The sequence below is a fragment of the Algibacter sp. Ld11 genome (assembly GCF_045066735.1).
Classification (GTDB): domain Bacteria; phylum Bacteroidota; class Bacteroidia; order Flavobacteriales; family Flavobacteriaceae; genus Algibacter.
Window position 1 is genome coordinate 115,344 of the sequence record NZ_JBISHH010000007.1, and the last position, 57,671, is coordinate 173,014.

The window sequence follows — 57,671 nt, forward strand, 5'->3', positions numbered from 1 at the left end:
CTGTACTTTTAGGTGAATATGATAGAGGTACGGTTCAAGAAGTATATGATAAAATTAGAGCAGATATCGAATTGGGAATACCTCTAGTAGGAGATGATTACAATGTTGCAGCCTATCATTTCACAAAAAAAGCAGCTAATGCCTTCGCATCACGTTTTTATTTAAACACTGGCGAGTGGCAAAAAGTTATTAATCACAGTACTTTGGCCTTAACAGGTGGAGGCGCTTCGGTTTTAAGAGATTGGGAAAATGATTATAGACCAGCAACATATTCTCAACAAATAGCTAATTATACCTCTTCTAATTTTGAGCCTGCTAATTTATTGTTAGTTTCAGCGGCATCGCTTTATGATAGGTACCATTACGCTGCAAGATATCAGTTGAATAGTGATAAAAGAGATGAGATTTTCCCAGGTTCTAATGGAACAGGTCAACCTTGGTCTTATTCTGTATTTGGAAGTGGCGATTTGTATTACAATATACCAAAATTTCAAGAATATTTTAAAGTTACAAATCAAGCAGCTGGTACGGGTGAAGCTTATGTTGCTTACGTTTTATTAACAACAGACGAAGCCTTATTAAACAGAGCAGAAGCTTATGCTATGCTAGGGCAGTTAGATAATGCAGTTGCGGATATTAACATGTCGTACTCGGTTAAAACACGGTTTTATGATGCTGCATTTGATGAGTTAAGTGCTCAAGATGTTCAAGATCGTTTTGCAGTTACGGACAATACATTGTATACACCTTTTTACAGTATTCCTGCTGAGTCGTTAGCATTTGTAAATGCGGTTTTAACCATTAAAAGAACGATTTTTTATAATGATGGTTTAAGATGGTTTGATATTAAACGACACAATATGGTTGTTGAACATGAAGATATATTTGGTAATATTAATACTTTACCAAAAGGAGATAATAGAAGATTATTGCAAATACCTGAAGCAGCGCAATCTTTTGGAATTCCGCAAAACCCTAGGTAGTATTTAATTTAAAAAAACATCAAAATGAAAAAATATTTATATATAACATTAGCAATCATGGTTTTGGCCTTTCCTTCAGCGTGTACTGATGGTTCAGACAGTGTGGGTCCAAGCCAAATAGACATAAGTGAACCTATTCTAAACGATTTGGATATCTGGTTAAGGAGTGAGTTTGTCAGTCCTTATAACATTGAGGTACTTTATAAATGGGATATCAACGATACTGATGTAGATAGGTTTTTGCATCCTCCTTACGAATCTAGTGTTGAACCGGTAGCAAATGCTCTATTAAAAGCCTGGATAGAGCCTTACATGCAAGTAGGAGGAATTGATTTTATTAAAAAAATTGCGCCTCGACAATTTACGTTAGCAGGTAGTTTTAATTACAACCCCAATAGTCCAACAATTACCTTAGGTGTCGCAGAGGCAGGAACAAAAATAACATTGTTTAATATCGACTTTTTAGATTTCACAGATATTAATAGTATTAAACAACCTCTAAAAACAGTACAACATGAATACGGGCATATTTTAAATCAAAATATTCCATTTGATGTTGCTTATGGGCAAATAAATCCAGCTGATTATACAGCACAATGGTTTAATAGAACAGATGCTGAAGCTAGAGAGTTAGGGTATATAACAGCTTACGGATCAAGTCAAGAAGGTGAGGATTTTGTTGAAATGGTTTCTGAAATGCTTACTAATTCTAAAGAAGATTTTGATGCTATTGTAGAGAGTATTTCAAATGAAGAGTCTAAAGAAATGATAAGACAAAAAGAAGCAATGGTAGTCGATTATTACAAAACAAATTTTGATATAGATTTATATGAGTTACAAACTATAATCGATGCAGCAACCCAAGAACTAGTAAATTAAGAAAAAATATGAAAAAGATATATAAAAATTATTGGTTAATATGTTTAGTGTTTTTAGGTTTTCTATCATGCAATAATGATGATGGAGAAGTGCTGTTTGCAGAATCACCAGCAGAAAGAATTGCTGGGCAAAATAGTGAGTTGTTAAACTTGTTAACATCCGAACAGAACGGCTATAAAGGAACTTATTTTACCAAAAATGATGAGTTTGGAGGATTTACATTTTACATGAAGTTTAATGCTGATGGAAGCGTAGATATGACCTCAGATTTTGATTCTGATACAGCTATAGAATCTTCATCCTATGATGTACGTTATGGAACAACAAATGAATTGGTTTTTACAACTCGTAATCATATTCAGAAGGTAAGTGATCCTCAGTTACCGGGGCTAGTAGGAACTGGATTTAAAGGGACTTCTGTATTTCAATATTTTGGAAGTCAAGATGGAAAACTTACATTTAAAGACATAAGAAATAGAGATAGTGCTTCTTTTGTTTTAGAGCCATCTCAGCTAACAGATTTTGAAACAGAAAGTGTTGCTAAGGTTGAAACAACTTTAGCAGAAAGAGAAAAACTGTTAACAACTCCTGAACGATCTGTTTTTCAATTATTAAGAATTGAAAATTCTAATGGTGATTCGGACTTTAATTTAAATTATAACCCAGACTTATTATTTGCTAAACCTAGAATTACTTTTGATGATGGAAGTGTTACTGAATTTAGTTTTGGTATCTTATTTGAAGAAAATGGTTTAGTAATCAATCCAACCTTAGAATTTGAAGGGGAGTCTTATACCTATTTTAGCTATGATGCTGATAGTGGGAGTTATATTTCAACAGTAAACGGTACTACTGCAACTATATTGTTTGGGAATGAGCCTGCATTTATAGATAAAGATATTGATGATATTGTAGAATTGGGGCCTACTGGCTTTTTATATAGACCAGGCTTAGGAAGTAACCCATTAACCAGTTTAGGTTTCGATGCGCTCTTAGAAGAAATAAGTGATAATTTCGCTGCATTTCCTTTAGGAGAATGGTTGGTTAACGATGTTCAGTTTACTATTGATTATGAAAGTGATAATTGCGATACATATTTGTATATTCAATTACTGAGAGTAGCAGATGGTGCAACGTTTACTGCCTTTTACTGTTTTGAAAAAGCAGTAATTAATGACAGGAAATTGTTTTTAACTTATTCTGGTCCATCAGGAGGGAATGCTCCATTTTTCGAGCCACTGGTTATGCCTTTAATCGATTTCTTTAGTAGTTCTGAAGGACTAATATATTCTGCAGAGGGTGGTTTTTCGTCTACCTTGTTTAGTTTCAGTAATACCGCTGGTACTTTTACAAGTGTTGAAAACCCATCGTTGCGAGTTTATGGATTGTGGTTCGGTTAGAATATAACTTATAATCCAAAAAAATATATAAATTAACACTAAAGCCAGAAGATTAAGTCTTCTGGCTTTTTTATGAAATTCCGTTTTTTTTATTTAATTAAATAATTCTCTGCATTTTTAAGCGTTATCATATTTTGTATTTACATTTGCAACGGTAATATTTGTAAAAGTAAAACCAAAGCAAGATTTTTGTATTTATGAATAAAATAATTCTGTCATTTCTTTGTTTGCTGTTATTTAATACGTTAAATGCGCAAAAGACACCACATGAATTTTCCAAGGGTAAGGAATTCAACATGGAAGAGCAGGATAGTGTAAAGCCTCAAAGTAAATTATCTAAAGCGGTATTTGGAGAAGATAAAGAAGATAAACCCAAAATTCAGGATTATCTCATTATATCTCATGAAAACGATACAACGTTTGTAGACACAACTTTATCTATAAAAAAAGAGTATAAATTTAACTATTTACGAAAGGATAATTTTGGCTTAATAGCCTTTTCAAACTTAGGTCAAACTTACAATAGCTTAACTTATAATTTCCAAAACACAGATTTGGTGCCAAACTTGGGTGCACGTGCTAGGCATTTCAATTACATGGAAATTGAAGATATTAATTATTATCGCGTACCAACACCGTTAACAGAATTAATGTATAAAACAGCCTTTGAGCAAGGGCAGTTACTCGATGCGCTTTTTACAGTAAATACAAGTCCGCGGTTTAATTTTTCTATAGCCTATAAAGGCATGCGTTCTATTGGTAAATATCAACATATAGTTACAAGTACAGGTAATTTTAGATTTACATCAAACTATCGCTCAGAGAATGATAGATATCATGCACGTGGCCATATTGTAACGCAAGATTTATACAACGAGGAAAATGGAGGTCTTGAAGATGAAAGTGTCGAGTTTTTTGAATCGGGAGATGAGGAATTTATAGATCGTTCTATTTTAGATGTGAATTTTGAAAATGCCGAAAGTATGCTAAAAGCAAAGCGTTTTCATTTAGAGCATAACTATGCTTTTATTAATCAGAAAGATTCATTATCACGAAATAATTTAAGTTTAGGTCAAGTTATTTCGTTTGAAGATAAATATTTTGAATATACTCAAACAAGTGCTGAAACCGATATTTTTGGAGAGTCCTTTAAAAGTTCGAGTTTAAAAGATCGTGCAACTTTAGAACATTTTCATAATCAGTTTCAGTTAAATTATAATAACAACATTATAGGCGATGTACAATTCAATTTAGGCTATGATAATTTTAATTATGGTTACGATAAAATTGTAATTTTAAATGGGACTACAATTACCAACCGGATTAAGGGTGATGTTCTTTCTGCTGGCGGAAAATATCATAAACAGTACAAAGGTTTTAATCTTTTAGGTGAAGTAGGCTTAAATGTTTCTGGTGATTTTGACGGGAATTTCCTGAAGGCACAAGCTAGTTTCAAGTTAAATGATGATATCGAGGCTATTGCATCTCTAAATCACAGCTCTCGAGCTCCAAATTTCAATTTCTTATTGTATCAAAGTGATTATTTAAACTACAATTGGATTAATAATTTCAATAATACAGAAACCCAACAATTGGCTTTCGAATTAAAATCGGATAAGCTCGTAAACCTTAGTGTAGATTATTCTACCATTACCGATTATGCTTATTTTCATTTGGATGAAACAACAGGTTTAGTAGCTCCAACGCAATACGGTGGAACCATCAACTATTTAAGAGCTAAGCTTGACAAGGAAATTAGAGTAGGCAAAGTTGCCTTAAATAATACTTTTATGTATCAAAGCGTAACAAATGGTGAAGGTGTTTTAAATGTACCCGAATTAAACTTACGTAGTACGTTGTATTATTCTAGTCATATGTTTAAAAAGGCGTTGTTTTTACAAACAGGTGTAACATTAAACTACTTTTCAAAGTATAACATGAATGCTTATGATCCCGTTTTGGCTGAGTTTTATGTTCAAAATGATGAGCAGGTTGGCGAATTTCCTCGATTAGACTTCTTCTTGAATGCTAAAATACGTCAGACACGTATTTATTTAAAAGCAGAACATTTTAATGCGGCTTTTACTGGTTACGATTATTTTTCGGCACCTAGCTATCCGTACCGTGATTTCTCAATACGTTTTGGAGTGGTTTGGAATTTCTTTTTATAGGAAAGGTTTATTGCTGTAAAATCTCAACTTAATCTCTAAATTAAACTTTAGAAACTAACGATTTTATAAATACAAATCCGAAGCCTAAAAACAACATTAGGTGAAACGGGAAGAGCCCGAAATCGCCACCTTGATTACCGACAATAAAGGCGCTGTACATTCCGAAGCCAAAGTAAGCCATTAATAAGCCTTCGAAAATCACGTTGATCGATACTGTTTTCTTTATATATTGATTTGTTTTCCAGCTGTCTTTAAACTTACTAATATTGAACTTTGGTGTACGCACAAATTCACTTTTCTTACCTATATGGCCTTCTATTACAGCAATAGTATTATGTAGCGAAAAGCCCATTGCTATTGAGAAAAACACAAAGAACATGCCTATGTAATTCACGAAGTTTTTTACACCACCTCCATAAATGTTTTTGTACATAACCCAATAACATATAAAAAATATTAGCGTACTTGTTACAAAAAAGCTCATTACAATAAAATATGTTTTTAAGTGCGCATATTCATTCTTTATGTAAAGCATCGGGATACTTAAAATAGCTACCAATAAAATATTTAAAAACATGGTACTGTTTAGTAAATGCAATAAGCCATGAATTTTAGTTTTGGTTGAAATGTTTTTGTTTTTTAGAACACGCCATTTCATTTTTTTGAAATTTTCTGCTCCACCTTTATTCCATCTAAACTGTTGAGAACGTGCAGCACTAATAACAACCGGAAGTTCTGCAGGAGTTTCTACATCTTCTAAATATTTGAATTTCCAGTTTTTAAGTTGAGCACGGTAACTTAAATCTAAATCTTCGGTTAAGGTGTCACCTTCCCAGTTTCCAGCATCAAGAATACATGTTTTACGCCATAGACCTGCAGTACCGTTAAAATTTATAAAATGTCCTTTACTGTTTCGTCCAACTTGTTCTAGAGTAAAATGTGCATCTAGAGCAAAGGCTTGAATTTTTGTAAGTATAGAGTAATTCCTGTTGATGTGTCCCCAACGGGTTTGAACAACACCAATTTCAGAGTCTTTAAAATAGGGAACAGTTTGTTTTAACCAGTCTTTTTTAGGAAGAAAATCGGAATCAAAAATGGCAATAAATTCCCCTTTAGCAATTTCTAAACCTTCTTTTAAAGCACCAGCCTTAAATCCAACTCTATTTGTTCTGGTAATATGTTTAATGTCTAAACCTGTTGCTTTAAGTGCATCTACTTGTGCTTTAGTGGTTTCAATAGTTTCATCTGTAGAATCGTCCAAAACTTGAATTTCTAATTTATCACTTGGATAATCAATTTCTGCTATATTATCTAGTAAGCGTTGCATAACATACATTTCGTTATAAACGGGAAGTTGTATGGTGACAAAAGGAATTTCATCTGGATTGGATAAATCAAATTTCACAGATTTATCGGTTTTTCTTTTCGCCGATAAGTAATTAAAAAGTAAGTTAAGTTGCGCCAATGCATACATTAAAATAAGTAGTAATGCAATGGTGTAAATTGTAATTATTATGCTCTCTAAAATCATTTCTTTATGCTGTATTTAAAAATCCATCCCAAGATTTTTGCGCCTGCAAATATAGCTCCTTTTACCGTACCAGACACTTTTGAGACGCCTATTCTGTTTCTGTAATTAACAGGGATTTCTGTGTAAGATAATTTTTGTTTTAAAGCCTTTAACTGCATCTCCACTGTCCAACCGTAGGTTTTGTCTTCCATGTTTAAAGCCAGTAACTTATTATATTTAATAGCTCTAAATGGTCCGAGATCAGTAAATTTGGCATTAAAAAACAAACTCATTAATGTTGTTGCAAGCCAATTTCCGAATATTTGCGGCATGGTCATAGAGCCATCTTCCCTTAGCTCTTTTACACGTGCACCAATAACAAAGTCTAAATCCTCATTAATTATAGGCGCAATTATTTTAGTGAGTTCTTCAGGGTAATCGCTATAGTCACCATCTAAAAACACAATAATATCTGGTTTTGTAGTTTGGTTAGTAATATACTCCATACCTTTTAAGCATGCGTATCCGTAGCCTTTGTTCGTTTCTTTTAAAACAGTAGCGCCTGCGTTTTTTGCATTAACTTCTGTATCGTCGGTAGAGTTATTGCTTACTACAATAACTTCGTTAACAATTTCAGGAATGGCTTTAATAACGTGTGTAATGGAATCTGCTTCGTTGTATGCAGGGATTATGACTTTTATTTGGGTCATCTTAAATTAAGTAGGTTGTTTTCTTTTTTAAAATCTTTTAAGTTGTACCACTCTTTAATTTTTTTACCAGCATTGTATTTACTAGCAGAAATAATATCACCGTTTTTATACTTTAGGCAATATCCGTTTTTCTGGTTAAATTTAAGTTGACATTTGTGGCTAATCTGTCCGGAATGGTCATAAAACACCCACCAATTTGTTTTTTTTCCGTTAACAAAGTGGCCTTCGCTTTCTTTTAATCCGTTTGGGGTGTAAAAATACCAATATTCTATAGGATTATTGTTTGAAAAGTGACCTTCTTTTTTAATTCGACCATTATTGTAGTAAAATTTCCAGTAATCTTCTTTTTTATTCTGCTTAACCCAGCCTTCAGACTCTATATTTCCATTTTTATAATACGTTTTTATATAACTTTCGTTATCAGAATTATTGAAAGATATAGAAACTAAAAGCAGGTAGCAGATATATTTCATTATTTCTTATTAACTAAATCCATTAAATCAACATCGTTACCAAGTAAAACATCTGTTGGATTTATACGGCCTTCTTCTGGTCCATTCTCTAATTTTAATACACCTCTTGGGCATACCGCAGAACAAACACCACAACCTACACAACTAGAGCGTACAATGTTTTCTCCTTTTTGTGCATAAGCTCTAACATCAATGCCTTGCTCGCAATAAGTAGAACAGTTTCCACAAGAAATACATTGTCCTCCATTTGTTGTAATTCTGAATCTAGATTTAAAACGTTGTACAAAACCTAAATATGCAGCTAAAGGGCACCCAAAACGACACCAAACACGGTTGCCGAAAATAGGGTAGAAGCCTGTACCAATTACACCGGCAAAAATAGAACCTATTAAAAAGCCGTAAATATCTTGTATGGTTTGTGTTTTAATACCTAATACTTGGCCTTCTCCAGAAAAGAAGGTGTAAAGGGCAAAACCGGTCATGACTAAAACAAATATTAAAACAGAATGAATTATAATACGTTCTACTCTCCATGATAATAATGTTTTACTCGAAAGTTGTCTGTATGGATCTCCTAATGTTTCAGCTAAACCTCCACAACCGCAAACCCAAGAACAATACCATCTTTTTCCGAAGAAATAAACCATTACAGGTACTACTACAATAGTTAAAACAACACCCCAAACTAAAATGAATAAACCAAATGCTCCACTAGCAAGAAGTTCTTCTAAATTCCATCTGAAGAAGAAATCGTAATCTAAAGGGAAGGCGTTTTTAAAATCGTACCAAGGTTTTTCAAAACGAACTAAAATTTCTGGAATTAAAAATGCAAATACAATTTGAAAGAATAAAACAGATGTTGTTCTTAATATTTGATATTTGTTATGTCGGTATTTAATATACATTCTAACGGCCATTACCGACATTACTGTACAGTATAGAAAGCCATATAAAAACCATTGACTTGCAGGATTTCCGCTTATAGATTTGCTAATAGGGTCTACTAAATATACCCAGTTTACAATATAATCTGGAAAGAAATAAAGTAGAATGTAGAATGTAACTAAAAAGATAAAGGCAAACCAACCAATCCAACCACGGTTTGTGGCAGCATTCAGAAAAATACCATTGTTTTTAATACCAGGTTTTCCTAGTAAAATAACATCAGGAACTATATACATAAGTGCACCAATAATAGCTAAGCCAAACGTTAGAAACCACATAAGGCCAGTGCTATCTGGAGCAGGACCTTTTCCGGCAGATTTAGCTAAAGAAAAACTTAAACTATGCGGTTTTCCTGAGATTTTATATTGAAATTGTTTTCCTTTTTCGTCCCAATTTTTTTCAGCATCATACTTCTTAATAAGATCATCGTAATGTTTGTTCGATGCGGCGTAGGCACCTATAACACCACTAGAAAATTGAAAAATATTTAAACCTTCAGAGGTTACAATGGCTTTTTGTAATTCGCTTGCTATTACTTCACTTTTATAATTTTTTTCTTTTAAAAACGTATCTAACTCAGCTTGTGTTAAACTGAAAGAACCTGTGAAAATGGTTCCTATAAATATGGCAAGTCCTAATAGAAAAAGTACTAAACCGGTTTGTTTTATTGCTTTCATATCTTATGCTTTGCTAAAAATACGTTTCCAGCTTTTCTTTTTTAATTGAATGTTAGTATTGTTTTCTTGGTTGAATTTTGCAACGATTTCCTTTTCGTAAAGCTTGTAAAATTCAGGATCGAAATTAGCATCGGCTAAATGTTCTAAAACATAATCTACCGTGCGCTTTTCATTTAAAATCTTGTCGAAAAATTCGTGACGCATGCGGATTCCGAAGTTATTAATGCCGATAAATTCTCGAGTGATTTTATCATAATTAATATGAATACATTTTTTACCATCCTCATGTTCCCAGTAAAAACGAGATTCATGCTCTTTGGCTTGTGCCCAAACCCAACCATAAGTTTGGTATTCTATATCAATAAACTTGGCAGAGTTAAACCAATGTCCAGGTTTATATTGTGTTTTATTATCGCAAATAGTTTGTGCTAAGGTTTCTCCCATCATACGGCCAGTATACCAAACTGCTTCAATAGGGCGACGTTGGTCAATACCCTCACGTTGCTCAGCACAATCACCTATGGCGTAAACACCTTCAACGTTAGTTTCTAGGTAACGATTCACTTTTACACCTCGACCAATTTCAATTCCAGAATCTCTTATAAAATCTATGTTTGGAGAAACACCAGCTGTTAAGCCAACCACGTTGCAAGGTAGTTCTTCTCCTGTTTCGTCTATAATAACCGATTTAACATTACCGTTCTCATCGGCAACTATTTCTTTTAAGTTGGTAGAAAGTCGCAAATCTATGCCGCTACTTAAAATTTCTCGGTTTATCATATTGCTCTCACCTTCAGGTAAAACACCATTCCAAAAACTATTCTCTCGTACTAAGAAAGTTACAGGAATATGTCGTGAGTGTAGCATTTCGGCCATTTCAATACCAATTAATCCGCCTCCAACAATTACGGCACGTTTGCACATCTTGTTATTGGGTGCATATTTTTCTAGATTTTCTAAATCTTGCTTATGGTACATGCCCATAACGCCATCTAAATCTTGACCAGGCCATCCAAATTTGTTAGGTTTACTTCCGGTAGCTATAATAAGCTTATCGTAGGTTAAAGATCCGCCGTCTTGAAAATGAAGCGTTTTGTTTTCAGTTTCAACTGTTTTAACAAAACCCTTTTTTAATTCTATTCTATTCTTTTTCCAAAACCAATTTTCATAGGGTTGTGTATGTTCAAACGTCATATGCCCCATGTATACGTACATAAGTGCTGTTCGAGAGAAAAAATATTCGGTTTCTGCCGATATAATAGTAATTTTTTTGTCAGAAAGTTTTCTAATGTGTCGCGCTGCGGTAACACCCGAAATTCCATTCCCGATTATAACAATATGTTCCATAATTTTTAGAATTGTGATTCTTTAGGTCGTTTTAAAGATAAGAACTTAACTTAGGGTATTAATTTAGAATGCATTTAAATAATGAAGCCATCTGTAAGGCAAAGCTTAATTATCAGACTTTTCATTAAACTTTTTTAAAGTGTAAGTTGGCTAACAAATTAAAAGAAAGAAGAACCTTTACTTTGTACCATTAAAATTTATAAAATGAAAAAACATATTATTATAGTATTTACCATGGGCATATTATCGGTTGCTAGTTTTGCTCAAAACACTAACGATTTCTTTTCTAAAGCTGATGCTTTTTTTAATACCTATGTGGTTAATGGTAAAGTAGATTATTCTAAAATACATAGCGAACCTAAAACTTTAGATGAGGTTTTAAAGCTAGCCGAAGGCATTTCTGTATCAAAAACAGATGCAAATGTTTACCAAGCATTCTGGATAAACGCTTATAACTTATCGGTAATAAAAGGGATTATAGATGACTATCCGTTAAGCTCTCCTTTAGATAAAAAAGGATTTTTCGATAAAACAACATATGCTTTAGGTGGTAAAAACACAACCCTAAATAATATAGAACATAAACTTTTACGTGAGGTTTTTAACGATGCAAGATTTCACTTTGTATTAGTATGTGGCGCTGTAGGTTGCCCTCCATTAATAAGTAAAGCGTATTTGCCTAAAACAGTAGATAGCCAAATGACGAAGCAAACTAAAATTGCCCTTAACGGAAGTTTTTTAAAGGTAAATGCTAAAAAGAAACGTGTTGAGGCCTCTCAAATTATGGAATGGTATAAAGATGATTTTACCATGAATGGGAAAAATGAAATTGACTTTATAAACCTTTACAGAACTGAGAAAATAGCTGCCGATTTTAAGCTGAGTTACTTTCCTTATAACTGGAAAACTAACGCGCTGTAATACTAATTTTAAAACACATAATGATGAAAAAAATACTAACAACTTTATTATTAACTATATCTTTAGTAGGCTTTGCTCAAGAAGATACTACTGAAAATAAAAAAAGTAATATTCAAACCTATACACCATCAAAACTATTAAGTAGTGGCCAATGGGATATTAAATGGTTTAATAATTTATATACGGAAACCAAAGATTTATTTGGAGAAAATGGGGCAAAACAAGATAAGGATAGAGAAACCTTTTTCACGTCTACATTAGATGTTTTTACAGGAGTTTCAGCTAATAGTAAATTAAATATTGGTTTGTTATTAGAGTTTCGTTCCAATGTTATTGGAGGTAGAGACGCTTTAGATGTTTTTAAATTTGATGGAGAAACAAATTCCGCACGTTCTGGTTTAACCTCTTTTGCTCCGGCCGTAAAATTTAATCCTATTAAAGGTGTGGGGAATTTTACAATTCAAACGGCTTTTCATATCCCTTTAATAGATAATGAGAAAGAAAACGGCGTGTTTTTAGATCAAAAAGGGTTTATATTTCAGAACCGTTTTTTCTATGATTACAGTTTTTCTGGAGGAAAATGGCAGTTATTCTCGGAACTTAACACAGAGTATAACTTTGGTAAAAAATTAGAAAGAGATATCACAGGAAATCAAATAGGAGGTAGTTTTGCAAACAATAGCCTGCGCTTAACTCCGGGTGTATTTTTAAGTTATTTCCCAAGTTCTAAGTTTACTGTATTAGGGTTGATACAACACTCACAATTAATTGATGCTGGAAATGATTTCTCTCAGGATTTTACAGCACTTGGTGGTGGTTTAAAATATCAATTAACAGATGTTCTCAATGTAGAAACCCTTTATACAGGCTTTGTGAGAGGTAATGATACCGGGTTGGGGCAATCTTTTAACATAGGTTTAAGAGCCTTGTTTTAATGTTTAGTAGTAAATTAGGAGCTAAAAAACTTTTTTAATGAAAAGAAATATACTTCTGCTTTTACTTACGCTGTTTATTTTACAGAGTTGTAATGCTCAACCAAAAAAAATAAATGGTGTTAGTTTTGTTGCCTCTCGAGAAGCTATATCTGAAAAAAATGTAATACCAGTTGTTAATGTAAATGCCAATTTTGCGGCAGTTATGCCCTTTGGTTTTATTAGAGATATTGCGCATCCCGAAATTGCTTTTAATACACAAAGACAGTGGTTAGGCGAAACTAAAAATGGCGCACAGCAATATGCCGTAGAACTTAAAAAACACGATATAAAAATAATGATTAAACCCCAAATTTGGGTAAGTCGTGGTGTTTATACAGGGCACATAGAAATGGATACGGAAGCGAATTGGAAGGTTTTTGAAAATTCGTATTCTAAATTTATTTTAGAATACGCCAAGTTAGCCGAAGAGATTAATGCCGATATATTTTGTATCGGAACAGAATTAGAAAAGTTTATTACCAACCGACCAAAATACTGGAGTAGTTTAATTGTAGAAATTAAAAAAATCTATAAAGGTAAACTCACTTACGCTGCTAATTGGGATGAGTTTAAACGAACGTCTTTTTGGGAGCAAATGGATTACATAGGTATAGATGCTTATTTTCCAGTTAGTGAAACCAAAACACCAACAGTTGCCGAATGCATGGCTAACTGGGAAACACATAAAGCGGTTATTAAAAGCACATCGGAATCTTATAAAAAGCAGATACTATTTACCGAGTTTGGTTATAGAAGTGTCGATTTTACTGGTAAAGAACCTTGGCGTAGTGATCGAGCAATGAACTCTGTAAACTTAGAAGCTCAAACCAACACTTCCGAAGCATTGTTTAAAACCTTTTGGAAAGAAGATTGGTTTGCAGGCGGATTTATTTGGAAATGGTTCCATAACCATGAAAGTGCGGGTGGAGAAAATAACTCCAGGTTTACACCACAAAACAAACCTGTAGAACAGATAATAAAATCGCATTATGAGGCATATAGGTAAGTTAAAGTATGTAATTATATGCTTAATTGTTAACGCTTGTACAAGCGATGATAATGCAGAATTAGTTTTAATTAATGATACCATTTTATCCCAGTTTTTAAGTGCGGTAGTTCACGAAGAAGATGCTGTAATAGCCTGTGCCGCTAGCAGTGAAAAGAACACTAATCTTGTTAATGTTTATTTTTATCCAGAAGAAGGTGCGAGTCAATTTAAATTATATGAAACCAATGAGTCTGAAATAGAAGGAAAAGATTTTTCAAGATATAATTTTATTAATTTAGAAACTAAACCTCTTTTTAATGGTGCTTTACGTTTTTTCGAAACTACATCTAATGCCGCTTGGTTTACGGTGGTTTATCAAGTAGAAGATGTTGTTAAAGTAGCCACCCCAATTCGAAATAAAAAAAGCAATCAACCATCTCAATGGGTTAATGAGGTTAATATTAATCAGCAAGAAACCGGAATGCCTTTATTTTCATGGGATATTCTTTCCGAAGAAAACAATGCTATTTTCTTTGAAGTTTTAACTACAGAGAGTTCTGATTTAATCTCAGGAACTTATACCTATAACAATCAATTTCAATATTATAAACTAGATAATGTGGTGCTAAATATTACTCCAAATACACCGCCAAATTTAATATCGGGAAATAATTATATATTTACAGTAATGGACGTGAGCATCGATAATTGGGTAAACCAAGTGATCATGACGCCATTTACTGTGGAATAATGAAAAAAACAATTCTTTTTATTTTATTAATAACCTTTGCTCATGGTATGGCGCAAAACCATATGGTTGCCGATTTAAAAATTCAAGGGAATAATAAATTAAAAACGAGTTTTATTAAACGTTTAGCATCAATAAAAGGCGGTAGCGCTTTAGATTCTACTATTATTGAACAAGATATTAAGCGGTTAAAAAGGTTACCATCTGTTGCACATGCTTATTACCAAGTTTTTTTGGCGGAAGATGGCAATTATAATGTGTTTTATGGTATTGAAGAAAATTTTACACTCATTCCTTCTCTTAATATTTATACCACTAATAACGATGAGTTTGCTTACCGTTTAGGTTTGGCTGAGTTCAATGCCTTTGGCAGAAATATTGCTATTGGAGGCTTTTATCAAAAAGATGTTTTTAAAAGTTACGCTTTAAATTTTAGAGCGCCTTATTTGTTTTCCAAACGGCTAGGTTTGGCTTTTAATTTACAAAGTTTAACCACATTGGAGCCTGTGTTTTTCAATAATACATCGGCTAATTATAGCTATAATAATAAGTCTGTAGAGGTTTCTGGGCTTTATGAATTCAATTTTAGTAATAAACTGGAAATTGGGTTTAATCGTTTTGAAGAAGATTACCAATATCAAAATGGAGAAACTAGTGAAAATGTTCCGCTAGAACTCAATATTCCAAAATGGCTTATAAAGGGAATTTACGATTATAACACCTTAGACTATTATTACCAGTACATTTCTGGATTCCGAAGTCAGTTTAATTTTCAGTTTGTAACGTCTAATCAAAATGGTGTGGAGGATTTTTATATTGGCTGGAACGATTTTTTTGTTTTCAAACGCGTTGGCCAGAAAGGGAATTGGGCAAACAGAATACGTTTAGGTCTAGCATCTAATAACGATACACCTTTTGCGCCTTTTTCTGTAGATAATAACGTAAATATTCGTGGTGTAGGGAATACTATAGATAGAGGTACGGGTGTCATTGTTGTAAATACAGAATACCGCCATACGCTTTTTGAGAAAAAATGGTTTGTTTTACAAGGTAATGCCTTTATAGATGCAGGTTCTTGGAGAAACCCGGGAGGCGAGCTTTCTGATTTTAGTAAAAGCAAAAACATGAAGTTGTACCCAGGAATTGGTTTGCGTTTTTTTCATAAAAAAATATATAATGCAGTTTTTAGAATAGATTATGGTTATGGAGTTTCTAAAGATGCCACACAAGGTTTGGTATTTGGTATCGGTCAGTATTTTTAGTTGTGCAGACTGGTTAGTCGTTTTTTGAAGCGTTATCAAAATTTTGCCTCACCAAAAAATGAAATATTAATAATATAAAAATAGTCCTGCTTATATAAATACACGCGAATGTCTCATGCTAATGATCTTTGCTTGTGTATGAAACAAAATCACAAAAACTTTATTTTAAATTGTGTTGTGTACGTGTAATCTTTACAAGTAATTAGCATAAAAAATTAAAATGAAATATTTTATACTAACAATTACGCTTTTTAATTTGTTTTCTTGTGGGTATAAAAGTCCTGAAGAAGATAAATATCCCGAACTTCCAATATTTCCGCAGCATACAAATAAAGAAGTTGTAATAACAGATTTTCCTGTTTCGACTCATGGAATTTATTATAATAAAGACTACATTTTTACTAACAATGCAGACAATAATTTATTGATTTTGGATAGGAAGTTTAATCAAATAAAACAAACCAATGTTAGTGTGCGATTAGATTATGATATCACTCAATCAGGTGAGGTTTATACAGTCGATAAAGAAGATGATGTCATTATTAAGCTAAACCATGTTTATAAAATGTCTCCACGTAATAATTTTAAAAAAGAGCGTGTTGAAATATTGCGAGTTTTATCAAAAGATTTTTATGAAATTAGAGATTCTATTAATAGGAAATCTAAGTCTTTGAATGAAAAAGAACCTCGTTCAGAATATTTAGATAGTTTAATCAATATAGCGGCTAATACCGAAATAGAAAAAACTAAGTTTAAATTGAATGCGCTCAAGAATGGTTTAATTTCTTTTTTCCCGTTAACAAACTACTTGAGTATTTTAAAGTATGATAATAAAGAAGTGGCTTTGTATTCGGATTATCACCATCTCGATGAATTCAAAGATATTGATGAAAAAAAGCGAACTAATACTTTAATGCCAATTTGGAAATTAGAACAAGAACCACATTCTTTTGGTAAAGTTGTTTTGGGCAATTCTTGGTCGGGAAATCATTATGTTGGAGGGTATAATAACTATGGGTATAATTATATAGAGTTAAAAATAAAAAATACCAAAACAAAATTTAAAGCTCATAACGTTAATAATGGAGCTGGTGTAAATATTCTATATAAAAGCAGTGATACAATTGTTTTAAAAGATAATAGTGGTAAATTGTACTATGCCACTTTGAGAAAGTAGCTTTAATGAAAATGAAAATTTAAGTTTAACGCAAAATTTAAACATATATAGATAAATGAAAAATATATTATTAGTAATAGCTGCGGTTGCGATGTGCTTTTCATGTAAATCGAATCAGGAAAAAAATATTGAGCAACAAACACCTAAAGGCGGACGGCCAACAGCAACAGAATTAGTATCGGAAATGGATAGTAATAAAGATAATAAGTTATCCATAAGTGAAGTTAAAGGTCCTTTAGCTGATGATTTTAGTAATATTGATAGTAATAGCGATGGCTTTCTAACTTTGGAAGAATTAAATAAAGGAGAAGGGAGTCAAGGCGGTAGACCTCCAAGAGGATCTAACGCAAATAAAGATTTATCTGCCGAGATTAATATATCGGCTAAAGTTATTCCTGTAAATACCGATTACTTTATTTCAGAAAACATATTAGATGGTATAAAAAAAGAAACCATTGAATTGAATGGTGTGGAGACATTATGCTACGTTTTTACAACAAATTCTCGAGCAACTGAGCACCAAATGGGGCCATGGTGCCCAAGACATATTGAGGATGGCATGGATAAGGCTGGAATATGGTTTGAAGATGGCAAGGTATACGATGTTTCAGGGCATTTTATAGCCAAATTAGCTGAGTTTTACAGTGATGATAAGTGGGAATTGTTTCGGGCCGATGGAACTATAAAAGTAACAGAAACAGAAGAGGAATGTTTAGGAGCTGCAAAACCAGATGTCGAGGAAGAATATCAAAATTATTGTGTTGAATGCCTGCCGGAATTTTTTAAAAACCAAGAAACTACCTTCGTAATTCCTGTAACTCCAAAATATTTAAATTCTACTCAAAGTTTTGGAAGAGGTGGAATAGGTGTTGCATTTAATGGGGTAAATTTTGATCCGCCTGCACCAACACACGCCATATTAGCAGCTCATACTATTGCGCCTTTAGATGATCATGGAGGACATGTAAACCCGCATGGAGGTTATCACTATCATGCTGTTACTGGCTCAATAAAAGAAATTGAGCAAACTGATACTCACGCTCCAATGATTGGTTATGCTGTTGATGGATTTGCAATTTATGGCTTGTTAGATAAAAACGGGAAAGCACCAACCGATTTAGACGAATGTGGAGGGCATTTTGATGATCAAAGAGGTTATCATTATCACGCGGGTGAGCCTGGAGGAAACCAAATACTAAAATGTTTACATGGATTACCCGGATATACAGAGGTAAAAGAATAAAGCGTGCTGTACAAAAATAGTAAGTGGTGTACAACACATTAAATAAGATAAAAACGCCATAAAACATAATGTTTTATGGCGTTTTTATCTTATTTAATCTATGTTTTTGAGTTCTATAAATGTTTAGTAAAAAGCCTTTTGTTTTAATAAAACACAATTTTTTTAACCCAAAACGATGCAAAATTAACAGATAATTAAGCATACAAATACGTCAATTTCAGTGTTTTAAAAAGTGAAGATGCGTTATATGTTTGCAGTATTAATCATATTAAAAGAAACAAGTCCGAATCTCAAATAAAAATTAATAATAAAACGGAACATTCAAAAATGTTCAATGTTTTACAAAACCTAATATTATGTTTATATCACAAGCTTATCACTGTTACCACCTACAACAAGAAGAGAAGAATTCAAACTCCAAATTGGATAATCAAAAAAAGGAGAATACTAGTTTTTTAGAAAAAGTAAAGCAGGTTTTCAATACTAGAAATCGTGTATATCAATCATACTAAGTAAAAATGAAATAAAAAAGCCTCTATTAATACTATTTAATAGAGGCTTTTTTATTGAATAGATAAAATAACGCTTTCAATATTTAAAACTTTAGTATTCTAAAACAATCACGAGGTCTTCCGAGTTTACCATAAAACCTGTTTTTAAAACTATTTTTTTAACAGTGGCATCTGCAGCCGCTGTAATTGTTGTTTCCATTTTCATGGCTTCAATAATAAATAACGGCTGATTTTTGGTTACTTTTTCACCTTTTTTAACCAAAATAGTAGAAAGCATACCTTGTAATGGCGCTCCAATTTCATTGGCATCGTTTTTATCGGCTTTCAAGTTTTCAACTTTATCAACTTTGATAGCGGTGTCTTTTATTTCAACACTACGGCCTTGGCCATTCACTTTAAAATAAACGGTTACAATACCATCTTCATTAGCTTTTCCTATAGAGTCTAAAGTAATAAGTAACGTTTTTCCTTTATCGAGTTCAACAATGGTTTCTTCACCAATTTCCATTCCGTAGAAAAAATTCTTGGTAGGTAAATTCATGAGGTTATCGTATTTTAAATGCTTATTGAAAGCATCTGTAAATACTTTAGGATACAGTTGATAAGATAGAAAATCTGTATAATCTATAGTTCTGCTTAAATCGTGCTCGAATATTTTTTTGAACGCCTTGTATTCCTGATCTAGATCTAATGGTGGAATATGCGCATTTGGTCTGTCGGTGTAAGGTTTTTGGTCTTTTAAAATTAATTTTTGCAACGCTTCCGGGAAACCTCCAACAGGTTGGCCAAGTTCACCTTTAAATAAATCTACAACTGATTGTGGAAACGAAATACTATCGCCGCGCTCAATAACATCTTGTATTGTTAAATTGTTGCTCACTAAGTATTGTGCCATATCTCCAACTACTTTAGAACTTGGTGTTACTTTTACAATATCGCCAAAAAGGGTGTTTACTTCGCCGTACATTTTAGTAATTTCATGAAAACGACTTTCTAAACCTAAGGCCTGTGCTTGTGGTTTTAAATTAGAGTATTGACCACCCGGAATTTCGTGTTTAAAGACTTCTCCAGATCCGGCTTTTAAACCAGATTCAAATGGGTAGTAATACTCTCTTACCGTTTCCCAATAGTTTGAGTATTCATTTAAAGAATCAATATTAATACTGCTTGCTCTATCTTGAAATTTCATCATTTCTACTACAGAGTTAAAGTTGGGTTGAGATGTTAACCCCGATAAACCACCAAGCGCAACGTCTACAACATCAACACCAGCTTCAATAGCTTTTAAATAAGTTGCCGATTGTATAGATGAGGTGTCGTGCGTATGTAAATGAATTGGGATTTTGAGTTCAGATTTTAATGCTGAAATTAACTCGTAGGCTGCATAAGGTTTTAGTAAACCAGCCATATCCTTTACACCTAAAATATGTGCACCTGCATTTTCGATTTCTTTGGCTAGGTTAACATAATATTTTAAGTTGTATTTTGTGTTTTCTGGGTTTAAAATATCGTTAGTATAACAAATAGAACCTTCGGCTAAACCGTTTGTTCTGGTACGTACATGCTCGATACATGGTCCAAGAGATTTCATCCAGTTTAGAGAATCAAAAATTCTAAAAACATCCACACCATTTTCCCAAGCTTGCTCTACAAATTCCCCAATTAAATTATCGGAATATGCTTTGTAGCCTACTCCGTTAGAGCCGCGAATAAGCATTTGTAATAATAAATTTGGCATAGATTTACGCAGCATGCGTAAGCGTTCCCATGGGTTTTCTTGTAAAAAGCGTAAGCAAACATCAAAGGTGGCGCCACCCCAAACTTCCATACTAAAAATATCAGGATGGTTTTTGGCATAGCCTTCAGCTACCTTAAGCATATCATAAGTTCGCATACGCGTCGCCAATAAACTTTGGTGCGCATCGCGCATAGTGGTATCCGTAAAATGTACTTTTTTCTCATTAAGTAACCACTGCGAAAATTTTTCTGGACCTAGTTCTGTAAGCAAATCTTTGGTGCCTTTAGGAAATCGTGCATCCGGATCAAATTTTGGAACTTTCGGTTTTATAAATGTTTTAGAATGATCTACTTTTTTAACATCTGGGTTTCCATTTACGATAACATCACCTAAATAGGTGATTAGTTTTGTTGCTCTATTTCTTGGAGCTTTAAATATGAATAAATCTGGGTTTGCTTTAATAAAATTCACCGTAACCTTGCCCTGCCTAAAAGTGTCGTGCTTTAAAATATTATCTAGAAAAGGCATATTTGTTTTTACTCCACGAATTCTAAATTCTGCTAAGGCTCGTCTTATTTTTCTGCTTGAACCATCAAGCGTTCTGCTGTGGGCTGTAACTTTCACTAGCATAGAATCGAAAAAAGGCGAAATTGTAGCGCCTTGATAAATACTTCCAGCATCTAATCGAATACCAAATCCAGAAGCACTTCGGTAAGCCGAGACAGTGCCGTAATCGGGTTTAAAATCGTTTTGTGGATCCTCGGTTGTAATTCTGCACTGTAGCGCATAACCACTAATTTTAATAGATTTTTGGTTCGGAATTTTTATTTGCTCATCGGCTAGTTTGTAACCGCCAGCAATAAATATTTGTGTTTTTATTAAATCGATGTTGGTAATAACCTCGGTAACGGTATGCTCTACTTGTACACGAGGGTTTACTTCAATAAAATAAATAGAATCGTCATCATCTACCAGAAATTCAACCGTACCAATGTTATTATAGTTTACAGCTTTACAAATTTTAATAGCATAGTTGTAAAGGGCTTCTTTAGTGTCGTTTTTTAAACCGAAAGAAGGTGCAAATTCAATCACTTTTTGGTAGCGTCTTTGCACCGAGCAGTCGCGCTCAAACAAATGTACGGTATTGCCAAAACTATCGGCCACAATTTGTATTTCTATATGTTTTGGGTTTTCTACAAATTTTTCAAGAAAAACAGTATCGTCACCAAAAGCATTTAAAGCTTCGCGTTTACTTTCATTAAAAGCACCTTTTAGTTCGTCTTCTTTTCTAATTACGCGCATACCGCGTCCGCCACCGCCCGAAGCAGCTTTAAGCATAATAGGATAACCAATTTTTTTAGCCTCAGAAAGCGCTACATCAATATCAGTTAGCGGTTTGTCGTTACTTCTAATAATTGGGATGTTATTTTCTACAGCCACAGTTTTAGCCATAATTTTATCACCTAACGCTTTTAAAACAGAGACTTTTGGGCCAATAAAAATAATGTTGTTATCCTCACAAGCTTGGGCAAAATCTGCATTTTCGGATAGAAATCCATAACCAGGATGTATGGCATCGACTCCGTTTTTTAATGCTGTTTTTATTATAGCATCAATATTAAGGTAGGGTTTTAATGGCTCGTTGTCTTCACCAATTTGGTAAGATTCGTCGGCTTTGTAGCGGTGTAAGGAGTAACGGTCTTCAAACGTGTAAATACCAACTGTTTTTATATTTATTTCTGTACAGGCTCTAAAAATTCTAATTGCAATTTCACCTCTATTGGCTACTAGTATTTTTTTGATTTTCAATGGTGTCTAGTGTTTAATTAGTATTTAGTTTAATTGGTATTAAATATAGCCAAATTATTTGTAATATATTTCTTTATACGGTCTTATAATTATTATAATATTAGTGTTTTAGCTGTAAAATAGTTATTTGATTTTTAATCTAAATTTAATCTTACAATTTTTTAAATTATTTCTTTTCTCTTAGCTTTGCTCAAAAGAAAAGAGAGATGCGTACAATAGCAATTGGAGATATTCACGGTGGATTAAAAGGGTTAGTTCAGCTTTTAAATAAGTTAGAAGTTAAAGATGAAGATGAACTGATTTTTATGGGAGATTATGTTGATGGTTGGAGTGAGTCGGCTCAGGTTGTACAATTTTTGATAGATTTATCGAAAAAAATAAAATGCATTTTTATTAGAGGTAATCACGATGTTTGGTGTGAAGATTGGTTGAAAACAGGAGAGGTGAACATGACTTGGTATATACATGGTGGTATGGAAACTATGGCGAGTTATGATGGTTTTTCGGAAGAAGAAAAAGAAGTGCATATTGCCTTTTTTAAGAACCTCAAATTGTATCATTTAGATGAGCAAAATAGATTGTTTCTTCATGCTGGTTTTACCTCCATGCATGGTGTAGAGAAAGAAGTGCATAAACCAACGTTGTATTTTGATAGAACACTTTGGGAGCTAGCTCTTGCAATAGATAATAACTTAGATACTAAATCGCATTTCTACCCTAATAGATTAAAGCATTACAACGAAATTTATATTGGCCATACGCCAACAACTAATTTTAATGTTGAAATACCAATGAATGCTGTTAATATCTGGAATGTAGATACTGGTGCTGCGTTTAAAGGCAGAATATCCGGTATGGATATCGAAACAAAACAATATTTGCAAAGCGATCCTGTTTACAGTTTATACCCCAATGAAAAAGGGCGAAACAAGATTTAATGTTTCACCCAATTTTATTTTGTATACAAGCTAGTTTTACGTCGCAGATTATACTGGTATTCGTTAAAATGAGTTTTACTCCAAACTCTTAAAATCTTTAATAGCTTGGTTAGGTTCAATCACGTTATAACCTATCCAAAATTCAGGGTCGTACTTTGGTAAATACACGGGTTCTACTTTGGGCTTTTCGGTAAAGTCTGTAAAAGTAATTTCTGCTATTTGCTCGTTTTCAAAAATAACTAATTCACTTTTTTCTTTAATAGCCATTACAAAATGGATGTCTGTATCGAGTTCATTTTGTTTACGTCTACCAATAACGTGTTTATTTTTTTCAATAATGGTTAATGGGCGTTTAATACCAAATTGGCTACCTTCTTCTAATTCAGCATATTTTAAAGTGTACTTTTCGGTTTCGTTTTTAGAGTATATCAGTGTTCCTTTTTTTAGATTTCTCTCGTGAGATAAACCCAGTAGTTTAAAGCTTTTTAGAACTTTTACATTTTCATAATCTATTCTAACAATAGCAAAATCATCAGTGTTTACATAAATAGTTCCTCTAAAATCTTCTTTTCGTTTTGGAGTAAAACTTATTTTATAAACAAACTCATCGTTTAAAAAGCTATAATCTTCCACTTTAAAGTCAAAACGATTCTGTTTTTCTAAAAAGTTTAAATCACTATCTTCATAAATAAAACTACTGTGTTCAATTCTAGTAATTTCCGATTTACGGTAGTTAGCAAAATCTTTTTTGCGTGCAGCCTCGTTCTTCTTTTCTTCAGCAATCATGGCTTCTGTTTTTTCTACCTCTTCTTTTTGCTCACCGTAATCAAAAGCGGTAGAGTCTATATCTGTTTTTACGCCAAATAAACCCGATTTAATTTTGAAATAAGAATCACGTTTCACATGTTTTTTTAAAATAGTATTTAGTTTCTCTTCGTAGGTCTCAAAACTCATTTCTGCACTTTTATCATATAAATGTGAAGCTTTTATAATATCTATTTTTTGTTTATCATTTTCTCCGGGTTTACCGTATGTGTCTGCTAGAATCTCGGTGTAATCATCGGCGTTTTTTGGAATAGCAGCAATTAAGCTATCTATAAATTGTTGATTAAATTCTGGAATAGTCGATTTATTAACTTCAACGTCGCTCTTTATTAAATTTTGAAACGATGAAGCTCTATAAAACAACTTTCTTTTAATAAAGTTATTGTCATAATTATTTTCTAGGTTTTCCTGTACTTTTTCAATAATTTCCTCTGGTGTATAATTTTTGTTAGAAACTAAAACTTCATCTAACTCCATTGCTTTTGCGCTAAGAAAAACAATACTGTCTTTAAATGTGTTTGCTAGAAATTGTTTAGTTTCATAACCCAAACATCTAATTTTTAAAGAATCCTGTTTAGCGGATTTTTTGTTTAAATAAATAAGAAAATCTCCGTTTGCATTACTAATCACACCAGAATTATTATTTATAGAAATTGTGGCATAGGGAATAGGTTCTTTCGAAATAGAATCTAGTATTTTAGCGTTAATGGACTCTTGTGATTGTCCGTAAAAAGATAATAAACAGGTGCTGATAAAAATGTAGAATTGTTTCATATGAAATTTTGTTTCTTATAAAAGTAGACGAATTACCGAACCATTTGTAACATTTAATTTTTCTTTAAGTGAATTTTATCAGTTTTTAACACGGTATTAAATCCATGTTAAACTGAAAAAAAAAAGATAGAATTCGTTTTGTTTTATTTTGAAAAATAGGGGAGACAAGTGAGTAGTTGGGAGAATATTAGTTGTTTGTTGATGCAATATGCTTTAAGTAATAACTATTTAAATTTTCTGGTGAAGCACCCAAACGTTTTTTTAAATGAATAGCCAAGAAATGAAATTGAAGCTTACCAATTCCTTGTTTAACATACCTTCTGGACGAAGTTGTTAGCCAATCTTGTAGCACAACAAATTGGTTGCGTTTGTATAGCTTCGCAATAAAATCATTGTCTTCATAAATAGTAAAGTTTTCATCAAAACCACCAATGTTTTTAAAAAGGGAGTTTGTTACAAATAAGCTTTGATCTCCACCACGGCACATTTGCCAATTAAACTGTGTAAACCAACTTGCTAATTTTAGCCACCAATGGTTGGAGTCAAATTTCATTTTGAAACAGCCTGCTGTATTGTCGTTTTGTATTGCAGATAGTATTAGTTGATCATATCGGTTTGGAGGGAAGGAATCGGCATGCAAGAAGTATAAAACACTACCTTTTGCTTCACTAGCGCCAAGATTCATTTGTTTGGCCCGCCCTTTGTCGGAATTTAATACTATTATGCTTAAACCTAAATTTTTAATTATTGGTATAGTACCATCTGTACTACCTCCATCTACCACAATAATTTCAGCAATGTTTTGTATTGCAGAGCAATCTATAAGGTGGAACAATAAGTTTTCAATAGTTTCAGCTTCATTTAAAACAGGAATTATAATGGAGATTTTATTCATTTAAATTCCAGTTATAATCTTTAAAGCTTTTTTTCGCTTTCGCGGAAATGTCTACGTTTGTGTATTGGTTTATGAAGTCTATGATGTCTCCATCTTTCTTAAAGTCTTTGGAAAACCATTGGAAAATTTTTGAAATTTTAATAGTGTTTTCCGAAAGCTCATTTCGTTCAGGGTCTTTTAAAAACTCTTGAGTTGCATTTGTAAGTTGTGTATCTAAATTGGAAGCAATAAACGCGGTGTTTTGTAATTTCGGACAAGATACAGAAGCGCAAACAATAGCGAAATGAATGCGAGGTTCGTCCATTTTGCGTAATATTTCGTGTTCAATATCATTTAAGTTGAACCATTTGTTGCCTAGTTTCCAAAATCGTTGGTCCCACGGTTTATCAATGTCTTTTATACTTTTTATTGGGTAGTTTTTTAAAATTAAGTCTACCGTCATGGCGTTGTAGGCGTTAATCCAATACGCAAGTAATTCTTCTTTTGAAAGCGTTTGAAAACTTTGGTCTGCGTAAATTTTACTTAGAGTGCTTATATAGGTTTTAAGCTTAAGTTGTTCTGTTTTAAACTCTTTGTAATTTACATGGCCAGATGCCGAAACGTTTTTCTGTAGAAGCTGTTCCCAAAGTTCATGTGGTGCTAAAATGTTTTTTTTAAGCTCAGGTTTTTTTGTACTTTCTTTAATTATTACTGCTGCTTTTTCTGGGTTTAATGTGTCTTTTTTTGCAGCAATATTTTCTTTAATAATTACTTGTTCTACTGCACTAGTAGTGGTTTTTTTATCTAAAACTGGCGATATTACTTCTTGTGATGTTTCTGTTATATTTTTGGGCGTATGGCAGCTGAGCAAAAAAAAACTAAAACAAATAAAAATTAAGTATTTCATTTCTTTAACGGATAAAGTTCTTGGCTTATAAAATCTTTTGGGAATGTCTCATCATCTTCAAAACCTAATTCAATATCTCTACCATCGTGAGGAATATAATCAGTTTTAAAAATGTAGTCCCAAATACTTAATGTTAGTCCGTAATTAACCCCAAACCTAACATCTTTCGGTAAGCTTTTTACATGATGCCAAATATGCATTTTAGGATTGTTAAATACGTATTTTAAAATGCCATAATCCCATCCTAAGTTGGCGTGATTTAAGTGGCCAATAGCGATGCTGAAAAAATATACTATGGCAACGTCTTGTGCGCTGTAATTTGCAATTAATGCCAAAGGAATATAAAGTAGAGATTTGTAAACCACAGGCTCCATCCAATGGTAGCGTAAATGTGCAGCAAAGCCCATTTCTTTTACCGAATGGTGGACTTTATGAAAATTCCAAAAGAACTCAAAACGGTGCAATAATCTATGGGTGTTCCATTGTACAAAATCTGAAACTAAAAAGAAAATAACCAAACCTAACCACTTAGGTAAATCGTTAGCATTAAATAGTTGGAAATCATTCAACGATAAGCCAATTGTTTTTAAAACATCATTTAAAAACTCCGCAGCTGTATTAGAAAGCGCAATGAGTATAATAAGATTTAAAAGAAAAAAGTTGAAAAACATATAAAAGGTATCCAACCAAAAATCTTTTCTAAAAATAGATTGATTTTTACGCCACGGGAAAATGATTTCTAGTCCCCATACTATTAGAGAAATAGCAATTAATCCATAAAAATAGTTATCCCAACTATTTTGAAAAAGTATCTCGTTTTTAAGATAACTCCAATAACCAGAATAGCCGTTTTTTATAATATCTAGATATTTCTCCATAGGTTGCTCTAAGCTTATACGCCAAATCGTTTTTTATCTTTATATATTTTAAATAAATTATAGGCAAAGGATAAACCAGCTATAACCCATATTACTCTGTAGACCCAGATATTTATTTTCATATCAAACAACACACCTTGCTTTTCGTCCAACAGAAAACTAGCCAATACTTTATATATAGATAGTGCTATTATAATAAGAGGTAATACTATTTTCAAATTAAATGGATTTTATTAATTCTTTAAAAAGCGTAATCATTTCTGGTTCTGCTTTACCAGCCATAGCAATAATTTCACTAATGTCAACCGGTTTTAAATTCTTTGGATCGCACTCATCTGTTAACACAGAAACAGCAGCAACTTTTAAGCCTAAATGGTTAGCAACAATAATTTCGGGAACTGTACTCATACCCACAGCATCGGCGCCAATAATTTTTAACATGCGGTATTCTGCTCGTGTTTCTAATTGCGGGCCAACAACACTAGCGTAAACGCCTTCGTGAAGTTTTATGTTATTTGCTTTAGCAATAGCTTTAAATTTGTTGTTAATTTCGGTGTCGTAGGGTGCACTCATATCAGCAAAGCGTTCTCCTAATAATTCAGCTCCTTTAAAAGCTAATGGAGACCCGCCTTGTAAATTAATATGGTCGTCGATAAGCATGAGCTCACCTTTTTTGTAATCTAAATTGATGGCACCTGAAGCGTTCGAGACTAACAAGGTTTTTATGCCTAATTTTTCCATAATACGCACAGGGTATGTTACATCTTGCAGGGTGTAACCTTCGTAGATATGAAAGCGACCTTGCATAACAATTACTTTTTTACCTTCTAATTCACCATAAATAAGCTTCCCTTTGTGGAACTCTACCGTGGCAGTGGGGAAATTTGGGATGTGATTGTAGCTTACTTCTTTTATAATGTTTATTTCATTTACAAGTTGGCCCAATCCGGTGCCGAGAATAATGCCTATTTCTGGGCTTTCAAATCCTTTTCCTTTTAAATAATTAACCGTTTCTTCTATAAATTCAATCATGTAATTGTTTTAGTTTTTCTTGTAACTCTATGTTAGATTGATAAAATTTTGAAGCTATTAAATCTTCAAAAGTATCAATGTCATTTAAAGTCTCTAAAGTACTAAAAGTTACTCGATTTTGTTTTAATTCAGCCAGGGTTTCTTCTAATAAATTATCCTGACTCCAAGGTTTATTTTGAAATACAAAATCATGGAATTTGGAAAAACCAACAAGGTAGTATCCGCCATCTTCAGCAGGTCCAAAAACAACATCTTTAGTCCGTAATTCTTGTAACCCAGCATTAATTTGAGACTCCGTGATATCGGGTAAATCCGAACCTATTAGCACAATTCTCTCATAGCCATCTTGAAAGCCTTGCTTAAATGCGTTTTGCATACGCTCACCTAAATCTATGCCATGTTGCACGGTTTTGTATTCATCTTGCCACATATTTTTTACTACCGCTTCAGAAAAATAAATACGCTTATCCGTTTTTAGATTTTTAATCGCTTTTTCTGTAACGTTTACTAATTGAGCATAAACATCAAAGGCTGCTTGATTTCCTATAGTTGCTGCCAGTCGGGTTTTTACTTTACCTAGTTTTATGTTTTTTACAAAAACAATAACGAGTTCTTTATTCATATACTTTTATTCCTTTTTGTAACCACTTGCTCCATGTTTTATTGAAGGTATGGATACTATCTGTTTCTTTTTCTTGTTTATTATAAACGGGAAAATCATTGCTTTTCCATTGAAAAATACCGCCGTATAAATTTTCAACATGTTTGTATCCTGCTTTTTTAAGGCTATCTGCAATAGATTCCGATCGAATACCAACGGAGCAATACACCACTATTTTGGTGTCTTTATTCGGTACTTTTTTATAAACACTATCTATTTTAAAATGATCGTAACCAATGTGAATTGCATTTTTTAAATGACTCGTTTCGTATTCTTTTAGTTCTCTAGAATCGAGAATTATAGCATTGTTTTTTGGCATCGCTAATTCTTGCACGCTTATGTAGGGCACGCTATTATCGTTGTATTGTTTTAATAGTTTGTCAATTGATTTTTGAGCAAACACAGAAAAACCATGCAGGATTAATAATAAGAATAAGGTTTGTTTCATGTTGATTTAGTCTCTCAAATTTAATAAAATTACATTTGGTAGTGATTTTGGTTTAAATAATATTAACACCAAAACCTTGTAAGCCACTTTCAATGGCTGGTAAAATTTCTGTATTATCCCAAATTCCGGTAACAATAGTTCTTGCATATTCTTTAGGAAGCAAGCCGTTTAACATGAGTTTGTTTGTTAATCTGTAATTATAATTTAAACTATAATGCTTAAAACTGAATGTGTTTTGCGAATCGTCTAAAATAGCATACCACACGTTTGGGCTACCATCGTTTGCAGGCATACCAATAACACCTGGGTTTAGCCATAGTTTATCGTCGTGCTTATCTTGGAAAGGTAATCCACAATGTCCGCCAATAACAACATCAAATTCATTACCATTAAAACTCGGCGCTTTGGCATCCCAAGGTGTGGATTTGAAAATAAATTCTGATGTATTTTCATAAGAACCATGAACGACTAAAACCTCCCTGTTAGCATAATTAAACGTAATATGGTCAGGTATCGTGTTAATGAAGTTTAGCGAATCTTTAGAAAGTTTACTTTGCGCATAAGGATACCATTGTTGCGAAAAACCATCACAGCGTGATCCTTTTCGAAAATCGCAACCACAATCTGTAGCACCTTCGCTAAGTTGTACTTCTACATTACCCGCAATACTTTTGGCGTTCCATATTTTAAATAGCTGCACAGTTTCTTCGGGCTGTGCACAATAACCAACAATGTCGCCTGTACAGATGCAATGCTCTGGCGGAATATTTTCTTTCTCTGCAATTTGCTTGAGTGCTTCTAGAGCCTGAAGGTTGCTGTAAACACCTCCAAAAAGTAAAACTTTACCAGAAATTTGACTTAATTCTTCTATTTTTTTATCCATTTTGGAATAATATATAATGTGATACAACTTAAAACGCCCCAGAAATTAATCCAAAGTAAATTGGCATATTTTCCTTGTGTAAAAATGAGTGATTCTGGGAATATGTTTAATACTAAAATGATGCCGAAAACTAATCCACAACTTACGCTGAGGTAATAACTTATTTTAGGAACATCCATATTCCAAAATAGAAATACAGGCGTTAAACCAATAACCATAGTTCCTGATATGGTTGTGGCCGATAATATTTCAGCATTTAAAAAAACGGGTATGGTACCCAAAACTGCAATAAGTATCATAGAAATACGCCCGAATGTTACGTTTTTTCCTAAGTTTAAATCGATAGATAGTAACTTGGAAAACGACGAAAACGTGGAATCTAGAGTTGAGGCAGCCGAGGTAATCATTATAAAATTAATAATAATTAAAATAAATACGCCAAAGGCTTTGCCAACCTTTACAGCAGCTTGGCCTTGCATATTTTGAGTCTGCGCATATACACCAATGATGCTAAATAAAATAATGCAAAGTGCACCCAAAACACTAGCGATTAAAAAACTTCTTCTTGTAACTTTAGGAGAGCTTATAAATGCTCTGTCTGTAAGTACAGGGTCGTGAAAAGGATAGCTAAACGATTGAATAATAGCTGCGAAAAATAGGTTTAAACCGAGTTCGAAACTCCATGTTCCAGATGAAAAAATGTCTTGAGTTGAGAAATCTTCGATTGAAAATATATGATATAAAATAATGAAAAGTAACACCGAAAATAATCCCATTTGGATGACGTCGGTAAAAATAGAGCTACTCAACCCGCCTTTTAAAGCATAAGCTAAAGTTAGAAATGTAAATAGTATAATGGACCAATAATAAGGGTCGCTTCTTGGCTCTCCAAAGTAACTGCCAATAACCATGGTGTTACTCCAAACTTCGTTAAACAGTCTAAAAGCAATTAAAATTGAAAAAATAGCCATAGCGCCTTTTCCAAATTTTGTAGTTAAAAAATGATGAATACTCTCAAAACCACCTTTTACTCTTAGTTGATAAAGCAAAATACCTGCAACAGCAAAAGATAGATAATACCCAGCATAAGCAACACCACCTACTAGACCAAATTGCAAACCTAGGTTTGCTGCATTGGTAATGCTTTTAGCAAAAATCCATGAGATTATTAGGCTTCCCGTTAAAACTATGGTGCCTGGTTTTTTTAATCTTTTGGTAGCTTTAAAAAACTGATCTGTTGTTTTAGCAAATGGCGATATAAAAAATAAAATCAAACTCGATGTTATAATTAATAGCCATTGCATTGTGCTTGTGTCTATATTATTCATTCCACCAAACGGGTATATTGATACTGTTGTTATCTGTGTTTAATGCAGCTTTCGAGTAGTTTTCTGCATTTAATGTTTCTTCTTCCGCTGGATAAGGCATTCTTAGTGGAATAAGATTATTATTTAAACTTGCAGAAATAGTTCTTAATTCAGGAAATCCAGTTCTGTTATACTCAATCCAACCTTCATAACCGTTTATAATATTTGCAATCCATTTTTGCGTTATAATTTGTTCTAATGGTGTTTTTGTTACGTGGTTATAAGCGGCATTTCCTATAAGATAAGTGTTTGGTAATGCCGTATTCCAATATTCAAAAGCTAGAGTAACTCCGGTTTCATATAGTTGTTGAGCATCTGCTGTAATTAATTTTTTTTCAGCAGCTTCAGCTAACGCAAAATGGACTTCCCAAGCAGTTATAAAATTAGCGTCTAGGGTAGAAGAGTCTTCACGAAAAGCGGTTCCTGCTAAAGAATAATTACCTAAAGATACCGATGTTGAGGTAGGGTCTATACCATTTAATAAACCATTGTATTCATTTGCAGTTGAATTAGAAAAAGGTTTAAATAGCGTACTTATTCTTGTATCCTCTAAACCAATTAAAATGTCTTCCATTGTTTTAGAAAGCACAAAGTTGTTGAAGTCTCCAGCTCTCAATTGGGATAGTCTAAAGCTGTTGGGGTTGGAGTTTGTGAAGTTAAAAATGGCATTTTCCGAATTTTCTGTTATATAAAGATTATCATTATAAAGTTCTTGTAGTCTTTCAGAAACATTTTCTTTATCCGAAATTCTTATTAGGTATTTTATTTTTAATGAATTTGCGAAACGAATCCAACCTTCTAAATCGCCATTAAATAAAATATCACCTTCAAGAGTAATGGCATTTGTGTAATTTTGGATTGCTGCAATACCTTTATCGAGGTTGTCTAGAATGCCTCCTTCATTTAAGTAGATTTCTTCTTGCTTATCGTATGCAGGCGCAACCATATTAGTTGCACCGTTAAAGGCTTCAAAATAAGGAACGTCTCCAAACAAATCTGTTAATCCTGCAGCCATGTAAGCTTTTAGAATTAAGGCCGGTCCTTCGTAAACTTTAAAGGCCTCGATAGTTCTAGATTGATTTAGTATAATGTCGTTATCCCTTAAATTTTTGTAAAATATTGGCCAAGGATTCCCTCCTAATTGCGGTGATTTAAGGGCGTGTCTGTCAAATAAATTAAAATCTAAGGCTGTTCGATGTTGGGATAATAAATCGCCGGCAACAAAACCTTCGTAGCTCATCTCTTCCCCGAAATTATAAATAACCTGCCTCAATAAAAGACTTGGTTGCACTGAGCTTGGTGAATTAGGGTTTGTGTTTATGGATTCAAAATCTTTTGTACAACTTATTAGCAGTGTTAAGCTAAAGATTGAAAGTATGTATATAGTTCTTTTCATCTAAAATTTTATTTTCATTCTCTTAAAAAGGAGAGAAGCGTTATTGATTTGTTTTAACTTTCGTGAGAACTAGAAGTTAATACTTGCTTTAAATCCTATGCTTCTCGATGTGGCATAACTCATATCTTCAACACCATTAACAAAACCATTCCCTTGCACGGCTAATTGCTCTGGGTCGAAGTGCGGATTTTCTGTAAAGGCAAAGAGGTTGTTTCCAATAATTGAAAGACTTAAGTCTGCGCCCTGTTTTAATCCTAAAAAGCCATCTTTAACGTTAAATGTGTAACCAATTGCAAATTGACGTAGCTTTAAAAAGGAGGCATCGTATACGTTGTTTTCTTCATGATTTCTGTTGTAAAATTGACTGAAATAGCTTTCTGCTGAAACCGCAACAGAATTGGGTTGCCCCGTGTTGATATTAACACCTTGTGCTGTAATACCAGCTTCGGGTCTATAGCTAGTTTCGGCTAATTGTCCGCCAACATTTCCGAGTGCCCTTGTTCTCGAAATTACCTCGCCACCTTGTCTCCAATCTATTAAGAAATTGATATTCCAATTTTTAAAATTGAAGTTGTTAGACCAGCCTAAGGTGAAGTCTGGATTGTAATTCCCTAATTTTATCAGCTCGTCACTTGCAATAAATTCACCGCTGTCATTAATAAGAAATTCACCACTAGGATTGCGTAGGTAACCTGTTCCATAAATATCACCAATACGCCCTCCTTCTTCAACCTGAAACCAAACCGTTTGGTTCGCACTGTCGTAAATTCTACTAAAGGCCAATGTTAATCTGCCATCAGATTGTGGCAAATTTTTAACCACTGATTGGTTTGTTGCAAAGTTGAATGTAGTATTCCAGTTAAAATTTTCTGTTTGTATTGGTGTAACTCCTAAAATAATTTCAATACCATGCGTGTTTACTTCGCCTCCGTTAACAACTTGTTCGTTATACCCAGAGGATATGGCTACAGGTAAGGAAATTATTTGATCTTCTGTGGTATTAGTATAATATGTGAAATCTAATCTTAACCGATTTTTTAAGAATCTTAAATCGGTTCCAAACTCATAAGAAGTTGTACGCTCTGGTTTTAAATTAGAATTTGGTATAAAATTTTGATTACTAAAAGTAGCTTCACCATTAAAAGTGGTTTGCGATACAAATGCTCCAGATGTTTGGTAGGGGCTGGTGTCATTTCCAACTTGTGCAAAACTAGCTCTCAGCTTAGCAAACGAAAATACATTTGGTAACTTAGCGACATTCGATAAAATAAAACTTGATGATACCGAAGGATAAAAAAATGAAGTGCCATCAACAGAAAATGGTGTTGCCAAAGCGCTAGACCAATCGTTTCTGCCTGTAACGTCTAGAAAAAGGTAATCTTTGTAGCCTAATTTCGCAATGCCATAAAATGAATTGATGCGTTTTTGGCTTTCAAATTGGAATACTTCAATTGGAGAGGCCGCATTATTTAAATTAAAAATACCTGGCTGTGCTAAATTAACCGTTTGCGATTGCTTTGTTGATGCATTTTGGTCTAAGCGATTTCCTCCTAAATAAACATCAATAGTAAAATCTTTAAATTGATTCTTGTAATTAAGTAAAAAATCAGTGTTAATTTCTCTAAAACTTACATCATGTTCTGCGTAAGCACCATTGCTAAAACGATTAGAGCTGTAGGCACGTTTTAGTTGGCGTGTTTCTGTGCTATAATCCATTCCTGTTCTTAACGTTAAGCTTAAGTTTTTTGATAGTTGTTGCTTGATAGAAACATTTCCAAAAATACGATCTCTCACAAATGAGTTTGTGTTTTCATTAAGTATAAAATATGGATTATCAAAGAATGAGTAGTTAAACGAATATTGCTGTACATCTTCTAAACCGGGTTGCCAATAGTTTTTAAGATTATCAATATTTAAGGATCTTGGGCCCCAGGCAACTAGTGAATAGTTAACATTTTCACTTCCGTAGCCATTAGAAGGCCTATTATCACTATTGGAATTGATATAACTTATTGATGTGTTAATTTCGGTTTTCTCACTAGGTTTAAAATTAAGTTTTGTTGAAATGGTTTGACGGTCAAGATTAACTCCCGGTATAATCGATTCGCTACGTAAATCGGTAAAGAAAAATCGGTAGTTACCATTTTCAAAACCATTAGAAATAGATATGTTGTTAATGGTTGTAGTTCCTGTTTGGTAAAAATCTTTTAAGTTATCCGGATTAGATACGAACGGAGTTGCTGTAATTGGTAAGTCGTTGTACAATGCGGTGTCTCCACCACGAACAAATGTGCCATTATTCAGTTGCACGGGGCTATCAAACTGTGGTATTAATGTGTTGCTATCTAACCGAGGGCCCCAAGAGTAGGTTAGAAAATCACTTGTTCCACCACCTAGACCATCAATATACTCAAATTGTCCAGATTGCCCTTGTCCATATTCATTTTGAAAATCTGGAAGTTGAAACGCAGTGTCTACAAATAAGGAGGTGTTAAAACTAATGCCTAAACCTCTTTTGTTACTTCCATTTTTTGTTTCAATAACAATAACTCCGTTTGATGCTCTTGTGCCATAAAGTGCTGCAGCACTCGGGCCTTTTAAAACAGTTACTGAAGCCACATCATCTGGGTTGACTTCCATAGCGCCGTTTCCAAAATCTATTTCCTGAAAACCAGAGGCAGCTTGATTGGTAAAATTAAAAACAGTTTCGTTGTTAATTGGAGTGCCATCAACAATAAAAAGAGGGTTGTTATTAGAGAAAGATGCTTCTCCTCTAATTGTTATTTTCGATGTAGATCCAACTCCAGTTGCACCTTGCGTTACCGTAACTCCTGCCAGTTTACCCTGCAGATTGTCTAAAAAGTTAACTGTTTTTACTTCTGTTAAGCTTTTCGATTTAATAGCTTGTACAGCATAACCTAAAGCTTTAGCGTTTCGTTTTATGCCTAAGGCTGTTATTACAATTTCGTTAAGTGCCGCAGCATCTTCTGTTAAGTTAACGTTTATAATCGTTTTGTTTTTTGTTGAAATTGTTTCCGTTTTATATCCTAAAAATGAAAATTGTAATGTCTTTATTTCTGTTGAAATTTCAATAGAGTAATTTCCATTTTCATCGGTAATAGTACCTGTTGCGTTGCTTGTTATATTTACAAAGGGTAGAGGCTCATTGTTTTCCTTGTCTGTAACACGACCAGTTATCGTCGTTTGTGCATGCGTAAAACCATATACGGCAAATAGCATGCATAGTAAAATATGCTTCATTTAATTGAATAAAAGTTAGATAAACCTTCAGGAAGGCTTAAAAGAATAATAAGATTTATTGTAAATGAAGTAGAGCAGGAGAGCCCTTGTTGTGTTGCCTTTTTAATACGAAGTTATTAAAGGCTGAAATATGGTAAGCAATTATTTTAGTTGAAATTGAAATAGACTGAAGTAAAATAGATTTGATAGCAGCCGAAATGCTTTTGAAACTATTTAAAACACGTTCTATATCGGAAGCATTATCAATATCTGTTAATACTTCTAAGTAATGAATTTTGGTGTTATTGGAAGCTAATGCTTTTGAAATACTTCTATTTAAACCAGCCGTTTGCCAAGGTAACTTTAAAAAAGTGTCTTTGTTAAACAGTTGCTTTTTTAGGCCCATTAAATAAAATCCACCATCTGTAGAAGGTCCTAAAACAATATGATTATGTTTTAGTTGCTCGGCAGTTTTTAAAATATGTTTTGCAGTTAAATGCGGTGTATCATTCCCAATAGTGATAATGGCTTGATACCCTTTGTTGTAAATAGATTGAATGGCGTTTGTAAAACGTTCACCAAAATTTGATCCAACTTGTTGGTTTTCGCTTAGATGAAAATAAGGTAAGCCTGTTTTTTTTGCAACATTTACAGTTTGAAGGTTTAACGCTTCAAACAAACCGCTTGTTGAGGATAATGGTTTTGATACCATCTCCTTTTCAGCAGAGTTCGCAAAAATTAATATGGCTACTTTATGGTTTTTCATTCGTTATGCAACAACGCCTTGACAGCTACTTCCTGCACCTGCGGTACAACCGTAACAATGTTGAGAAATTACAATGTCTCTACCTTCTAGAAGCTCTTCATTGTATTCGCTAATGTGTTTTGCTTTGCTATTTACGGGTAAATTAAGCATTTGATTAAAATCACAATCAAATAAATAACCATCCCAACTTATAGATAATGTATTGGTGCACATTACGTTTTCTACAGCAGAAGGATTGTAAGCTTCTACTAAAGAATACATATAATCTTCATAATTTTCTGAAGCGATAAGAAAATCTAAAAATCTTGCGATTGGTAAATTTGTAATGGCAAATAAATTATGAAACTGAATATCGAAATCTTCTTTTAAAGCTTTTTTGAAATCTTTTTCCATGGCAGCTTGATCACCTGGTAAAAAGGCTCCCGACGGATTGTAAACTAAATCTAATCGTAAATCACTGCCTGGCATGCCGTAACCAATAGCGTTTAAATCTTGCAGTGCTCTAATAGATTTATCGAAAACACCATCACCACGTTGTTTATCTGTTTTTCCACGCGTCCAGTGTGGCATAGAACTCACAACATGTACGTTATGCTTTTTAAAGAAATCTGGTAAATCGTAATATTTTTTGTTGGCTCTAATTATGGTTAGATTAGAACGTACAATAAAATCTTTAATCCCTGCTTTTGCAGCCTCTTCAACAAACCATCGAAAATCAGGATTCATTTCTGGAGCGCCACCTGTTAAATCTAAAGTGTGTGCACCAGTGTTTTTTATAACTTCCAAACATTCACGCATGGTATCGCGCGTCATGATTTCTTTTCGATCTGGACCTGCATCTACATGGCAGTGATCGCAAACTTGGTTGCACATGTAGCCTACATTTATTTGTAGAATTTCTAATTTTTTCGCTTTAAGCGGAAATTGGCCAGTTTCGGATATTTTATCTTTAAAGGTTGGTAATTCTCCGTTTTTGAAAATACCATTCGATAAAATATCGAGTTGCCTATTGCTATTTGCTAAGTCGCTTTCGCGTTTTTTTAGGGACTTTGTTGCCATTAATAGTTTTTATAAATTAAGATACTGTTCGCTTTTTATAAACAGTACTTGGCGGATGGGTGCGTTAGGGATTGAGGCGTTTGTTGAAGCTCTTTTTGTGTTGTTGCGTTTATGCAACACAAAAAAGCGACTGCCGAAAGCCCGACCCTTTTCGGGTAACGCCCAAAAATTTCTACCCGTCTAATTTGTTTACTTTATTCATCATTTGTACGCCGTGCACTAGCGTTGCACCGCTTTTTATGGCTGCACCTACGTGTATGGCTTCCATCATTTCTTCTTTAGTTACGCCGCGTTGTAAGCCATCTTTGGTGTAAGCGTCTATACAATATGGACATTGCTCGGTGTGAGCAACGGCAAGTGCGATAAGTGATTTTTCGCGGGCTGTTAACGCGCCTTCTTCGAAAACTTTTCCGTAATATTCAAAAAATTTCTCGCCTAAATCTTTGCTCCATTCGGTAATTTTTCCAAATTTTCTTAAATCGGCTGGATCGTAATATGTTTTTTGCATGATTTTATTTTTTACGAAATAATGAAATCTATTTGTAATTGTCGAGCACTTTCGTGATTCTTAACAAAAAAAGACTCAAATATTTTGAGCCTTTTTTTATAATTGGTGCTTTTATCATGTAATAAGGTGGTGTTATTCTTTAATTAAACTTCTAGAAATAACGATTTTTTGTATTTCTGAAGTGCCTTCGTAAATCTGTGTTATTTTGGCATCGCGCATTAAGCGTTCTACGTGATAATCTTTTACAAAACCGTTACCACCGTGTATTTGCACAGCTTCTACGGTGTGCTCCATAGCGACTTTACTAGCGTATAGTTTTGCCATAGCGCTCGATTTATCGTAATTAAGGCCTTGGTCTTTATCCCAAGCAGCTTTCATAACGAGCATACGTGCCGCTTCGATATCTGTATACATATCTGCTAGCTTGAATGCTATGGCTTGGTGGTTGCAAATCTCAGTACCAAATGCTTTACGTTGTTTGGAGTATTTTAATGCAAGTTCATAAGCACCAGAAGCGATACCTAAGGCTTGTGCAGCAATACCAATACGTCCGCCAGAAAGTGTTTTCATTGCAAAACGGAAACCAGAGCCATTAACACCAATACGGTTTTCTTTAGAGACTTTTACATCGTTAAATTGAAGCGTATGCGTGTCACTACCGCGAATACCAAGCTTATCTTCTTTTGGTCCAATATGGAAACCTTCCGTGCCTTTTTCAACTATAAAAGCGTTTATGCCATGCGATCCTTTATCGCGATCCGTTTGCGCAATTACAAGGTAAACATCGGCGCGACCACCATTTGTAATCCAGTTTTTTGTACCGTTAATTATATAGTGATCACCATGGTCTATGGCTGTTGTTGCTTGCGATGTAGCATCACTTCCAGCCTCGGGTTCGCTAAGGCAAAAAGCGCCTACAAACTCGCCCGTAGCTAGTTTTGTTAGATATTTTTGTTTTTGTTCTTCAGTACCATAAGCTTCTAGTCCGTAACAAACTAAGGAGTTGTTTACAGAAACTATTACGGATGCCGATGCGTCTATTTTAGAAAGTTCTTCCATAATTAATACATACGAAATGGCATCCATGCCGCTTCCGCCGTATTTTGGGTCTACCATGATGCCTAAAAAGCCTAAATCTCCCATTTTTTTTACAAGCGATTTTGGGAATTCTTGTTTATTGTCGCGTTCAATTACGCCAGGAAGCAATTCGGTTTGAGCAAAATCGCGAGCAGCATCGCGTATCATAATATGTTCTTCTGAGAGTTTAAAATCCATAATTCGTAATTAAAGGGTGTTAAAAATGTAAAAAATGTTTTCAAATATAGGTTTTTAGTGTGAATATTTCAATGGGTATTGTTATTTTTACATCCGATGGAAAAAAAAGAATATCATGTTGTAGGTGTAATGTCTGGAACATCTTTAGACGGAATAGATTTAGTTGAGGTGAAATTTGTTTTTAATAAAACCTGGGATTTTGAAATTGTTTGTGCCGAAACGGTAGGGTATTCTATTGCTTGGCACAAAAAACTTAAAGGTTTAGTAGACTGCTCTTTAGAAGCCTTAAAAATTATAGACGACGACTATACTATTTTATTGTCGGAGGTTATAAAAACGTTTATAGCAAAAAATAATATTCAAAATATTGACGCCGTTTGCTCTCATGGACATACAGCTTTGCATAGACCAGAAAATAAATTAACGTATCAAATAGGAAACAAATCCATTTTAGCAAAACTTATAAACGAAACTTTAGTTTGCGATTTTAGAGTAGCAGATGTTGAACTCGGAGGGCAAGGTGCGCCATTAGTACCTATTGGTGATCGATTATTGTTTTCTCAATACGATTTTTGTTTAAATTTAGGCGGTTTTGCAAATATCTCTACTGAAATTAATAACGAACGCGTTGCTTATGATATTTGTCCCGTAAACATAGTTTTGAATATATATGCTCAAAAACTAGGTTTGAATTATGACGATGGTGGAAAAATTGCGGCCTCAGGTAACTATTTAACTCAGTTAGGAAATCAGCTTAATCATTTAGAGTTTTATAAAGAAATGCCTCCAAAATCTTTAGGTTTAGAGTGGGTGCATAAAAATGTACTTCCGTTAATTGAAGCATCGCAAGCTTGTGAAAAGGATGTTTTGCGAACATGTTCCGATCATATCGCAGAGCAAATCTCGAATGTTTTAAAACCAAGAACAAAGGTTTTGGTAACAGGGGGAGGAGCTTATAATACTTACATAATTTCCAAAATTAAATCGAATATTGGAGCAGAAATTATTATTCCTAATGCAGAATTAGTTGAGTTTAAAGAGGCTTTAATTTTTGGCTTCCTAGGTGTGTTAAAATTGCGAAATGAAGTGAATTGCCTAAAATCGGTTACTGGGGCATCAAAAAACCATAGTTCTGGTAGAATTTATTCTTAAAATAACAGAAATTTAATCTTCCAAGATTTTTAGTTTTTTTATATTTGTTACTTAATTATTAATAATTTAAAATTTTTATAAAATGAATCAACTTTAGCTACAGATATCGACATATTACTCGTAAAGCGTAAGCTAAAAACTAAAAATATTCATAAAAATTTAAGATTATAAAAATAATGAAAGCATTATTAAAAAAGTACGAAGATAAAGCACCTGAAATAATATTTAATTGGAAAGACTCTGAAACTGAAGCAGAAGGTTGGGTTGTAATAAACTCATTGCGAGGTGGAGCAGCCGGTGGCGGAACACGTATGAGAAAAGGGTTGGATATGAACGAGGTATTGTCTTTGGCAAAAACCATGGAGATTAAATTTACCGTTTCTGGTCCTGCAATTGGCGGAGCCAAATCGGGAATTAATTTCGATCCAAAAGATCCAAGAAAAAAAGGTGTTTTAGAGCGTTGGTACGCTGTGGTTTCGCCATTGCTTAAAAGTTATTATGGTACAGGTGGCGATTTAAACGTAGATGAAATTCATGAAGTAATTCCTATTACCGAGCAAAGTGGTGTTTGGCATCCACAGGAAGGGGTTTTTAATGGCCATTTTAAACCTACCGAAGCCGATAAAATTAATAGAATAGGCCAGTTAAGACAGGGTGTAATCAAGGTTATTGAAAATCCGGATTTCTCACCGAGTGTATCAAAAAAATATACCATAGCCGATATGATTACTGGTTTTGGAGTTGCCGAAGCAGTAAAGCAGTATTACAATATTTATGGCGGATCTGTAAAAGGAAAACGCGCTGTAATTCAGGGGTTTGGAAATGTTGGAGCGGCGGCTGCATTTTATTTGTCTCAAATGGGGGCAAAAGTGGTTGGAATTATCGATATTGCAGGAGGTTTAATTAAGGAAGAAGGTTTCACCTTTGAAGAGATAACAAAGTTGTTTTTAGCCAAAACAGGTAATACGTTGGAGGCGGAGAATTTAATACCTTTTGAAACGATAAACCAAGACATTTGGAAATTACAAACGGAGATATTTGCACCATGTGCTGCATCACGATTAATCACTCAAAATCAAATCGATGAGATGATCAATAGTGGTTTAGAAGTTATTTCTTGTGGCGCTAATGTTCCATTTGCCGATAAAGAAATATTTTTTGGTTCCATAATGGAGCACACCGACAATCGTGTAAGTTTAATACCCGATTTTATTTCTAATTGTGGTATGGCAAGAGTGTTTGCATATTTTATGGAACGTCGTGTACAAATGACAGATGAGGCTATTTTCAATGATACCTCAGATAAAATTAGAGAAGCGATAGAAAAAGTATATTTAAAAAATAAATCAAAAACCGAAATTAGCGCTACAGCTTTCGAGCTTGCGCTAAGTCAACTAATCTAAAAAATCAATTTTAATATTTAATATGGAAGCAGCAATTATTTTAGTATTTGTTTTTGGCTATTTAGCCATAACAATGGAGCATAGTATCAAAATAGATAAATTAATACCCGCGTTAGTCATGATGGCTATTTGTTGGGCTTTAATTGCTTTAGGCTTAGATGGATTTACTCAATGGTTCGATTCTGCTAACCATAGCTTAATGGAAAATTTTGGTGGGTTGCCTTTAAATGATGTTTTAGATGAAAGTGGCCACGTGGTTACATCTGGTAAAATGAGTTTAATGGAAAGTACCTTATTACACCACTTAGGTAAAACTTGTGAGATATTAGTGTTTTTATTAGGTGCGATGACCATTGTTGAAATTATCGATTATTTCGATGGATTTTCAACTATTAAAGATTTTATTAAAACAAAGAAGAAAAGTAAAATACTATGGATTTTTGCTATTCTAGCATTCATTTTATCTGCAATCATTGATAACTTAACAGCTACTATTGTATTAATTTCAATTCTTCAGAAAATTGTTAAAGATAGAAGCGTACGTATTTGGTATGCCGGTTTAATTATTATCGCTGCCAATGCTGGTGGTGCTTGGTCTCCAATTGGAGATGTTACAACTACTATGTTATGGATTGGTAAAAAAGTATCAACAGGACATTTAGTAGGTTACCTATTATTACCATCATTTTTATGTATGGCAGTTCCAACATTTATCGCATCATTCTTACCTGCATTTAGAGGCGATTTAGATGTGGAAGAAACGATAGAAAAGCCAAAATCTAAATTTAGTAGTAAAATGCTTTACTTAGGTTTAGGGGCTATTGTATTTGTGCCAATTTTCAAAATGATAACGCATTTACCTCCTTATGTTGGTATGATGTTGTCTTTAGCTGTTGTTGCAATTTTTGCAGAAATTTATAGTAATGCCAAATTTAGTATGACGGATCATGATTCTGAAGAAAGTGAAGCTGCTGCTCACCATAGTCCTGTGCATCATTCATTATCTAAAATTGAATTACCAAGTATTTTATTTTTCTTAGGAATTTTAATGGCTGTTGCAGCTTTAGAATCTTTAGGGATCTTATTCAATTTTGCTGGATCATTACAAGATTCTATGCCTATGTTAGGAACAGAAATTCACCCAGGCGGACACGAAGGTGTTTCGGATTTAGTGGTATTATTGTTAGGTGTAGGTTCCGCGGTTATCGATAACGTGCCATTAGTAGCGGCTAGTTTAGGTATGTTCCATGAGCCAATGGATAACGAGCTTTGGCACTTTATAGCATATTCTGCTGGAACAGGTGGTAGTATGTTAATTATTGGTTCTGCAGCTGGTGTAGTAGCAATGGGAATGGAGAAAATAGATTTTTTCTGGTACCTTAAAAAAATTGCTTGGTTAGCCTTAATTGGTTTCTTGGTGGGTGCTGTTGCCTTTATGTTTACCAGAACTTTATTTTAAAATATAGTTTATTTCGCTTTCGCGGAAAAATGGCATACATGTTGATTATAGTGTCGTTTCAGTGATACATGTAAAAATAAGGTGTAAAGGTTTTATACTTTGTTTGAAAATAGTATTAAAATGACTATAATTTAATATGAATATGTACGTTATAGAGTTGCAATAAATTAAGATTATATGCTAAATACATTATTACAAAATGCACAAGAAGGTGCAGAGGTGTTAACAGACGGAGAACCAGTTGAAAAAACACTCTCGATAATAGAATTAATTAGTAGTGGCGGTTTTGCTGGACAAATTATTATAGCTATTCTGTTTTTATTATTAGTAGTAGCCATTTATATTTATTTTGAACGTTTGTTTGCTATTAAAGCTGCATCACAGGTTGATGCTAACTTTATGAATCAAATAAAAGATCACGTAAGTAATGGTAAAATAGAATCGGCACAAGCCCTTTGCACGCAGGTAAATTCGCCAGTTTCACGGTTAATAGGAAAAGGGATTTCTAGAATAGGGAAACCCTTAGCAGATATAAATACGGCAATTGAAAATGCAGGACGTTTAGAAATTTACGGTCTAGAAAAAAATGTAAGTGTACTTGCTACCATTTCTGGAGCGGCACCAATGATAGGTTTTCTAGGAACTGTTGTTGGGATGATCTTGGCGATTTTCGAACTTGCAAATGCCGGAGGAAGTATTCAAATGGATGTTTTGGCTAGCGGACTTTACACAGCCATGACAACTACGGTTGCTGGTTTAATTGTGGGTATTGTTGCTTATATTACTTATAACCATTTAGTGGTTAAAACAGATAAAGTGGTGTATCAAATGGAAGCTAATTCCTTAGAGTTTTTAGACCATTTAAACGAACCTTCTTAGTATGAATTTTAGAGGAAGAAATAAGGTTACACCAGAGTTCAATATGTCGTCTATGACGGATATTGTATTCTTGTTACTTATCTTTTTTATGATTGCTTCTACCTTAGTGACTACCAATGCTATTGATATTTTATTGCCAAAAGCGAGTGGGAAAACTGAGAATAAAAAATCAATAGCAGTTAGTATTAAAAAAGATTTAACCTATTATATAGATCAAAGTCGAGTAGGCGAAAGCGTTCTTGAAACAGAATTGATTGCAGCTTTATCCAAAAAAGAACAACCAACTATTGTTTTACGAGCAGAAAAATCGGTGCCAGTAGAGCATGTAGTAAAGGTTATGGATATAGCCAATAGAAATAAATTTAAGGTTATTTTGGCGGTTCAGCCTAATTAGTAACTTAAAGGAGGTACGTCGTTTACTATGAAATATTTCAAAACCAAACATGAAAAAGATTCAGCAAAAATAACCACTTTAATAATGGTTATTCTTTTGTTGCTTCTTTTTGTTGTCGGCCCGCCATATATGGATCCTCCTGAGGAATATGGTGTTGCTGTAAATTTTGGAACTACCGATTTTGGTAAAGGCGACGTACAGCCCAAAGCACCTATTAAATCTGAACCGCGTGAAGTTGAAAAGCTTCCTGAACCGGAAGCAGTTCCTGAGCAGGCAGAAGCAGCTAAACCCGCTGAAACAAAGGAAGAGGTTTTAACAGCAGATAATGCGGAAGAGATTGCTATAAAAAAACAAAAAGCGGCTGAAAAAGCCAAAGCGCAAGCTGAGGCAAAGGCTAAAGCTGACGCTAAAAAGAAAGCAGAGGCTATTGCTAAAGCGGAAGCTGAACGAGTAGCGAAAGAAAAGCGCGAACAAGAAGAAAAGAAAAGGAAATTAGATGCTTTAATTGGCGGTGTTAGTAAATCGGAAGGAACAGAATCTGGCGGCGAAGGCAACGATAATAAAGCAGGAGATAAAGGGCAATTGGATGGTAATCCATATGCGCCAAGTTACTTCGGGTCAGGATCCGGAAGTGGTGGAATAGGTTACGGTCTTAATGGTCGTGGTCGTGCATCTTTCAATACAGTAAAACAAGATTGTAATGAATCGGGACTAGTGATTGTTAAAATCATTGTAAACCAAAGCGGTGAGGTTGTTGAAGCTGAGCCAGGAGTAAAAGGAACGACTAACACAGCACAATGTTTGTTAGAGCCTGCAAAAAAAATAGCACTTTCTCATAGATGGCCAGCAGATTCTAAAGCACCAGCAAAACAAATAGGTTTTGTGAAAGTAAACTTCAAATTGGGGCAATAACACATGACTTACAACGATACTTTAGATTGGATGTTTTCTCAACTGCCAATGTATCAAAGGCAGGGTAAATCGGCCTATAAGGTAGATTTGAGTAACACAGTTTTACTTATAAATCATTTAAATAATCCACATCAACATTTTAAAACCATACACGTCGCAGGAACTAATGGAAAAGGTTCTTCTAGCCATATGTTGGCTTCTGTTTTACAAGAGGCAGGTTATAAAGTGGGTCTGTATACTTCGCCTCATTTAAAAGATTTTAGAGAGCGTATTAAAATAAATGGTAATGAAGTAAGTGAAGGATTTGTAACGGGCTTTATTAAACGTAATAAATCATTTTTTGAGGCTAATCAATTATCGTTTTTTGAAATGACGGTTGGTATGGCATTCCAATATTTCTATGAAGAAAAAGTAGATGTCGCCATTATTGAAGTAGGTTTGGGTGGCCGATTAGATTCTACAAACATTATTACACCAGAAGTTTCAGTAATTACAAATATTGGGTTGGATCATACACAGTTTTTAGGGAATACCTTAGAGACTATAGCTTTTGAAAAAGGCGGTATTATAAAGCCTAATGTACCAGTTGTAATAGGGGAAACCCAAAAGGAAACAAAACCTGTATTTATAGAGTTAGCAACTAGAAATAGTTCAAATATTATCTTTGCAGATCAGCAATTACCGAATAATTATTTATCTGATTTAATAGGAGATTATCAAGTCAAAAATATTCAAACGGTTGTAACTGTTCTTAAAATTCTTCAACAGAAAAGTTATACTATTTCCGAAAATAATATCGAGAAAGGTTTACTTAAAGTTATAAAAAATACGGGTTTGTTAGGGCGTTGGCAGATTTTAAATCGGGAACCTAAGGTGGTTTGTGATACAGGACATAATAGAGAGGGTTTGATTTATGTAATGAAACAGCTTTCTAATGAAGTTTATAATAACCTGCATATTGTTTTTGGAGTTGTCAATGATAAAGATTTATCTTCTATCATAGATTTATTACCAAAAACGGCAACATACTATTTCTGTAAACCAAATATTTCTCGCGGATTAGGTGCAGATGAATTAAGGAGAGTTTTCAGTGAGTATGATTTACACGGAGACGCCTATAGTTCGGTAGATGAGGCTTATAAACAGGCAAAAGAAATGGCATGTGCAGATGATTTTATTTTTATAGGCGGGAGTACTTTTGTTGTAGCAGAAATAATTTAAATTTTTTTCAAAAAAACTCTTTGAAAAGTCAAAAAGTAGTGTATCTTTGCACCTCCTAATAATTAGGGCGCGTAGCTCAGTTGGTTCAGAGCACTTGGTTTACACCCAAGGGGTCAGGGGTTCGAATCCCTTCGCGCCCACATTAAGTTTAAGATAATATCTTAGACTTTTTTTATACGTGAAAAAGGAGTTTGAATACTCTTTATAATTGTTAGGGCGCGTAGCTCAGTTGGTTCAGAGCACTTGGTTTACACCCAAGGGGTCAGGGGTTCGAATCCCTTCGCGCCCACAGAAAAAAACCTAAGAAAACCTTCTTAGGTTTTTTTTATGCGAAAAATCTAGCTGAATTTTTAATACTGTCATATTTTTACTATTTTAGGGAGACTAATCCTCTCTCATGGCTAGATTTAACATTAAGGACACTTATAAAGAAATCTTTAAATCGCACGATAATCCCTCTCTCAAAAAGCATATAGAGAAATTTATTGAGTTGGATACTTACTTGCCGTATAGTTCTACTTTTTTTTGTGTTACCAACACACAAGATTTGTCTTTTGAATACATTAGTAAAAATATGAACGCTTGTTTAGGCTTGGATAAGGCTGAGTTAAAAGCTAGAGGTATGCGCAATTTTTGGAGTAGAATGCATCCAGCAGATTTGGAACAGTGGCTTCAAGGATTGAATGAATTGATGAATTTTACGCTCTCAGAGATTTCTGTGGAGAATAGAGAACGCATGAGTTATACTTGGAATTATCGTTTAAAAAACTCAAAAAACGAGTATGTTAATGTTATCCAGACAACAACACCGCTTGAGTTTGATAGTGATAATAAACCTATTATAGGCTTGGCCCATTATACCGTTTTATCTGGCCAAGTGGTAATGCAAGTTTGTGCCTCTGCTAAATTGTTAAACAAAAACGATGAATATGAAACTGTCTATTTTGGAAACTTTTCTCATAAATTATTAAAGGGAGGCATTAGTAATAGAGAACGTGATATTATTAGGCTACTGGTTTTAAACCAATCTAGTAAGCAAATAGGAGATAGCCTCAATATTAGCTCTAATACGGTTGATACACACCGAAGAAATATTTTAAAAAAATTAAACATTTCGTCTACAGGAGAGTTAGTTGGTATGCTCAAAATGAATAATAACTTACTTTAGTTTTTAAAATACTCAAATTGAGTATTGCACAAATTTTATAAAACATTGATCTTTACAGTGCTATTAATTAGTTCTTAGGGAGAATTATTTTAACAGAGGTGTCTGGTTTTTTAATCAGGCACTTTTTTTGTTAATTCAAAATTCGTTCTAAAGCCATTCCTCTAGAACCTTTTATTAAGATTGTAGAATCCTTTATTTCTGAAATATTTACAGTTTCTTCTAAGTTAGAATATGAGTTGTATTTTTTTAAGCGTTCAGATTTAGTAATTGTAGTGAAAAAGTTTTCACCAACGAGAATAATAGATTGTATGTTTAGTGAAATAGCTAAATCTGCGATGGTTTGATGTTCTGAAATAGCTTCTGACCCTAACTCGAACATATCCCCTAATATAGCTGTTTTATGACCTTCTTGTTTTTCTAAATTTAATAGAGCAGCACGCATACTTGTTGGGTTCGCATTATAAGCATCTAATATTATTTTGTTACTCGCTTTTTCAATAATTTGAGAGCGATTGTTTGTGGGTCTGTAGCTTTCTATAGCTGATTTAATAGAGATTGTGTCTACTTTAAAATATTTACCAATTGCGATGGCGGCAGCAATATTGTTGAAATTATAATCGCCAATTAATTGACTTGTAATAATACTATCTTCAAATTTGGAAATAACAAAAGGTTGCGCTTCTATAAAGTTAATGTCTGCATCTGTATTTTTTGTTCCAAAGGTAAAACGCTTGGCGTATTCTGTTTTATTTATTTGTATTTTATCATTTGAGTTAACAAATACCGTTTTGTTATTGGCTATTAAGTAGTTGTACATTTCACTTTTCCCTTTAATCACGCCTTCAACACTGCCAAAACCTTCTAAATGCGCTTTACCAAAGTTTGTAATATATCCAAAATCTGGTTTTGCAATGTTGCATAAAAAATCAATTTCTTTTTGGTGATTTGCACCCATTTCTACAATACCAATTTCTGTATTTTGGTTCATGGATAGCAAAGTGAGTGGCACGCCAATGTGGTTATTTAAATTACCTAGTGTTGCTGTGGTTTTAAAGTTTTGAGATAGCACGCAATTTATTAGCTCTTTTGTTGTTGTTTTTCCGTTACTACCTGTTAATGCAATAATAGGCAGTTTTAGATATATTCGATGAAAACGCGCTAAGGCTTGCAGGGTTTCTAGAGCATTTTCTACTAAAATCGTTTTATCTGGAATTTGATATTCTTTTTCGTCAATAACGGCAAATTTTGCTCCTGTTTTTAAAGCTTTTGTTGCGTAGCTATTACCATTAAAGTTTTCGCCTTTTAAGGCAAAGAACAAGTCGTTGTTTTTAATCTTTCTCGTATCTGTTGATACGGCACCACATTCTAAGAAAAGGCTATGTAATTGTTCTATTTTCAAAACTTAATATTTTAAAATAAATGTATAAAAAAAAGTCCTAACATACCGCTAGGACTTTTTATATTTATTAACGAATAAACTGTTTTAGTTTTTCGTTTTGTTTCCTCCTTTACTTTTAGAACCAACACGAGACATTGCGCATCTAAATCCAATATAATCTGTTGCCATATCTTGTGGGAAGTAGCGACGTTGTGCAGGATCTAACCAATATTCTCTATCTTTCCAAGAACCTCCTTTGTAAACGCGAACTTCATCGTTAATTAAAGATGTTCTATTGTTTGATTTATCGTATTCTCTAATTATGTTTCCTAAAGAGTCTCTGCTGATACTATGTTTAGGAGAGTTGTACATTGCGCTAGATTTTCCAGATTCTTCATCTTCATCACCAAAACTTTCAAACTTTCTTGATGAGCGTTTATCTCCATCTCTAAAGTTAATCTCGTTACTTTTATCGAAATTAGTTCTTTGGAATGTTTCATTTTCATCTACAGGAACTTGTAAAATTTCACCTGGTAAATTTCTAGCAATAATTTTTCCGTTGGATAATGTATCGTAAACTATTTCATCTGAAGTAATTACTTTAACAGAACCATCTTCGTTAATTGCATTTTTTGTATAAACGTTACCACGGTAGTAGTTGAAATCGTTAAACTCGTCATCAATAATAGGTCTGTAAACATCGGCAACCCACTCGGCAACATTACCTGCCATGTCGTATAAACCAAAATCATTAGGAGCATAAGATTTTACAGCATTAGTAATATCGGCACCATCGTCAGACCATCCTGCAATTCCACCGTAATCACCTTTTCCTTGTTTAAAGTTGGCCATTTGGTCACCTCTAATTTTTCTTTTTCCAGAACGTGTATATTGTCCGTCCCATGGATATTTTTTACGACCTCTGTAAAGGTTATAGCTTCTAATTTCACTTAAACCTAAAGCTGCATATTCCCATTCTACCTCGGTTGGTAGTCTGTACTTTGGCACTAAAACTCCTGTTTCTCTACTTGCATAAATACCAGATTCGTTACCATCGGCATCTACAGTAATATTTCTATTTCTTCTAGAGTCTACAGGCTCTCCTGTATCCATTGAGCTAGGGTCAATAGTATATCTATTAGTATTAAAGGCGTTATCAGGATCAATATCCGTATAGTTAATATCACGATATCCTGATTTGCTTAAATTTAATTCGTTTACACGATCTGTTCTCCAGTTAGAGAACTCAACAGCTTGAATCCAGCTAACACCAACAACAGGATATTCTCCATACGCTGGGTGACGTAAATAGTTTTCCGTCATAACTTCATTGTATCCTAAGCGGTTTCTCCAAACTAAAGTGTCTGGTAAAGCACCATTATAGATAGCCTTGAAATTCTCTTCAGAAGGTGGGTAATAACGTTTTAAATAATCTAAATATTCTAAATACATAGCGTTTGTAACCTCTGTTTCATCCATGTAAAAGGACATAACATGTTGTTGGTTAGGGCTATTGTTCCAGTCGTGCATAACATCGTCTTGCACACGGCCTTTGGTAAATGTACCACCTTCAACAAATACAAGTCCAGGAGATGTTTCCTGTTCTTTAAAATCTGTATTATATTGAAAACCACCATCTCTATCGTTAATGTTCCATCCAGTGGCTCTAGAGCTATTTTTAGAGCTCGAAGATTTTTTACAACTTGTAGACACTACAGCTAGTGCTACAATTAATAAAACCTTGATTGTCACTACTTTTTTCATATTCATACTTTTAAGTAAGCTAATAATATTTTGGTGCTGCAATATAAGAATTAAACCTTACACAACAAGCTATTTTTTACATTTTAACCAAAAAAAGAGGTCTTTTATCCTGTTTTTTAAGCATTACATCGATGTTTTGTGCTGTAAAGCGTGCCTCATTTTATTGGATTGTGTTGTATAAACGAATGTTTTGCTAATTTATTATTGTATTTTTGATGATGTTTTAGAAATAATTGCGTTTTTAATACTAACTCAAAGCTAAAGACGTTATTTTAACGATGAAAAAGAATTTATTCCTATTTATATTACTAACATCTGTTACTGTATTTGCACAGCAAAAGGTATTTAATCTCAATTGGGAGACATCTCATACAATTTCAGGTAGTACTTATACTATTGAAGTTCCTTTTTTTAATGAGGATTTATGTAATTTTGATTTTAGTTCTGGACTCCAATTTATATCGCAATGGGAGGTTTCTTCAGTTATTAATGAAGAATCTGTTACTATTTCTCAAGTTGGCTATTCTAATATAACTTTAGCGGAATTGAAAGATTTGCCTATAGATAAAATTCCCAAAAAGCTAACTTATACTTTAAGAAACTCTATTGCAAGAGGTAAACAATATGCTATGTTGGAGTTATCTCCGATTATTAATGATAATGGAGTTTATAAAAAAGTAACTCAATTTCAAGTTAATTATTCAAACGGCACATCAAGAAAAAGTGCTAATTTAAATAAAGCTTTAGGAACAAAAGTTATTTCAAATTCGGTTTTGGATCAGGGGGAGTGGTTTCGTTTTGTTATTGATACAACTGGTGTTTTCAAATTGTCTAAATCGTTTTTAAAACGTTTAGGCGTTAATGTAAATGGCATAGATCCTAGAACTATTCGAGTTTTTGGAAACGGCGGACGGATGATTCCTTTTTCTAATAGTGAAGATTATCCTTTTGATGTTACAGAGAATGCTGTTAAGTTTGTTGGAGAAGAAGACGGGGTTTTTAACGATTCTGATTATATTTTGTTTTACGGACAAGGGCCGAAGCAATTTAATGCCGAAAGCAATACAAATATAAATTGTTATAGTGATAAAACTTACTATTATATAAATACCGGTTTAGGCAATGGAAAACGTATTTCGGCTTTTGCTCAGCCAGAAGGAACGGTAGATATAGAAATAAACACGTTTCAAGATTATCAATATCATGAATTTGATAATGAAAACATTGCTTTGCTTGGTCGCCGTTGGTTTGGAGAACGATTTGATGTAGAAACAGAGCAACACTTTAAGTTTGATTTTCCTGAAATGATAACATCTGTTCCTGTTGCATTAAAAGTTTATGTGGCTACCATTTCGTCAGAGAGCACATCGATGTCTATTGCTGTTAATGGTACAGATTTATCTACTCTTGTTTTGCCAGGAGCAGATGATCCTGTTTTAGGGAATGATAGATCTTATATTTCTAACATAACTGTAAATTCTCAGGAGGTTGATGTAAAGTTAAGTTACAATAACGAAGGTGATCCAAGTGCTTTAGGCTATTTAGATTATGTTTCTGTCGAAGCCACAAGAGTTTTGAAGTTTATAAAATCTCAGTTTCATTTTAAAAATAAGGACGTTGTGGCCGCCTCCGGAATCGGGCAATATACTATTGAAAATGCTTCTAAAATTTCTGAAGTTTGGGATGTAACCGATATTTATAATGTAACGAATGTAGAAAATAATGCTGCTGACGATAACTTTACTTTTAAATCTACCTTAGGAGTATTAAAAACTTATGTAGCCGTAACACCTTCCGATTATTATGAGCCTAAAGTAGATGGAAAAACTACGGTAGCAAATCAAAATATAAAAGGAACCATATTTATAAACAACCAAAATGAGTTTCAGGATATTGACTACATTATTATTGCTCCAGATAACATGCTTAGTCAAGCCAGTCGCTTAGCTCAAATAAATACCGAGCAATATGGTTTGAACGTCAAAGTTTTAGGATTAACTGAAATTTATAACGAATTCAGTACTGGAAACCAGGATATTGGAGCGATTAGAAATTTGGTGAAGTATGTTTATGATAATGCCAGCACTCCCGAAAATAGAATTAAATACTTATGCTTATTCGGAGATGGATCTTTTGATTATAAGGATCGAATACCAAACAACACCAACGTTATGCCTTCATGGTATTCTTATGAAAGTTTAAACCTAACAAATTCTTTTGTGTCGGATGATTTTTATGGAATGATGGATGATAACGAAGGTACTATGAACACTGGTGATAAGCTCGATATTGCCGTAGGTAGAATTCTTGCAGATACTCCCGAGCGCGCAAACCAAATGATAGATAAAATAGAATCTTATTACATTAAAGAAGCCTATGGTACTTGGCGAAACAATGTGGTGGTAATTTCTGATGATGTAGATTTAGATTGGGAAGGTGTACTGCAACAAACCACAGATAATATCGGTAATTTAATTACCGATGAGAAACCTTTTTTAAATGTTACAAAAATACATTCTGATGCTTTTCAGCAAGAAACAACAGCAGGAGGAGATAGATACCCACGTGTAACATCTGAAATTATTGATGCCATTGATAAAGGGGCTTTGGTCGTTAACTATTTTGGGCACGGCGGTGAGAATGGATTAGCACATGAGCAATTGATATTGCAAGATAATATTAAAGAGTTTCGAAACTTCGGAAAGCTTAACTGTTTTGTAACTATTACATGTGAGTATACTAAGTTCGATAATCCTTATAAAGAAACCGCAGGAGAAGTAACCTATTGGAATGAAGATTCTGGGGCTATTGGTTTAATTTCCACAACACGCCAAATCTTTGTTTCGTTTGCTATTAATTTTAATAATAATTTGGGGCAATATTTATTTTCTTATTCAGATGATGATACTTTTTCGGACTATGAATATCCTTCAATGGCAGAGGCTTTAAGGCTCACAAAAAATAATCCGGCTATATCAGGTTCAAGTCAAAGACGTTTGGTGTTTTTTATTGGAGATCCAGCGATGAAACTGGCTTTTGCACAACCTAATATCAACTTAACGAAAATAAATGATGTGCCTTTGGCTGCGGTAACCGATACATTAAAAGCTTTGAGTTATGTTAAAATGGCCGGAGAAGTAACCGATTTATCAGGGAATTTATTAAGTAGTTATAATGGTACGGTATCTACAACTATTTATGATAAAAATATTGAGCGTACAACATTAGCAAACGATGGTACAAGACTAAGTGGTGAAGTTGTTAAATTAGATTTCACAACATTAGGAGAAATAATTTTTAGAGGTCAAGCATCAGTAAAGAATGGCGAATTTGAATTCGATTTTATTGTGCCAAAAGATGTTGGTATTCCTGTTGGTGTGGGAAAAATTAGTTTTTATTCCAAGGATGAAGCTTTGGAAAGTAACCAGTCAGGAGCGAGTATTGGAACGGTAAAAATAGGTGGCTTAAATGAAAATGCTCCAGTAGATAATATAGGTCCTGTTATTTCATTATATATGAACGATGAAAACTTTGTGTATGGAGGTATTACTAACGAGTCGCCAACACTCTTAGCGATTATGGAAGATGATAACGGTATTAATACAGCTAGTGGTGTTGGACATGATATTGTTGCTATACTGGATGGTGATGAAACAAACCCAGTAGTGCTTAATGATTATTATCAAACTAGTGTAGACGATTATAAAACAGGGGTTTTGAGTTATCCGTTTAGAGATTTAGAACCTGGTTTGCATACCTTAACGCTTAAGGCGTGGGATGTCTATAATAATTCAGCTATTTCTGAAATACAGTTTGTTGTTCATGATAAAGATGAGGCTTTAGTTATTAATAACGTACTTAATTACCCAAATCCTTTTGTAAATTATACAGAATTTTGGTTTAATCACAATAGTTCGGCCTCTTTAGACGTTTCTATACAGATATTCACTGTTTCCGGAAAATTAGTTAGAACCTTAAACGGGCAAACAGCTACAGGCTTTAATGTTACAAGTTCGCTGTCTAGAGATATTGTTTGGGATGGACGTGACGATTTTGGAGATAAAATAGGTAAAGGCGTTTATATTTACAAATTAAAAGTGCATTCTAACGTGTTAAACAAAACAGTAGAAAAAATTGAAAAACTAGTAATTCTATAAAAAAAAATATATTTTGCAACTAAATATCAATTCATGAAAACTAAAATACTCTTATTACTGTCATTCGTTTTTGTTGTAAAAATGAATGCTCAAGAAACTACCGTAATTATACCAAACGAGCGAGATTCTAGAGTTATTACAACAGGCGTTCCTTTTTTATTAATTACAGCAGATGCGCGTGCAGCATCCATGGGAGATATGGGAGTTGCTACTTCTGTAGATGCTTTTTCTCAACAATGGAATCCTGCTAAGTATGCTTTTTCCGAAACAAAATCTGGTGTTGGTGTGAGTTACACGCCTTACTTAAGTAAATTAGTTAACGATATTTTTTTAGGAAACCTAACATATTTTAATCGTATAGACGACCGTAGTGCTTTTGCTGCAAGTTTAAAGTATTTTTCTTTAGGTGATATTGAATTCCGTGAAAACGAATTTGTAAATGCGTTAATACAAAGACCAAATGAGTTTACTTTAGACGCATCTTATGCATTGCGTTTATCTCCAGAGTTTGCTATGTCTGTAGCTATGCGTTACATGAGATCCGATTTGAAATTGAGTGGTTTAGGTGGCGATGCTACGGCTGCAAGTACTTTTGGTGTAGATATTTCTGGTTTTTACCAAGGAGAAGAAGAGGCTTACGCTGATTTTAATGGACGTTGGAGAATGGGATTTGCAATTCAGAATATTGGTCCAAAATTCTCTTACGAGGAAGGTGGTATTGAAAACTTTCAACCTACTAATCTACGTTTAGGAGCAGGTTTTGATTTTATATTCGACGATTATAATAAAGTAGCAGTAACTGCGGAAGTTGCTAAGCTACTAGTACCGACACCTCCAAGATTAGGAACAGAAATTGTTTTTGAAGATAATAATAATAACGGAACTTATGATGAAGATGATGGTGATGTATTAATTAGTGAAACTAATAATGTAATCTACGAAGGACAATCTCAAGATGTTGGTTTTTTAGCTGGTATGTTTCAATCTTTTGGTGATGCACCTGGTGGTTTTAGTGAAGAGCTTAAAGAGTTTACGTATTCGCTAGGGGCAGAGTATGTGTATCAAGATTCTTTTTCCTTTAGAACGGGTTATTTTAACGAAAGTGAAGAAAAAGGAGCGCGAAAGTTTTTTGCTTTAGGTGCAGGGTTTAAGGCTAACGTTGTTAATATAGATTTATCGTATTTATTTTCAGCATCTAAAGTTCAGAGTCCTTTAGAGAATACATTGCGTTTTTCATTAACGTTTAATATTGGTGCGGGAGAATACCGAGAATATTAAAATATAAATTGAATATATAAAAAAAGACTGCTCCAAAGGGCAGTCTTTTTTTTTTTGACCAATTATAAAGTTTAGCTAAAGAGCTTTATATTTTTCTATAGCTTCTCTAATTTTTTCTATTCTATTATCTGGGTCTGGATGTGTACTTTGAAATTCTGGTACACGGTTTGGTCCAGCTGCTGCTTTTAATATTTCCATAACACCAATC

At 33.7% G+C, this 57,671-nt stretch carries 48 protein-coding genes and 2 tRNA genes (2 of these 50 cut by a window edge); 25 read left to right on the plus strand and 25 right to left on the minus strand.

Features of this window, described 5'->3' with window-relative positions; genetic code table 11:
• From ACJJV4_RS03540 to ACJJV4_RS03555, 4 genes are all read left to right on the plus strand, one after another.
• Positions 1 to 983: the 3' portion of a RagB/SusD family nutrient uptake outer membrane protein gene (locus tag ACJJV4_RS03540; protein WP_405292093.1), read on the plus strand. It extends 523 nt beyond the left edge of the window; only the last 983 of its 1,506 coding nucleotides appear in the window; its start codon lies beyond the left edge, outside the window; it ends in the stop codon at positions 981 to 983.
• Between the two features lie 24 nt (positions 984 to 1,007).
• The gene (locus tag ACJJV4_RS03545) at positions 1,008 to 1,862 is read left to right on the plus strand and encodes a putative zinc-binding metallopeptidase (protein ID WP_405292094.1); all 855 of its coding nucleotides are present in this window, start codon (positions 1,008 to 1,010) and stop codon (positions 1,860 to 1,862) included.
• Between the two features lie 8 nt (positions 1,863 to 1,870).
• Positions 1,871 to 3,262, plus strand: coding sequence for a DUF4302 domain-containing protein (locus ACJJV4_RS03550; RefSeq protein ID WP_405292095.1), 1,392 nt, complete (start codon positions 1,871 to 1,873; stop codon positions 3,260 to 3,262).
• 197 nt (positions 3,263 to 3,459) lie between these two features.
• Positions 3,460 to 5,433: a putative porin gene (locus ACJJV4_RS03555; RefSeq protein WP_405292096.1), complete on the plus strand. Its 1,974-nt coding sequence runs from the start codon at positions 3,460 to 3,462 to the stop codon at positions 5,431 to 5,433.
• Between the two features lie 40 nt (positions 5,434 to 5,473).
• Here ACJJV4_RS03555 and ACJJV4_RS03560 read toward each other — a convergent pair whose 3' ends face one another.
• Genes ACJJV4_RS03560 through ACJJV4_RS03580 form a run of 5 tightly spaced genes read right to left on the minus strand, consistent with a single transcriptional unit; the run spans position 5,474 to position 11,095 of the window.
• Positions 5,474 to 6,964, minus strand: a complete 1,491-nt coding sequence (locus ACJJV4_RS03560) for a cellulose synthase family protein (RefSeq protein WP_405292097.1) — start codon at positions 6,962 to 6,964, stop codon at positions 5,474 to 5,476.
• A complete protein-coding gene (locus ACJJV4_RS03565) occupies positions 6,961 to 7,653 on the minus strand; it encodes a glycosyltransferase family 2 protein (protein WP_405292098.1) in 693 nt (230 codons plus the stop codon). Before ACJJV4_RS03565 ends, ACJJV4_RS03560 begins: the two co-directional genes overlap by 4 nt.
• Positions 7,650 to 8,126: a toxin-antitoxin system YwqK family antitoxin gene (locus ACJJV4_RS03570; protein WP_405292099.1), complete on the minus strand. Its 477-nt coding sequence runs from the start codon at positions 8,124 to 8,126 to the stop codon at positions 7,650 to 7,652. Before ACJJV4_RS03570 ends, ACJJV4_RS03565 begins: the two co-directional genes overlap by 4 nt.
• Positions 8,126 to 9,748 carry a 4Fe-4S binding protein gene (locus tag ACJJV4_RS03575; protein ID WP_405292100.1) on the minus strand — a complete coding sequence of 541 codons (1,623 nt, stop codon included), beginning with the start codon at positions 9,746 to 9,748 and terminating at the stop codon, positions 8,126 to 8,128. The genes ACJJV4_RS03570 and ACJJV4_RS03575 overlap by 1 nt, the downstream gene beginning before the upstream one ends.
• Positions 9,749 to 9,751: 3 nt before the next feature.
• Positions 9,752 to 11,095: an NAD(P)/FAD-dependent oxidoreductase gene (locus ACJJV4_RS03580; RefSeq protein ID WP_405292101.1), complete on the minus strand. Its 1,344-nt coding sequence runs from the start codon at positions 11,093 to 11,095 to the stop codon at positions 9,752 to 9,754.
• A gap of 204 nt (positions 11,096 to 11,299) precedes the next feature.
• Between ACJJV4_RS03580 and ACJJV4_RS03585 the strand changes: the two genes are divergently transcribed.
• From ACJJV4_RS03585 to ACJJV4_RS03620, 8 genes are all read left to right on the plus strand, one after another.
• Positions 11,300 to 12,016, plus strand: coding sequence for a DUF547 domain-containing protein (locus ACJJV4_RS03585; protein ID WP_405292102.1), 717 nt, complete (start codon positions 11,300 to 11,302; stop codon positions 12,014 to 12,016).
• Between the two features lie 20 nt (positions 12,017 to 12,036).
• Positions 12,037 to 12,951, plus strand: a complete 915-nt coding sequence (locus ACJJV4_RS03590; protein ID WP_405292103.1) for a hypothetical protein — start codon at positions 12,037 to 12,039, stop codon at positions 12,949 to 12,951.
• A 37-nt stretch (positions 12,952 to 12,988) separates the two neighbouring features.
• The gene (locus ACJJV4_RS03595) at positions 12,989 to 13,996 is read left to right on the plus strand and encodes a glycoside hydrolase family 113 (protein ID WP_405292104.1); all 1,008 of its coding nucleotides are present in this window, start codon (positions 12,989 to 12,991) and stop codon (positions 13,994 to 13,996) included.
• Entirely contained in the window at positions 13,980 to 14,729 is a 750-nt protein-coding gene (locus tag ACJJV4_RS03600) for a hypothetical protein (protein WP_405292105.1), read from the plus strand. Before ACJJV4_RS03595 ends, ACJJV4_RS03600 begins: the two co-directional genes overlap by 17 nt.
• The gene (locus ACJJV4_RS03605) at positions 14,729 to 15,988 is read left to right on the plus strand and encodes a POTRA domain-containing protein (protein WP_405292106.1); all 1,260 of its coding nucleotides are present in this window, start codon (positions 14,729 to 14,731) and stop codon (positions 15,986 to 15,988) included. The genes ACJJV4_RS03600 and ACJJV4_RS03605 overlap by 1 nt, the downstream gene beginning before the upstream one ends.
• Positions 15,989 to 16,208: 220 nt before the next feature.
• Entirely contained in the window at positions 16,209 to 17,165 is a 957-nt protein-coding gene (locus ACJJV4_RS03610) for a hypothetical protein (protein WP_405292107.1), read from the plus strand.
• Positions 17,166 to 17,220: 55 nt separating this feature from the next.
• Complete coding sequence (locus ACJJV4_RS03615; protein WP_405292108.1) at positions 17,221 to 18,408, plus strand: YHYH protein; 1,188 nt, start codon at positions 17,221 to 17,223, stop codon at positions 18,406 to 18,408.
• A 356-nt stretch (positions 18,409 to 18,764) separates the two neighbouring features.
• Positions 18,765 to 18,920, plus strand: a complete 156-nt coding sequence (locus ACJJV4_RS03620) for a hypothetical protein (RefSeq protein WP_405292109.1) — start codon at positions 18,765 to 18,767, stop codon at positions 18,918 to 18,920.
• Between the two features lie 91 nt (positions 18,921 to 19,011).
• On the opposite strand, the gene ACJJV4_RS03625 is transcribed toward ACJJV4_RS03620, so the two are convergent.
• On the minus strand, positions 19,012 to 22,467 hold the full coding sequence (locus ACJJV4_RS03625; RefSeq protein ID WP_405292110.1) for a pyruvate carboxylase: 3,456 nt from the start codon (positions 22,465 to 22,467) through the stop codon (positions 19,012 to 19,014).
• Between the two features lie 206 nt (positions 22,468 to 22,673).
• On the opposite strand from ACJJV4_RS03625, the gene ACJJV4_RS03630 reads away from it, so the two are divergent.
• Positions 22,674 to 23,405: a metallophosphoesterase family protein gene (locus ACJJV4_RS03630; RefSeq protein WP_405292111.1), complete on the plus strand. Its 732-nt coding sequence runs from the start codon at positions 22,674 to 22,676 to the stop codon at positions 23,403 to 23,405.
• 75 nt (positions 23,406 to 23,480) lie between these two features.
• On the opposite strand, the gene ACJJV4_RS03635 is transcribed toward ACJJV4_RS03630, so the two are convergent.
• The 16 genes from ACJJV4_RS03635 to ACJJV4_RS03710 form a co-directional block, all read right to left on the minus strand.
• Entirely contained in the window at positions 23,481 to 25,004 is a 1,524-nt protein-coding gene (locus ACJJV4_RS03635) for a carboxypeptidase-like regulatory domain-containing protein (protein WP_405292112.1), read from the minus strand.
• Between the two features lie 187 nt (positions 25,005 to 25,191).
• A complete protein-coding gene (locus tag ACJJV4_RS03640) occupies positions 25,192 to 25,899 on the minus strand; it encodes a TIGR04283 family arsenosugar biosynthesis glycosyltransferase (RefSeq protein ID WP_405292113.1) in 708 nt (235 codons plus the stop codon).
• On the minus strand, positions 25,892 to 26,785 hold the full coding sequence (locus tag ACJJV4_RS03645; RefSeq protein ID WP_405292114.1) for a DUF547 domain-containing protein: 894 nt from the start codon (positions 26,783 to 26,785) through the stop codon (positions 25,892 to 25,894). The genes ACJJV4_RS03640 and ACJJV4_RS03645 overlap by 8 nt, the downstream gene beginning before the upstream one ends.
• Positions 26,782 to 27,663 (minus strand): sterol desaturase family protein, encoded by an 882-nt coding sequence (locus ACJJV4_RS03650; protein WP_405292115.1) that lies wholly within the window; start codon positions 27,661 to 27,663, stop codon positions 26,782 to 26,784. Before ACJJV4_RS03650 ends, ACJJV4_RS03645 begins: the two co-directional genes overlap by 4 nt.
• Positions 27,664 to 27,677: 14 nt before the next feature.
• Positions 27,678 to 27,881 (minus strand): hypothetical protein, encoded by a 204-nt coding sequence (locus ACJJV4_RS03655; RefSeq protein ID WP_405292116.1) that lies wholly within the window; start codon positions 27,879 to 27,881, stop codon positions 27,678 to 27,680.
• A gap of 1 nt (position 27,882) precedes the next feature.
• A complete protein-coding gene (locus tag ACJJV4_RS03660; protein WP_405292117.1) occupies positions 27,883 to 28,695 on the minus strand; it encodes a purine-nucleoside phosphorylase in 813 nt (270 codons plus the stop codon).
• Positions 28,688 to 29,317 (minus strand): TIGR04282 family arsenosugar biosynthesis glycosyltransferase, encoded by a 630-nt coding sequence (locus ACJJV4_RS03665; protein WP_405292118.1) that lies wholly within the window; start codon positions 29,315 to 29,317, stop codon positions 28,688 to 28,690. The genes ACJJV4_RS03660 and ACJJV4_RS03665 overlap by 8 nt, the downstream gene beginning before the upstream one ends.
• Positions 29,310 to 29,804: a rhodanese-like domain-containing protein gene (locus ACJJV4_RS03670; RefSeq protein ID WP_405292119.1), complete on the minus strand. Its 495-nt coding sequence runs from the start codon at positions 29,802 to 29,804 to the stop codon at positions 29,310 to 29,312. The genes ACJJV4_RS03665 and ACJJV4_RS03670 overlap by 8 nt, the downstream gene beginning before the upstream one ends.
• 52 nt (positions 29,805 to 29,856) lie before the next feature.
• Positions 29,857 to 30,687: a metallophosphoesterase family protein gene (locus ACJJV4_RS03675; protein ID WP_405292120.1), complete on the minus strand. Its 831-nt coding sequence runs from the start codon at positions 30,685 to 30,687 to the stop codon at positions 29,857 to 29,859.
• The gene (locus ACJJV4_RS03680; protein WP_405292121.1) at positions 30,672 to 32,015 is read right to left on the minus strand and encodes a sodium:solute symporter; all 1,344 of its coding nucleotides are present in this window, start codon (positions 32,013 to 32,015) and stop codon (positions 30,672 to 30,674) included. The genes ACJJV4_RS03675 and ACJJV4_RS03680 overlap by 16 nt, the downstream gene beginning before the upstream one ends.
• On the minus strand, positions 32,008 to 33,450 hold the full coding sequence (locus ACJJV4_RS03685) for a SusD/RagB family nutrient-binding outer membrane lipoprotein (protein WP_405292122.1): 1,443 nt from the start codon (positions 33,448 to 33,450) through the stop codon (positions 32,008 to 32,010). The genes ACJJV4_RS03680 and ACJJV4_RS03685 overlap by 8 nt, the downstream gene beginning before the upstream one ends.
• 69 nt (positions 33,451 to 33,519) lie before the next feature.
• Positions 33,520 to 36,711 (minus strand): SusC/RagA family TonB-linked outer membrane protein, encoded by a 3,192-nt coding sequence (locus tag ACJJV4_RS03690; protein ID WP_405292123.1) that lies wholly within the window; start codon positions 36,709 to 36,711, stop codon positions 33,520 to 33,522.
• A 55-nt stretch (positions 36,712 to 36,766) separates the two neighbouring features.
• Positions 36,767 to 37,456, minus strand: a complete 690-nt coding sequence (locus ACJJV4_RS03695) for a DUF2064 domain-containing protein (RefSeq protein WP_405292124.1) — start codon at positions 37,454 to 37,456, stop codon at positions 36,767 to 36,769.
• 3 nt (positions 37,457 to 37,459) lie between these two features.
• On the minus strand, positions 37,460 to 38,515 hold the full coding sequence (arsS, locus tag ACJJV4_RS03700) for an arsenosugar biosynthesis radical SAM (seleno)protein ArsS (protein WP_405292125.1): 1,056 nt from the start codon (positions 38,513 to 38,515) through the stop codon (positions 37,460 to 37,462).
• A gap of 172 nt (positions 38,516 to 38,687) precedes the next feature.
• Positions 38,688 to 39,023 carry an arsenosugar biosynthesis-associated peroxidase-like protein gene (locus tag ACJJV4_RS03705; protein WP_341561586.1) on the minus strand — a complete coding sequence of 112 codons (336 nt, stop codon included), beginning with the start codon at positions 39,021 to 39,023 and terminating at the stop codon, positions 38,688 to 38,690.
• A 132-nt stretch (positions 39,024 to 39,155) separates the two neighbouring features.
• Positions 39,156 to 40,298 (minus strand): acyl-CoA dehydrogenase, encoded by a 1,143-nt coding sequence (locus tag ACJJV4_RS03710; protein ID WP_405292126.1) that lies wholly within the window; start codon positions 40,296 to 40,298, stop codon positions 39,156 to 39,158.
• A gap of 96 nt (positions 40,299 to 40,394) precedes the next feature.
• Here ACJJV4_RS03710 and ACJJV4_RS03715 point away from each other — a divergent pair, with 96 nt between their 5' ends.
• The 10 genes from ACJJV4_RS03715 (at position 40,395) to ACJJV4_RS03760 (ending at position 48,886) form a co-directional block, all read left to right on the plus strand.
• Complete coding sequence (locus tag ACJJV4_RS03715; protein WP_405292127.1) at positions 40,395 to 41,450, plus strand: anhydro-N-acetylmuramic acid kinase; 1,056 nt, start codon at positions 40,395 to 40,397, stop codon at positions 41,448 to 41,450.
• A 176-nt stretch (positions 41,451 to 41,626) separates the two neighbouring features.
• Positions 41,627 to 42,853 (plus strand): Glu/Leu/Phe/Val dehydrogenase dimerization domain-containing protein, encoded by a 1,227-nt coding sequence (locus ACJJV4_RS03720; RefSeq protein ID WP_405292128.1) that lies wholly within the window; start codon positions 41,627 to 41,629, stop codon positions 42,851 to 42,853.
• Between the two features lie 22 nt (positions 42,854 to 42,875).
• Positions 42,876 to 44,312 (plus strand): sodium:proton antiporter NhaD, encoded by a 1,437-nt coding sequence (nhaD, locus tag ACJJV4_RS03725; protein ID WP_405292129.1) that lies wholly within the window; start codon positions 42,876 to 42,878, stop codon positions 44,310 to 44,312.
• Positions 44,313 to 44,489: 177 nt separating this feature from the next.
• Positions 44,490 to 45,191, plus strand: coding sequence for a MotA/TolQ/ExbB proton channel family protein (locus tag ACJJV4_RS03730; protein ID WP_405292130.1), 702 nt, complete (start codon positions 44,490 to 44,492; stop codon positions 45,189 to 45,191).
• Between the two features lies 1 nt (position 45,192).
• Positions 45,193 to 45,585 (plus strand): biopolymer transporter ExbD, encoded by a 393-nt coding sequence (locus ACJJV4_RS03735; RefSeq protein WP_159019375.1) that lies wholly within the window; start codon positions 45,193 to 45,195, stop codon positions 45,583 to 45,585.
• Between the two features lie 27 nt (positions 45,586 to 45,612).
• On the plus strand, positions 45,613 to 46,497 hold the full coding sequence (locus ACJJV4_RS03740) for an energy transducer TonB (protein WP_405292131.1): 885 nt from the start codon (positions 45,613 to 45,615) through the stop codon (positions 46,495 to 46,497).
• A gap of 3 nt (positions 46,498 to 46,500) precedes the next feature.
• Positions 46,501 to 47,718 (plus strand): bifunctional folylpolyglutamate synthase/dihydrofolate synthase, encoded by a 1,218-nt coding sequence (locus tag ACJJV4_RS03745; RefSeq protein WP_405292132.1) that lies wholly within the window; start codon positions 46,501 to 46,503, stop codon positions 47,716 to 47,718.
• A gap of 65 nt (positions 47,719 to 47,783) precedes the next feature.
• A tRNA-Val gene (locus ACJJV4_RS03750) sits at positions 47,784 to 47,858 on the plus strand.
• Between the two features lie 74 nt (positions 47,859 to 47,932).
• Positions 47,933 to 48,007 (plus strand) — tRNA-Val (locus ACJJV4_RS03755).
• Between the two features lie 108 nt (positions 48,008 to 48,115).
• Positions 48,116 to 48,886, plus strand: a complete 771-nt coding sequence (locus tag ACJJV4_RS03760; protein ID WP_405292133.1) for a response regulator transcription factor — start codon at positions 48,116 to 48,118, stop codon at positions 48,884 to 48,886.
• A 130-nt stretch (positions 48,887 to 49,016) separates the two neighbouring features.
• On the opposite strand, the gene murF is transcribed toward ACJJV4_RS03760, so the two are convergent.
• Positions 49,017 to 50,285, minus strand: a complete 1,269-nt coding sequence (gene murF, locus ACJJV4_RS03765) for a UDP-N-acetylmuramoyl-tripeptide--D-alanyl-D-alanine ligase (protein WP_405292134.1) — start codon at positions 50,283 to 50,285, stop codon at positions 49,017 to 49,019.
• A gap of 84 nt (positions 50,286 to 50,369) precedes the next feature.
• On the minus strand, positions 50,370 to 52,034 hold the full coding sequence (gldJ, locus tag ACJJV4_RS03770; protein WP_405292135.1) for a gliding motility lipoprotein GldJ: 1,665 nt from the start codon (positions 52,032 to 52,034) through the stop codon (positions 50,370 to 50,372).
• Between the two features lie 272 nt (positions 52,035 to 52,306).
• Here gldJ and porU point away from each other — a divergent pair, with 272 nt between their 5' ends.
• Together porU and porV are read left to right on the plus strand one after the other, a co-directional pair.
• Positions 52,307 to 56,185: a type IX secretion system sortase PorU gene (gene porU / locus ACJJV4_RS03775; RefSeq protein WP_405292136.1), complete on the plus strand. Its 3,879-nt coding sequence runs from the start codon at positions 52,307 to 52,309 to the stop codon at positions 56,183 to 56,185.
• A 33-nt stretch (positions 56,186 to 56,218) separates the two neighbouring features.
• Positions 56,219 to 57,463, plus strand: coding sequence for a type IX secretion system outer membrane channel protein PorV (gene porV / locus ACJJV4_RS03780; RefSeq protein ID WP_405292137.1), 1,245 nt, complete (start codon positions 56,219 to 56,221; stop codon positions 57,461 to 57,463).
• Between the two features lie 75 nt (positions 57,464 to 57,538).
• On the opposite strand, the gene ACJJV4_RS03785 is transcribed toward porV, so the two are convergent.
• Positions 57,539 to 57,671, minus strand: the final stretch of a protein-coding gene (locus ACJJV4_RS03785; protein ID WP_405292138.1) for a M48 family metalloprotease. It continues 635 nt past the right edge of the window; only the last 133 of its 768 coding nucleotides appear in the window; its start codon lies off the right edge, out of view; its stop codon occupies positions 57,539 to 57,541.

Excerpts from the sequence above, each read along its gene's own strand:
- ACJJV4_RS03545 (WP_405292094.1), top strand. The coding sequence starts at position 1,008 with ATGAAAAAATATTTATATATAACATTAGCAATCATGGTTTTGGCCTTT.
- ACJJV4_RS03550 (WP_405292095.1), top strand. The coding sequence starts at position 1,871 with ATGAAAAAGATATATAAAAATTATTGGTTAATATGTTTAGTGTTTTTA.
- ACJJV4_RS03555 (WP_405292096.1), top strand. The coding sequence starts at position 3,460 with ATGAATAAAATAATTCTGTCATTTCTTTGTTTGCTGTTATTTAATACG.
- ACJJV4_RS03560 (WP_405292097.1), bottom strand. The coding sequence starts at position 6,964 with ATGATTTTAGAGAGCATAATAATTACAATTTACACCATTGCATTACTA.
- ACJJV4_RS03565 (WP_405292098.1), bottom strand. The coding sequence starts at position 7,653 with ATGACCCAAATAAAAGTCATAATCCCTGCATACAACGAAGCAGATTCC.
- ACJJV4_RS03570 (WP_405292099.1), bottom strand. The coding sequence starts at position 8,126 with ATGAAATATATCTGCTACCTGCTTTTAGTTTCTATATCTTTCAATAAT.
- ACJJV4_RS03575 (WP_405292100.1), bottom strand. The coding sequence starts at position 9,748 with ATGAAAGCAATAAAACAAACCGGTTTAGTACTTTTTCTATTAGGACTT.
- ACJJV4_RS03580 (WP_405292101.1), bottom strand. The coding sequence starts at position 11,095 with ATGGAACATATTGTTATAATCGGGAATGGAATTTCGGGTGTTACCGCA.
- ACJJV4_RS03585 (WP_405292102.1), top strand. The coding sequence starts at position 11,300 with ATGAAAAAACATATTATTATAGTATTTACCATGGGCATATTATCGGTT.
- ACJJV4_RS03590 (WP_405292103.1), top strand. The coding sequence starts at position 12,037 with ATGATGAAAAAAATACTAACAACTTTATTATTAACTATATCTTTAGTA.
- ACJJV4_RS03595 (WP_405292104.1), top strand. The coding sequence starts at position 12,989 with ATGAAAAGAAATATACTTCTGCTTTTACTTACGCTGTTTATTTTACAG.
- ACJJV4_RS03600 (WP_405292105.1), top strand. The coding sequence starts at position 13,980 with ATGAGGCATATAGGTAAGTTAAAGTATGTAATTATATGCTTAATTGTT.
- ACJJV4_RS03605 (WP_405292106.1), top strand. The coding sequence starts at position 14,729 with ATGAAAAAAACAATTCTTTTTATTTTATTAATAACCTTTGCTCATGGT.
- ACJJV4_RS03610 (WP_405292107.1), top strand. The coding sequence starts at position 16,209 with ATGAAATATTTTATACTAACAATTACGCTTTTTAATTTGTTTTCTTGT.
- ACJJV4_RS03615 (WP_405292108.1), top strand. The coding sequence starts at position 17,221 with ATGAAAAATATATTATTAGTAATAGCTGCGGTTGCGATGTGCTTTTCA.
- ACJJV4_RS03620 (WP_405292109.1), top strand. The coding sequence starts at position 18,765 with ATGTTTATATCACAAGCTTATCACTGTTACCACCTACAACAAGAAGAG.
- ACJJV4_RS03630 (WP_405292111.1), top strand. The coding sequence starts at position 22,674 with ATGCGTACAATAGCAATTGGAGATATTCACGGTGGATTAAAAGGGTTA.
- ACJJV4_RS03635 (WP_405292112.1), bottom strand. The coding sequence starts at position 25,004 with ATGAAACAATTCTACATTTTTATCAGCACCTGTTTATTATCTTTTTAC.
- ACJJV4_RS03640 (WP_405292113.1), bottom strand. The coding sequence starts at position 25,899 with ATGAATAAAATCTCCATTATAATTCCTGTTTTAAATGAAGCTGAAACT.
- ACJJV4_RS03645 (WP_405292114.1), bottom strand. The coding sequence starts at position 26,785 with ATGAAATACTTAATTTTTATTTGTTTTAGTTTTTTTTTGCTCAGCTGC.
- ACJJV4_RS03650 (WP_405292115.1), bottom strand. The coding sequence starts at position 27,663 with ATGGAGAAATATCTAGATATTATAAAAAACGGCTATTCTGGTTATTGG.
- ACJJV4_RS03660 (WP_405292117.1), bottom strand. The coding sequence starts at position 28,695 with ATGATTGAATTTATAGAAGAAACGGTTAATTATTTAAAAGGAAAAGGA.
- ACJJV4_RS03665 (WP_405292118.1), bottom strand. The coding sequence starts at position 29,317 with ATGAATAAAGAACTCGTTATTGTTTTTGTAAAAAACATAAAACTAGGT.
- ACJJV4_RS03670 (WP_405292119.1), bottom strand. The coding sequence starts at position 29,804 with ATGAAACAAACCTTATTCTTATTATTAATCCTGCATGGTTTTTCTGTG.
- ACJJV4_RS03675 (WP_405292120.1), bottom strand. The coding sequence starts at position 30,687 with ATGGATAAAAAAATAGAAGAATTAAGTCAAATTTCTGGTAAAGTTTTA.
- ACJJV4_RS03680 (WP_405292121.1), bottom strand. The coding sequence starts at position 32,015 with ATGAATAATATAGACACAAGCACAATGCAATGGCTATTAATTATAACA.
- ACJJV4_RS03685 (WP_405292122.1), bottom strand. The coding sequence starts at position 33,450 with ATGAAAAGAACTATATACATACTTTCAATCTTTAGCTTAACACTGCTA.
- ACJJV4_RS03690 (WP_405292123.1), bottom strand. The coding sequence starts at position 36,711 with ATGAAGCATATTTTACTATGCATGCTATTTGCCGTATATGGTTTTACG.
- ACJJV4_RS03695 (WP_405292124.1), bottom strand. The coding sequence starts at position 37,456 with ATGAAAAACCATAAAGTAGCCATATTAATTTTTGCGAACTCTGCTGAA.
- arsS (WP_405292125.1), bottom strand. The coding sequence starts at position 38,515 with ATGGCAACAAAGTCCCTAAAAAAACGCGAAAGCGACTTAGCAAATAGC.
- ACJJV4_RS03705 (WP_341561586.1), bottom strand. The coding sequence starts at position 39,023 with ATGCAAAAAACATATTACGATCCAGCCGATTTAAGAAAATTTGGAAAA.
- ACJJV4_RS03710 (WP_405292126.1), bottom strand. The coding sequence starts at position 40,298 with ATGGATTTTAAACTCTCAGAAGAACATATTATGATACGCGATGCTGCT.
- ACJJV4_RS03715 (WP_405292127.1), top strand. The coding sequence starts at position 40,395 with ATGGAAAAAAAAGAATATCATGTTGTAGGTGTAATGTCTGGAACATCT.
- ACJJV4_RS03720 (WP_405292128.1), top strand. The coding sequence starts at position 41,627 with ATGAAAGCATTATTAAAAAAGTACGAAGATAAAGCACCTGAAATAATA.
- nhaD (WP_405292129.1), top strand. The coding sequence starts at position 42,876 with ATGGAAGCAGCAATTATTTTAGTATTTGTTTTTGGCTATTTAGCCATA.
- ACJJV4_RS03730 (WP_405292130.1), top strand. The coding sequence starts at position 44,490 with ATGCTAAATACATTATTACAAAATGCACAAGAAGGTGCAGAGGTGTTA.
- ACJJV4_RS03735 (WP_159019375.1), top strand. The coding sequence starts at position 45,193 with ATGAATTTTAGAGGAAGAAATAAGGTTACACCAGAGTTCAATATGTCG.
- ACJJV4_RS03740 (WP_405292131.1), top strand. The coding sequence starts at position 45,613 with ATGAAATATTTCAAAACCAAACATGAAAAAGATTCAGCAAAAATAACC.
- ACJJV4_RS03745 (WP_405292132.1), top strand. The coding sequence starts at position 46,501 with ATGACTTACAACGATACTTTAGATTGGATGTTTTCTCAACTGCCAATG.
- ACJJV4_RS03760 (WP_405292133.1), top strand. The coding sequence starts at position 48,116 with ATGGCTAGATTTAACATTAAGGACACTTATAAAGAAATCTTTAAATCG.
- gldJ (WP_405292135.1), bottom strand. The coding sequence starts at position 52,034 with ATGAATATGAAAAAAGTAGTGACAATCAAGGTTTTATTAATTGTAGCA.
- porU (WP_405292136.1), top strand. The coding sequence starts at position 52,307 with ATGAAAAAGAATTTATTCCTATTTATATTACTAACATCTGTTACTGTA.
- porV (WP_405292137.1), top strand. The coding sequence starts at position 56,219 with ATGAAAACTAAAATACTCTTATTACTGTCATTCGTTTTTGTTGTAAAA.